The sequence below is a fragment of the Rhodococcus sp. P-2 genome, from assembly GCF_016598535.1.
Classification (GTDB): Bacteria; Actinomycetota; Actinomycetes; order Mycobacteriales; family Mycobacteriaceae; genus Rhodococcus_F; species Rhodococcus_F baikonurensis.
The window spans coordinates 1,781,215-1,838,402 of record NZ_CP066779.1; the positions used below are offsets into that span (position 1 = coordinate 1,781,215).

General features: G+C 62.9%; 59 protein-coding genes (2 of these 59 only partly in view). 25 read left to right on the top strand and 34 right to left on the bottom strand.

All coding sequences use genetic code 11. The annotated features are described in order from the left end of the window. On the top strand, positions 1–416 hold the 3' portion of the coding sequence (locus tag I7X09_RS08410) for a GNAT family N-acetyltransferase (protein WP_234036848.1). Its footprint begins 205 nt before the window's first position; 416 of the gene's 621 nt are visible here — the last part of the coding sequence; its start codon lies beyond the left edge, outside the window; it ends in the stop codon at positions 414–416. On the opposite strand, the gene I7X09_RS08415 is transcribed toward I7X09_RS08410, so the two are convergent. Then, the gene (locus tag I7X09_RS08415) at positions 374–964 is read right to left on the bottom strand and encodes a TetR/AcrR family transcriptional regulator (RefSeq protein WP_200316375.1); all 591 of its coding nucleotides are present in this window, start codon (positions 962–964) and stop codon (positions 374–376) included. The genes I7X09_RS08410 and I7X09_RS08415 overlap by 43 nt on opposite strands. A 114-nt stretch (positions 965–1,078) precedes the next feature. Between I7X09_RS08415 and I7X09_RS08420 the strand changes: the two genes are divergently transcribed. From I7X09_RS08420 to I7X09_RS08430, 3 genes are all read left to right on the top strand, one after another. Then, complete coding sequence (locus I7X09_RS08420; RefSeq protein ID WP_200316376.1) at positions 1,079–2,317, top strand: MFS transporter; 1,239 nt, start codon at positions 1,079–1,081, stop codon at positions 2,315–2,317. A 133-nt stretch (positions 2,318–2,450) separates the two neighbouring features. After that, complete coding sequence (locus I7X09_RS08425; RefSeq protein WP_200316377.1) at positions 2,451–2,897, top strand: hypothetical protein; 447 nt, start codon at positions 2,451–2,453, stop codon at positions 2,895–2,897. A 164-nt stretch (positions 2,898–3,061) separates the two neighbouring features. Beyond that, entirely contained in the window at positions 3,062–3,430 is a 369-nt protein-coding gene (locus I7X09_RS08430; protein WP_166809363.1) for a VOC family protein, read from the top strand. A 4-nt stretch (positions 3,431–3,434) separates the two neighbouring features. Here I7X09_RS08430 and I7X09_RS08435 read toward each other — a convergent pair whose 3' ends face one another. Then, on the bottom strand, positions 3,435–4,781 hold the full coding sequence (locus tag I7X09_RS08435) for a cryptochrome/photolyase family protein (RefSeq protein ID WP_200316378.1): 1,347 nt from the start codon (positions 4,779–4,781) through the stop codon (positions 3,435–3,437). A 10-nt stretch (positions 4,782–4,791) separates the two neighbouring features. Then, the gene (locus I7X09_RS08440; RefSeq protein WP_200316379.1) at positions 4,792–5,379 is read right to left on the bottom strand and encodes a TetR/AcrR family transcriptional regulator; all 588 of its coding nucleotides are present in this window, start codon (positions 5,377–5,379) and stop codon (positions 4,792–4,794) included. 76 nt (positions 5,380–5,455) lie between these two features. Here I7X09_RS08440 and I7X09_RS08445 point away from each other — a divergent pair, with 76 nt between their 5' ends. Beyond that, on the top strand, positions 5,456–5,833 hold the full coding sequence (locus tag I7X09_RS08445; protein WP_200316380.1) for a DUF952 domain-containing protein: 378 nt from the start codon (positions 5,456–5,458) through the stop codon (positions 5,831–5,833). Here the strand turns inward: I7X09_RS08445 and I7X09_RS08450 are convergent. Then, positions 5,830–6,819, bottom strand: coding sequence for an ABC transporter permease (locus I7X09_RS08450; RefSeq protein ID WP_200316381.1), 990 nt, complete (start codon positions 6,817–6,819; stop codon positions 5,830–5,832). The two genes, I7X09_RS08445 and I7X09_RS08450, sit on opposite strands and share 4 nt — an antisense overlap. Positions 6,820–6,908: 89 nt before the next feature. Here I7X09_RS08450 and I7X09_RS08455 point away from each other — a divergent pair, with 89 nt between their 5' ends. From I7X09_RS08455 to I7X09_RS08465, 3 genes are read left to right on the top strand one after another with little or no spacing between them, the layout of a single operon-like run. Beyond that, positions 6,909–7,484 (top strand): TetR/AcrR family transcriptional regulator, encoded by a 576-nt coding sequence (locus I7X09_RS08455; RefSeq protein ID WP_166809360.1) that lies wholly within the window; start codon positions 6,909–6,911, stop codon positions 7,482–7,484. Positions 7,485–7,524: 40 nt separating this feature from the next. Next, a complete protein-coding gene (locus I7X09_RS08460) occupies positions 7,525–8,229 on the top strand; it encodes a response regulator transcription factor (protein WP_095971255.1) in 705 nt (234 codons plus the stop codon). Further along, the gene (locus I7X09_RS08465; protein ID WP_200316382.1) at positions 8,226–9,569 is read left to right on the top strand and encodes a sensor histidine kinase; all 1,344 of its coding nucleotides are present in this window, start codon (positions 8,226–8,228) and stop codon (positions 9,567–9,569) included. The genes I7X09_RS08460 and I7X09_RS08465 overlap by 4 nt, the downstream gene beginning before the upstream one ends. 5 nt (positions 9,570–9,574) lie before the next feature. Here the strand turns inward: I7X09_RS08465 and I7X09_RS08470 are convergent, their stop codons facing one another. Together I7X09_RS08470 and I7X09_RS29365 are read right to left on the bottom strand one after the other, a co-directional pair. Further along, on the bottom strand, positions 9,575–11,734 hold the full coding sequence (locus I7X09_RS08470) for a SulP family inorganic anion transporter (RefSeq protein ID WP_234036849.1): 2,160 nt from the start codon (positions 11,732–11,734) through the stop codon (positions 9,575–9,577). An 11-nt stretch (positions 11,735–11,745) separates the two neighbouring features. Continuing rightward, entirely contained in the window at positions 11,746–11,940 is a 195-nt protein-coding gene (locus tag I7X09_RS29365) for a hypothetical protein (RefSeq protein WP_234036850.1), read from the bottom strand. Positions 11,941–12,177: 237 nt separating this feature from the next. On the opposite strand from I7X09_RS29365, the gene mgrA reads away from it, so the two are divergent. Beyond that, a complete protein-coding gene (gene mgrA / locus I7X09_RS08475) occupies positions 12,178–13,209 on the top strand; it encodes an L-glyceraldehyde 3-phosphate reductase (protein ID WP_200316383.1) in 1,032 nt (343 codons plus the stop codon). A gap of 13 nt (positions 13,210–13,222) precedes the next feature. On the opposite strand, the gene ppk2 is transcribed toward mgrA, so the two are convergent. Further along, the gene (ppk2, locus tag I7X09_RS08480; protein WP_095971258.1) at positions 13,223–14,188 is read right to left on the bottom strand and encodes a polyphosphate kinase 2; all 966 of its coding nucleotides are present in this window, start codon (positions 14,186–14,188) and stop codon (positions 13,223–13,225) included. 210 nt (positions 14,189–14,398) lie between these two features. On the opposite strand from ppk2, the gene I7X09_RS08485 reads away from it, so the two are divergent. Continuing rightward, positions 14,399–16,816: a lysylphosphatidylglycerol synthase transmembrane domain-containing protein gene (locus I7X09_RS08485; RefSeq protein WP_095971259.1), complete on the top strand. Its 2,418-nt coding sequence runs from the start codon at positions 14,399–14,401 to the stop codon at positions 16,814–16,816. A gap of 10 nt (positions 16,817–16,826) precedes the next feature. On the opposite strand, the gene I7X09_RS08490 is transcribed toward I7X09_RS08485, so the two are convergent. The 3 genes from I7X09_RS08490 to I7X09_RS08500 form a co-directional block, all read right to left on the bottom strand. Then, positions 16,827–17,117 carry a hypothetical protein gene (locus tag I7X09_RS08490; RefSeq protein WP_095971305.1) on the bottom strand — a complete coding sequence of 97 codons (291 nt, stop codon included), beginning with the start codon at positions 17,115–17,117 and terminating at the stop codon, positions 16,827–16,829. Positions 17,118–17,393: 276 nt separating this feature from the next. Continuing rightward, a complete protein-coding gene (locus tag I7X09_RS08495; protein ID WP_200316384.1) occupies positions 17,394–18,560 on the bottom strand; it encodes an LLM class flavin-dependent oxidoreductase in 1,167 nt (388 codons plus the stop codon). A 94-nt stretch (positions 18,561–18,654) separates the two neighbouring features. Next, entirely contained in the window at positions 18,655–19,464 is an 810-nt protein-coding gene (locus I7X09_RS08500) for a helix-turn-helix transcriptional regulator (RefSeq protein ID WP_200316385.1), read from the bottom strand. Between the two features lie 85 nt (positions 19,465–19,549). Between I7X09_RS08500 and I7X09_RS08505 the strand changes: the two genes are divergently transcribed. Then, the gene (locus tag I7X09_RS08505) at positions 19,550–20,761 is read left to right on the top strand and encodes a low temperature requirement protein A (protein WP_200316386.1); all 1,212 of its coding nucleotides are present in this window, start codon (positions 19,550–19,552) and stop codon (positions 20,759–20,761) included. A gap of 10 nt (positions 20,762–20,771) precedes the next feature. Here the strand turns inward: I7X09_RS08505 and I7X09_RS08510 are convergent, their stop codons facing one another. From I7X09_RS08510 to I7X09_RS08540, 7 genes are all read right to left on the bottom strand, one after another. Then, positions 20,772–22,010 (bottom strand): helix-turn-helix domain-containing protein, encoded by a 1,239-nt coding sequence (locus tag I7X09_RS08510; RefSeq protein ID WP_200316387.1) that lies wholly within the window; start codon positions 22,008–22,010, stop codon positions 20,772–20,774. 105 nt (positions 22,011–22,115) lie between these two features. Next, on the bottom strand, positions 22,116–23,513 hold the full coding sequence (gene lpdA, locus I7X09_RS08515) for a dihydrolipoyl dehydrogenase (RefSeq protein WP_200316388.1): 1,398 nt from the start codon (positions 23,511–23,513) through the stop codon (positions 22,116–22,118). A gap of 6 nt (positions 23,514–23,519) precedes the next feature. Then, positions 23,520–25,037: a 2-oxo acid dehydrogenase subunit E2 gene (locus I7X09_RS08520; RefSeq protein WP_200316389.1), complete on the bottom strand. Its 1,518-nt coding sequence runs from the start codon at positions 25,035–25,037 to the stop codon at positions 23,520–23,522. Positions 25,038–25,039: 2 nt separating this feature from the next. Further along, entirely contained in the window at positions 25,040–26,089 is a 1,050-nt protein-coding gene (locus I7X09_RS08525) for an alpha-ketoacid dehydrogenase subunit beta (protein ID WP_200316390.1), read from the bottom strand. Between the two features lie 10 nt (positions 26,090–26,099). Further along, on the bottom strand, positions 26,100–27,023 hold the full coding sequence (locus I7X09_RS08530; protein ID WP_044479496.1) for a thiamine pyrophosphate-dependent dehydrogenase E1 component subunit alpha: 924 nt from the start codon (positions 27,021–27,023) through the stop codon (positions 26,100–26,102). 235 nt (positions 27,024–27,258) lie between these two features. Then, positions 27,259–27,720: an RNA polymerase subunit sigma gene (locus I7X09_RS08535; RefSeq protein WP_200316391.1), complete on the bottom strand. Its 462-nt coding sequence runs from the start codon at positions 27,718–27,720 to the stop codon at positions 27,259–27,261. A gap of 59 nt (positions 27,721–27,779) precedes the next feature. After that, the gene (locus I7X09_RS08540) at positions 27,780–28,343 is read right to left on the bottom strand and encodes a hypothetical protein (RefSeq protein ID WP_200316392.1); all 564 of its coding nucleotides are present in this window, start codon (positions 28,341–28,343) and stop codon (positions 27,780–27,782) included. Positions 28,344–28,596: 253 nt separating this feature from the next. Here I7X09_RS08540 and I7X09_RS08545 point away from each other — a divergent pair, with 253 nt between their 5' ends. Genes I7X09_RS08545 through I7X09_RS08560 form a run of 4 tightly spaced genes read left to right on the top strand, consistent with a single transcriptional unit; the run spans position 28,597 to position 31,770 of the window. After that, the gene (locus I7X09_RS08545; RefSeq protein ID WP_234036852.1) at positions 28,597–29,253 is read left to right on the top strand and encodes a hypothetical protein; all 657 of its coding nucleotides are present in this window, start codon (positions 28,597–28,599) and stop codon (positions 29,251–29,253) included. After that, complete coding sequence (locus I7X09_RS08550; protein WP_200316394.1) at positions 29,246–29,806, top strand: hypothetical protein; 561 nt, start codon at positions 29,246–29,248, stop codon at positions 29,804–29,806. Before I7X09_RS08545 ends, I7X09_RS08550 begins: the two co-directional genes overlap by 8 nt. Positions 29,807–29,818: 12 nt before the next feature. Next, entirely contained in the window at positions 29,819–30,496 is a 678-nt protein-coding gene (locus tag I7X09_RS08555) for a response regulator transcription factor (protein ID WP_095971270.1), read from the top strand. After that, a complete protein-coding gene (locus tag I7X09_RS08560) occupies positions 30,493–31,770 on the top strand; it encodes a sensor histidine kinase (protein WP_200316395.1) in 1,278 nt (425 codons plus the stop codon). Before I7X09_RS08555 ends, I7X09_RS08560 begins: the two co-directional genes overlap by 4 nt. A 64-nt stretch (positions 31,771–31,834) precedes the next feature. Here I7X09_RS08560 and I7X09_RS08565 read toward each other — a convergent pair whose 3' ends face one another. From I7X09_RS08565 to I7X09_RS08575, 3 genes are all read right to left on the bottom strand, one after another. After that, a complete protein-coding gene (locus I7X09_RS08565; RefSeq protein WP_124567565.1) occupies positions 31,835–33,550 on the bottom strand; it encodes a glycerol-3-phosphate dehydrogenase/oxidase in 1,716 nt (571 codons plus the stop codon). A 48-nt stretch (positions 33,551–33,598) separates the two neighbouring features. Then, positions 33,599–35,107 (bottom strand): glycerol kinase GlpK, encoded by a 1,509-nt coding sequence (gene glpK, locus I7X09_RS08570; RefSeq protein WP_200316396.1) that lies wholly within the window; start codon positions 35,105–35,107, stop codon positions 33,599–33,601. A 65-nt stretch (positions 35,108–35,172) separates the two neighbouring features. Beyond that, positions 35,173–36,000, bottom strand: coding sequence for an MIP/aquaporin family protein (locus I7X09_RS08575; protein WP_124567820.1), 828 nt, complete (start codon positions 35,998–36,000; stop codon positions 35,173–35,175). A 239-nt stretch (positions 36,001–36,239) separates the two neighbouring features. Here I7X09_RS08575 and I7X09_RS08580 point away from each other — a divergent pair, with 239 nt between their 5' ends. Continuing rightward, positions 36,240–37,223 carry a sugar-binding transcriptional regulator gene (locus I7X09_RS08580; RefSeq protein WP_200316397.1) on the top strand — a complete coding sequence of 328 codons (984 nt, stop codon included), beginning with the start codon at positions 36,240–36,242 and terminating at the stop codon, positions 37,221–37,223. Here I7X09_RS08580 and I7X09_RS08585 read toward each other — a convergent pair. Continuing rightward, positions 37,158–37,961 carry a TetR/AcrR family transcriptional regulator gene (locus I7X09_RS08585; protein WP_124567567.1) on the bottom strand — a complete coding sequence of 268 codons (804 nt, stop codon included), beginning with the start codon at positions 37,959–37,961 and terminating at the stop codon, positions 37,158–37,160. The genes I7X09_RS08580 and I7X09_RS08585 overlap by 66 nt on opposite strands. A gap of 93 nt (positions 37,962–38,054) precedes the next feature. Between I7X09_RS08585 and I7X09_RS08590 the strand changes: the two genes are divergently transcribed. Together I7X09_RS08590 and I7X09_RS08595 are read left to right on the top strand one after the other, a co-directional pair. Further along, entirely contained in the window at positions 38,055–39,008 is a 954-nt protein-coding gene (locus I7X09_RS08590; protein ID WP_200316398.1) for an ATP-binding cassette domain-containing protein, read from the top strand. Beyond that, on the top strand, positions 39,005–39,766 hold the full coding sequence (locus I7X09_RS08595) for an ABC transporter permease (protein WP_095971278.1): 762 nt from the start codon (positions 39,005–39,007) through the stop codon (positions 39,764–39,766). The genes I7X09_RS08590 and I7X09_RS08595 overlap by 4 nt, the downstream gene beginning before the upstream one ends. A gap of 90 nt (positions 39,767–39,856) precedes the next feature. Here I7X09_RS08595 and I7X09_RS08600 read toward each other — a convergent pair whose 3' ends face one another. The 5 genes from I7X09_RS08600 to pdxH all read right to left on the bottom strand — a co-directional run bounded on the left by I7X09_RS08600 (position 39,857) and on the right by pdxH (position 44,888). After that, a complete protein-coding gene (locus I7X09_RS08600; RefSeq protein WP_003940440.1) occupies positions 39,857–40,219 on the bottom strand; it encodes an FKBP-type peptidyl-prolyl cis-trans isomerase in 363 nt (120 codons plus the stop codon). Between the two features lie 37 nt (positions 40,220–40,256). Continuing rightward, positions 40,257–41,555 carry a citrate synthase gene (locus I7X09_RS08605; RefSeq protein ID WP_020908786.1) on the bottom strand — a complete coding sequence of 433 codons (1,299 nt, stop codon included), beginning with the start codon at positions 41,553–41,555 and terminating at the stop codon, positions 40,257–40,259. A 368-nt stretch (positions 41,556–41,923) separates the two neighbouring features. Beyond that, positions 41,924–42,871, bottom strand: a complete 948-nt coding sequence (locus I7X09_RS08610) for an aldose 1-epimerase family protein (protein WP_124567568.1) — start codon at positions 42,869–42,871, stop codon at positions 41,924–41,926. A 41-nt stretch (positions 42,872–42,912) separates the two neighbouring features. Continuing rightward, a complete protein-coding gene (locus tag I7X09_RS08615) occupies positions 42,913–44,178 on the bottom strand; it encodes an MFS transporter (RefSeq protein ID WP_095971281.1) in 1,266 nt (421 codons plus the stop codon). Then, positions 44,175–44,888, bottom strand: coding sequence for a pyridoxamine 5'-phosphate oxidase (gene pdxH, locus I7X09_RS08620; RefSeq protein ID WP_200316399.1), 714 nt, complete (start codon positions 44,886–44,888; stop codon positions 44,175–44,177). Before pdxH ends, I7X09_RS08615 begins: the two co-directional genes overlap by 4 nt. Before the next feature lie 244 nt (positions 44,889–45,132). Here pdxH and I7X09_RS08625 point away from each other — a divergent pair, with 244 nt between their 5' ends. The 4 genes from I7X09_RS08625 (at position 45,133) to I7X09_RS08640 (ending at position 49,386) form a co-directional block, all read left to right on the top strand. Beyond that, complete coding sequence (locus tag I7X09_RS08625; RefSeq protein ID WP_003940025.1) at positions 45,133–46,260, top strand: citrate synthase 2; 1,128 nt, start codon at positions 45,133–45,135, stop codon at positions 46,258–46,260. Positions 46,261–46,323: 63 nt separating this feature from the next. Continuing rightward, positions 46,324–47,445 carry a phosphoserine transaminase gene (gene serC, locus I7X09_RS08630; RefSeq protein ID WP_007733484.1) on the top strand — a complete coding sequence of 374 codons (1,122 nt, stop codon included), beginning with the start codon at positions 46,324–46,326 and terminating at the stop codon, positions 47,443–47,445. Positions 47,446–47,642: 197 nt separating this feature from the next. Then, positions 47,643–48,548, top strand: coding sequence for a septation protein SepH (gene sepH, locus I7X09_RS08635; RefSeq protein ID WP_200316400.1), 906 nt, complete (start codon positions 47,643–47,645; stop codon positions 48,546–48,548). 52 nt (positions 48,549–48,600) lie between these two features. Then, positions 48,601–49,386 (top strand): DUF6928 family protein, encoded by a 786-nt coding sequence (locus I7X09_RS08640; RefSeq protein WP_166809344.1) that lies wholly within the window; start codon positions 48,601–48,603, stop codon positions 49,384–49,386. 20 nt (positions 49,387–49,406) lie between these two features. Here I7X09_RS08640 and I7X09_RS08645 read toward each other — a convergent pair whose 3' ends face one another. The 3 genes from I7X09_RS08645 to I7X09_RS08655 are packed head-to-tail and all read right to left on the bottom strand — an operon-like array spanning position 49,407 to position 51,110. Next, entirely contained in the window at positions 49,407–49,667 is a 261-nt protein-coding gene (locus tag I7X09_RS08645) for a DUF2537 domain-containing protein (RefSeq protein ID WP_095968839.1), read from the bottom strand. After that, a complete protein-coding gene (locus I7X09_RS08650; RefSeq protein WP_200316401.1) occupies positions 49,664–50,470 on the bottom strand; it encodes a TrmH family RNA methyltransferase in 807 nt (268 codons plus the stop codon). The genes I7X09_RS08645 and I7X09_RS08650 overlap by 4 nt, the downstream gene beginning before the upstream one ends. Before the next feature lie 49 nt (positions 50,471–50,519). Further along, entirely contained in the window at positions 50,520–51,110 is a 591-nt protein-coding gene (locus I7X09_RS08655) for a TetR/AcrR family transcriptional regulator (protein WP_234036853.1), read from the bottom strand. A 70-nt stretch (positions 51,111–51,180) separates the two neighbouring features. On the opposite strand from I7X09_RS08655, the gene I7X09_RS08660 reads away from it, so the two are divergent. Then, on the top strand, positions 51,181–51,729 hold the full coding sequence (locus I7X09_RS08660; protein ID WP_095968838.1) for a hypothetical protein: 549 nt from the start codon (positions 51,181–51,183) through the stop codon (positions 51,727–51,729). Here I7X09_RS08660 and I7X09_RS08665 read toward each other — a convergent pair. The 3 genes from I7X09_RS08665 to I7X09_RS08675 all read right to left on the bottom strand — a co-directional run bounded on the left by I7X09_RS08665 (position 51,713) and on the right by I7X09_RS08675 (position 55,079). Next, positions 51,713–53,020 carry an MFS transporter gene (locus tag I7X09_RS08665; RefSeq protein ID WP_200317741.1) on the bottom strand — a complete coding sequence of 436 codons (1,308 nt, stop codon included), beginning with the start codon at positions 53,018–53,020 and terminating at the stop codon, positions 51,713–51,715. The genes I7X09_RS08660 and I7X09_RS08665 overlap by 17 nt on opposite strands. Before the next feature lie 107 nt (positions 53,021–53,127). Next, complete coding sequence (locus tag I7X09_RS08670) at positions 53,128–53,559, bottom strand: MarR family winged helix-turn-helix transcriptional regulator (protein WP_003939901.1); 432 nt, start codon at positions 53,557–53,559, stop codon at positions 53,128–53,130. A 65-nt stretch (positions 53,560–53,624) separates the two neighbouring features. Beyond that, on the bottom strand, positions 53,625–55,079 hold the full coding sequence (locus tag I7X09_RS08675) for an NCS2 family permease (protein ID WP_095968837.1): 1,455 nt from the start codon (positions 55,077–55,079) through the stop codon (positions 53,625–53,627). 102 nt (positions 55,080–55,181) lie between these two features. On the opposite strand from I7X09_RS08675, the gene I7X09_RS08680 reads away from it, so the two are divergent. Both I7X09_RS08680 and I7X09_RS08685 read left to right on the top strand, forming a co-directional pair. Then, complete coding sequence (locus I7X09_RS08680; RefSeq protein WP_095968836.1) at positions 55,182–55,439, top strand: DUF2530 domain-containing protein; 258 nt, start codon at positions 55,182–55,184, stop codon at positions 55,437–55,439. A gap of 92 nt (positions 55,440–55,531) precedes the next feature. Further along, a complete protein-coding gene (locus tag I7X09_RS08685) occupies positions 55,532–56,593 on the top strand; it encodes an iron-siderophore ABC transporter substrate-binding protein (protein WP_234036854.1) in 1,062 nt (353 codons plus the stop codon). Here I7X09_RS08685 and I7X09_RS08690 read toward each other — a convergent pair. Both I7X09_RS08690 and I7X09_RS08695 read right to left on the bottom strand, forming a co-directional pair. Beyond that, on the bottom strand, positions 56,583–57,134 hold the full coding sequence (locus I7X09_RS08690; protein WP_200316402.1) for a phosphatase PAP2 family protein: 552 nt from the start codon (positions 57,132–57,134) through the stop codon (positions 56,583–56,585). The genes I7X09_RS08685 and I7X09_RS08690 overlap by 11 nt on opposite strands. Before the next feature lie 6 nt (positions 57,135–57,140). Then, a protein-coding gene (locus I7X09_RS08695) for a sacsin N-terminal ATP-binding-like domain-containing protein (RefSeq protein ID WP_200316403.1) crosses the window boundary here: on the bottom strand, positions 57,141–57,188 show its end. 2,625 nt of this gene lie beyond the right edge of the window; 48 of the gene's 2,673 nt are visible here — the last part of the coding sequence; the start codon falls outside the window, past its right edge — the gene reads right to left on this strand; it ends in the stop codon at positions 57,141–57,143.

Consider the following 57,188-nt stretch of genomic DNA (forward strand, 5'->3'; position numbering starts at 1 on the left):
CCCAGTGGCGAGACGGGTGGGCAAGCGAATCCGAATGCCATTGGGCGATTGCCACCCCCGAGACGAATGAACTCCTCGGCCGAATCGCGGCAAAGGGGGTGAATTTATGGGACGGCACTGCTGAGCTCGCGTATTGGATGATTCCAGCGGCGCGCGGCCGCGGACTCTGCACCCAGGCTGTAACCGCACTGTCCGAGTGGGCGTTCCGCGATGCCGGGTTTCACCGCCTGGAACTCGAACACTCGATCCACAACCCACGATCGTGCCGGGTCGCGACCAAAGCAGGGTTCAGCGAAGAAGGTGTTCGACGAGGCTCCGCCAGGCATGCCGACGGCTGGCACGACATGCACGTCCACGCCCGCCTACGCAGCGATCAACCTTCGGCAACGACCCGCGCCGCGAGGGCAAGTGTCTGATCCACCAATTCCGCAACGCGCTGCGGCGCGACCGGTTCGAGGTCGAACAGAATTCGGTAGACGATCGGCGCCACCACGTGGTCCACTACCGAATCACCGTCCACGCCAGCCGCTTCCGGCCAACGCGCGAGGATCACGTCGATCTGCGTCCGACAGAAGAAGGCACACTTGAACTTCTTCGTACCGTCCGGTGCATGCGTCTGATCGTCGCTCATCAACACATCTCGCAGTGACGCGCGACCGACAGGCGCAGACATCTCCTCGAGATACTCTTGCGCCCAAACCGTCAGATCCCCTCGGAGCGAACCCGTTTCACGCGGGTCCGCGTCCGGGCGCAATCTCTCGATCGAGACGTCGGCAAAAACTTCGTTGATGTCCCCCCACCGCCGATAGATGGTCGACGGGGTCACGCCCGCATCGGTCGCGATCATCGGCACCGTGATCTCTGCTCGATCACGCTGTTCCAACAACTTGCGCGCCGACGCATGCACTGCCCGTTGGATGCGCGCACTGCGGCCACCGGGGCGCGGACCTGCGGACGGACTCATGAAACCAATACTAACGCAAAGATATTGCATTAGGCTACGGCCAGGCGTAGCGTCCCAAACGCAAAGTATTTGCGTTTGAAGTCTTCACCACCCGCACGGGAAGCGCCTACGACAATGACAACGACCGTTTCAGCACCGACCGAGAGCACTTCGCGCCCACGCTTGGGGCGAGGCGTCGCATTCACTCTCATCGCCGTCATCATCGCCACGTTCCTGGGCGCCTCCGCGACCCCGACGCCGCTGTACGAGCACTATCAACAGTTGTGGGGATTCTCCTCGCTCGCGTCGACGCTCGTGTTCGGCATCTACGCTCTCGCATTACTCGCCACGCTCTTGACCGCCGGATCCTTGTCCGATCACATCGGCAGGCGCCCGGTCCTGCTCGGAGCGCTCGCTTTGGAGGCGGTCTCGCTCGCCCTGTTCGCCTCGGCCGACGGTTTGACCGTTCTGCTGATCGCCCGCGTCGTGCAGGGTGTTGCCACCGGCGCTGCAATCAGTGCTTTGGGTTCTGCGTTGATCGACCTCGAACGCACTCCGGGCCGCGGATCGATCATCAACAGCGTTGCTCCGACGGTGGGGCTTGCCGTCGGAGCCGTGGGTTCGAGTCTCATCAGCGAGCACCTGCCCCGACCCACCAGCACTGTCTACCTGGTCCTTCTCGTGCTTGTCATTCTCGAGATCTTCGGAGTATGGGCAGCTCCCGAGACGTCGGGCGGACGCCCCGGAGCCTGGCAGTCGCTACGCCCCACCCTTGCTGTTCCTCGTGAGGCCCGAACCATGATTGCGCTCACCGCACCGTGCCTGATCGCGGTCTGGGCGCTGGGCGGGTTCTACCTCTCACTCGGACCTGCATTGGCGCGCAACGCACTTGAGGTTCACAGCTCGCTCATCGGCGCCGTCATGGTCGCAACACTGACGGGATTCGGCGCCGCAGCGGTGCTCACCTTCCGTAAACTCGGTGGCCGAACCGTGATGCTGATCGGAACCACAGCCTTGGTACTCGGGGTGGCCGTCACACTCGTCGGGGCTGAAATATCCTCTGCAGTCTTCATTCTGGCCGGCACGGCAATTGCCGGTATCGGCTTCGGAGCGGGATTCCAGGGAACCATCCTCACCGTCATGCCACTAGCCGCCAACCACGAACGCGCAGGATTGTTGTCCACCGTTTACGTCATCGCATACTTGGCCAACAGCCTTCCGGCACTGCTGGCCGGCTACCTGGTCGGCAAGGTCGGACTGGTGGATACGACGCGTGGCTACGGCGCACTCGTCATGGTGCTCGCGGCCGCCGCGCTGATCGGATTGCTGGTCACCGGCGAGCGGAAGGGTACGACTACCTCCGTGCCGGAGTAGGTGTCCCCCGATCGGTGGACACACCGTTCGTCCTGCACAGGGTCCGGAGAGTGGACAGACGGCATCGATCTGCTCCGACATAGTTGTCTTCGAGACAGACAACCGAACGCCCACCCGGACAAGGACACCGACGATGACGAACCCCCGCTACGTAGTTGCCGCAATCACAGCTCTGGCCGCCGGCGCCCTCACCTTGGGATTGAGCGGAATCGCCAGTGCCGGAACTCTTCCCACAACGGGCAACACCATCACGATGACGATCAGCAACGACACCGAACAGACGATTCGTCTCGAAGGTGCCGACAATCCCTACGGACAGTGGATGCAGAGCCCACGCCAGTCGCTCGCACCCCACGAGACCGAGATCGTCACCGCGTACAACGAGGATCCGCGAGGCCTGACGGCCGACGTCGTCTATTCCACTCCCGGCGGCGGACAAGCCGTCTTCATGGCCAACGACTATCCGCAGTTCGACACCGACGGAACTCGAACCACGGACGCTGATCGCTACTTCATCTCGAGCTACATCGACGGCTTCTACCCGAACCTGAGCGTCGGGTACCACCTCGGTGCGGTGTGACTGCAGCGAAGGTGCGTCGTCATAAGAAATCCGTCTGCCTCTCAGACGCATTCGTTCTTGGACATTCGTCCGGCGCGAGGGGATTGTTGAACACAGCCCCGCACGAGCAGGCACACGCCCCGTTTGCAGGTGGTCCGAACATCAACGGGAGAGGGAAAACCACAGTGCGACTACCCAACCAGTTTCTGATCTACGTCAGCGATGCCGCCTCCGCAGCAGCGTTCTACGGCGAATTGTTCGACGCGAAGCCCGAGGTCCTCAGCCCTCGGTACATGACCTTCGACCTCGGCGGCGGCGTGGTCCTTGCACTGTGGAGCGGCAAGTCACGCGACCTCGATCCCACGACACCGCGCAATTTCGAAGTCGGCATATTGGTCGACGGCGGGAGCAGCGAAATACGCGCGATCCACGACGAGTGGGTAGCCAAGGGCGTCGAGGTCGTCGAGGAGCCGAACGAAGATGTCTTCGGTCTGACATTCGTCATTTCAGATCTGGACGGGAACCGCCTCCGCGTAGCGCCCGCAGATCACTGAGCACTCAACCCTTGATCTCGCCGTATCTACGGAGGGCTTCCTCACGCTCTTGCGCATGGTCGACGATCGGATCCGGGTAGTCGACCGGGCGCATCGCCTTCAGCGAGTGGACCGCTTTCCCGGGAACATCGCGGAGTTCGGGAACCCACCGGCGGACGTATGTGCCGTCGGGATCGAACTTCTCCCCCTGCGTGATCGGGTTGAAGACGCGGAAGAACGGCGAAGCGTCCGTGCCAGACCCGGCAGTCCACTGCCATCCGTGCTGATTGGAGGCCAAGTCACCGTCCACCAGTTGCGACATGAAGAACCGTGCGCCGCGCCACCACGGAATGTGCAGGTCCTTCACCAGGAAAGACGCGACGATCATTCGCACCCGATTGTGCATCCAGTTCTCGGCTGCGAGTTGCCGCATGCCGGCATCGACGATCGGGAAGCCGGTCCTGCCCTCACACCAGGCTTTGAAAGCGGAGTCTGCGTCGGCTCCGCCATCGTGACGTATGCGGTCGAACTTGTCGTCATAGTTTTTCCGGGCGCTGTCCGGTCGTTGAAACAGGATGTCTGCGTAGAAGTCTCGCCAAGCCAGTTGGCGACGGTAAGCCTGCGCACCGTCGCCTAGTCGATGGGAGAGATCTGCCAACATCGTTCGCGGATGGATCGTGCCGTACTTGAGCGGAATCGACATCCGGCTCGTGGTGTCGAGGTCGGGTCGATTTCGTTCGTCGTCGTACCGGTCAAGATCGTTCTCGCAGTATTCTTTCCACTGCTCGACGGCACCGGCCTCACCGACGAAATCGCACACGGTCGCGGATGGCGCGGGGATACTCACCCGGCGCGGGCCACCGTCCTTGTCGCTCGGATCGAACCAACGGACGGTCTGCGCGTCGGTCGACGCGGGGCCTCGCCATCCGTGTTCCATCCACTGACGGAAGTACGGCGTGAATACCTTGTACGGATCACCGTCGGCCTTGGTGACACGTCCGGGCGCTACGGCATACGGAGATCCCGTGGCGATCAACTCCACCTTCTCGGCCACCGCCGCGTCTCGCCGTCGGCCGTAAGGCCCGTAATCAGCACTGATGTGAACTTCTTCGGCGCCAACGGATTTCGCCACGCGGGGCACCACGTCTGCCGGATCACCTCGAACAACCATCAGGTTTCCGTCGAGTTGGTGATCGAGCGCCGTCAAGTTCGCGAACAGTTGATCCTGGCGCGGTGAGCCTGCCGGTCCGAGCAGTTTGTCGTCGAGAACGAACAAACCCAACGTCTGTCCGCCGCCATCCGACGCTGCACTCAGCGTGGGAAGGTCACCTACCCTCAGATCGCGTCGAAACCAGACCACAGAGTTGCTCACCCCGTCGAGCCTACCGATCAGATCCGAGAACGCACCCCACCGCACGAGCCGCAAGTTGCGCAGCTCTTTCGGGTGTCGGAGCGCAGGCGAGCCCGAGCAGGCGCCGTCGGTGCTCCTCCCCGAGCAGCAATGTGTACAGCTGATCCGCGCACAGCGCAGCCTTCCGGCCGTGCCGATCGAGCAATATCTTCTCCAGAAAGGCAATCGACTTCGCCGGGCCGGATTCGTAGAACGCGGCGGCCAGTTCAGGGAACTGTAGAGCCTCGCCGATCATCATGCGGTGCAGCGCAATCGAGTTGTCGCTGTGCAGGGCGATCACGATGTCCACTGCAGCGGCGAGCAGGTCCGACTGGTCGCCACCGGCGTTCTCGACATACGCGTGTTGACGCGCAACAGCAGCAGCGAAGACCGCGGATTTGTCGCCGAAATAGCTGTACACGGTGCGCTTGGCGACGCCTGCCGCCGTGGCAATGGCGTCGATGGTCGTTCGCGCGAACCCGACTTCCCGAAACGAGTCGACCGCGACGTCGAGAATCTCGTTGCGTCGATCAGCTCGCTCAGCGTCGCTGGTTCTCCCACGTCTGCGCGGTTGCTCCATCAAGTCCCCTGTTACCGTTCCGACAAATTAATGCTACGTTGACGTTTCATTATTTCGAACACTACAGGAGCACTGCATGACCGGACAACGGCTCGTCCACGTCGCCATCGCCGACGACTGGGAAGCGTGCAAGCGTTTCGGTGAGTACGAGGTCTCGACGCGCGGAATCAGTTACGACGAGGCGGGATTCATTCGCGCAACCAAGCCCGACGCACTCCCTTCGGTGCTCGATCTGGTGTTCGGCGACCTCACCTTGCCGCTGATCGTCGCCGTCATCGACGAGGACGCTCTGACCGCCGCAGGCATCGACGTCGAATGGGAGGCAGGAAAGCCCCGAATCCTCCGACCACTACCGATGGACGAGGAAACAGTGGTCGCCGAACTGGCCATGGAACGCGTTGACGGGGCCTGGCCGATTCCCGACCTGACCCCGTACGCAAACCACGCCGGCTAGACCAGAGCAGCCTCGGGTTCGACCACGGGAGTCGACGCCTTCTTCCGGCCGGCGGCGACACACAGCGCGATCCCGACCGCAATCCAGCACGCCAACACCAGAAGTGGCGTGGCGGCGCCATGGCCGTCGAAGAACGCCGTCGAACGGACGGATGCCCCTGCGGCGCCAGGTGGGAGCAACTGCCCCAACGCACCCCAACCTGCAGGCAACCACGCCGCAGTTGTCGCCATCCCCGAGAGCGGGTTTCCGATGAACATCATCGTGACCGCTCCCAACGCGAATCCCTTCATCCCGAGCAGGGATTCGAGACCCAGAATGGGAAGTGAGATGGCCGACATGCCCAGGGTGAGCGCGAGCGCGGTGAGCAGGTAGTTTCCGTCGAGACTGTTGGTGCCGAACTGCAGAATGGCAGTCAGTGCAAAACCCGCGACAACCGCGACGCCGCCTGCACCGAGCACTCGCTTGACGATGCTGCGCGGAAACAGTTGCACGAGAACAACAGCAGGCATGATTCCACCGAACACCAGAGGCAATGCCAATGCCGTGAGTCCCGCACCGGTCGGGTCGTCCGCCGTCAGCGGCACAACGTCTTCGACGGGCACCTTCGCCCCTGAACTCTCCGCGAGCCCACTGGCCACACCGGTCAAGGTTTGAGCGATCGGGGTTCCACCGGCGGTCGCGATCAACACGTGAGGGCCAGTTGCATCAACGGCGATTCCGCCGACCACGTCGCGAGTCCGAATCGCGTCACGTAGGGCATCTGCATCGGCGAAGGCTCGAGCATCGAAGGCGCCCGGTTTACTCGCCTCGAGCGAGGCACTGATCTGGGTAGTGGCCTGAACCGGACCGGCGATGCCCAACTTCAGTTCGTGCGGGCCACTGTTGATCGACGGCAACACGAAGGCGAGCAGCATCAACCCGATCACAGCGGACAAGCCCAACACCACAGCCACCAACTTCTTCCGGTCCTGCGCTTCGACGTTCATAACCCACCTCCCTAAGTGGAAGGTTTTCCTCCACTATTTGTGGAAGATATTCCTCCGGTTATGATGAACTGTCAATACCGGAGGTGAATGTGCGAGCCGATGCACGTGAACGCAGGAACGCAATAGTCGACGCCGCACGCGCGGTGTTCACCGAGCGTGGGCACGACGCGCCCCTCGACGCGGTCGCAGAACTCGCGAAAGTGGGCATCGCCACGCTCTATCGGAACTTTCCGACCCGCGAGGACCTCGTGACCGCCGTCGCCGTCGCAACACTGACCGATGTCCGCGAGGCTGCCGACGTCGCACTCACGGCGATGCCCACCGATCCGACGAGTGCGTGGCACACGCTGGTGGACCGACTCGTGGAACTGCGCCTGGGCGCACTCATTCCCGCGCTGGTGGAACGTAGTTTCACCGAGTTGGCGCCCGAAGTTCTGGCCGTGCGCGAGGTGACGAAAGCGAAGATGACCGCGACGATCGGCGCCGCTCAGAGCGCCGGGCTGGTCCGCCCCGATCTGCAACCCCTCGAATTTGTCATGGCTCTGGCCAAACTGACGCGCCCGCAAATCGAATTGTCGGACGAGGCCATGCCGAACCTGGTCCCGCGGTTGGTCGCGGTGTTCATGGCCGGTCTGCGTCCGGACGGTACCGACTTGCCGGTCTGATCGGCGAAACCCGACGTACCAGGCAAGGCACAATGGGGCTGTGACCGAGATACCGAAAATCCTCGTAGTCGACGACGACGCAGACGTCCTGACCTCACTCGAACGCGGATTGCGGCTCTCGGGATTCACCGTACTGACGGCGGTGGACGGAGCCGACGCGCTCCGAGTGATCTCCGACAAGCGACCGGACGCGGTGGTCCTCGACATCAACATGCCGGTTCTCGACGGCACCGGAGTGGTGACGGCGCTTCGTGCCGCCGGCAACGAAATCCCGATCTGCGTGCTCAGCGCACGCAACTCGGTCGACGATCGCATCGCCGGGCTCGAATCCGGTGCAGACGACTACATGGTCAAACCGTTCGTCCTCGCCGAACTGGTTGCCCGGATCCGCGCGATGCTCCGGCGCAGCAACACTCCGGCCGGCGATCACGCGGAAGGTACGAACACCCTGCGCGTCGGAAACCTCGACATCGATCTTTCCGGCCGCCGAGTTCGTGTCGACGGCAAGGAAGTGCCGCTCACCAAGCGCGAATTCGAGCTACTCGAAGTGCTCGCACACAATTCCGGCATCGTGCTCACTCGCGAACGTCTCCTCGAACTGGTCTGGGGCTACGACTTCGTCGCCGACACGAACGTCGTGGACGTCTTCATCGGCTATCTGCGTCGAAAGTTCGAATCCGGCGGTTCACCTCGTCTGCTGCACACCGTTCGCGGCGTCGGGTTCGTGCTTCGGGAGAACCCGTGAAGCGTCGCCGCTTCTCACTACGAACTCGCGTTGCCGCGGCCGCGGCACTGGGGGCGACGTTCATCGTCATCGCACTCGGTGTGGTCGTTGCACTGGCCATCGCACGAAACAATTTGGCTCAGTTGGACCGTCGACTCGAGACGGCATCGACGGTCATCGTGGCCAATGCAGCAACAGCGGGACCTTTTCTCGGCGCGTTCGGAGACGGCGGCGCATTTTCCGTGACCATCCGCTCCGACACCGACGGAACCGTCAAATCCAGTACCCCGACGCGACTGCCCGAACTGCCGGTCGGTTCGGCGACCGTCGACGTGGACGGTACGAAGTACAGGGCATATACCGCCGAGGCCGATGGGATCAACGCCCTTGTCTCGCTGGCGGTTCCCTATGCCGAAGCGCGGGACATCACGGTCGATCAACAGCGTCAGGTTGCGTTCTTCGGCGTCGGGGCCGTAGCGGCCGCAGCTGCGTTGGGATGGTTGTTCGGTGGCCCGGCGGTGCGCCCTCTCGTGGAATTGACCCGTCGGATCGCCCGGCGAGATCCCGATCTCGCCACCGAGGTTTCCGGTATCCGTGAAGCGGACGAGCTTGCCGCAGCAGCAGAGTCGATGCTCAGCGACGTCGCCCGGGCACAGGCCGCGACCAACTCGGCCCTTGCTGCCGCTCGGGACTTTGCTTCCGCTTCGGCTCACGAACTCCGAACTCCGTTGACGGCGATGCGAACCGACATCGAAGTGTTGTCCATTCACGACCTCGACCACGAGCAGCGACGTGAGATCCTCACCGATCTCGCCCGCGCACAGGGCCGTGTCGAATCAACTCTGCGAGACCTCGAGCGCCTTGCAAAGGGTGAACTCTCGACGGCCGAGGATTTCAAGGACACGGATCTGACCGAGGTCTGCGACATCGCTGCCGACGACGCACGCCGACATCATCCTGGACTCGACGTCAGCGTCGTCACGGTGGATTCCCCACTCCCCTATTGCATCCGGGCGCTTCCTGGCGGAATCCGGTTGATCCTCGACAACGCGATCACCAATGCAGTCCGCCACGGCGGCGCGAGCACGGTGCGCATCACTCTCGCACGGCCGGTCGATTCACCGGACACCGTCACGATCACGATCGACGACAACGGTTGCGGAATACCGGCCGACGAACGCTCGAGCGTCTTCGAGCGCTTCACTCGCGGATCGACGGCAGGCAAGACGGGTTCCGGCTTGGGCCTGGCACTGGTGGCGCAGCAAGCGGCCCTGCACGGCGGACGTACGACATTTCACGACAGTCCGCTCGGCGGGGCTCGCCTGCTGGTCGAACTCAGGGATCAGCCCGGACCCGAATAGCCCCTTCAGGTCTCGATCAACTCGCCGATCCCTGACGCTGTCACTTCGATGACCCGAGCCGAGCCGATGTCGAAGAACAGTCCGGCGATACGCAGGCGACCATCCACACGGGCCTGACCGACCAGAGGATGGCGTTCGAGAGTCTGCAATTGGACTGCAACGTTGACCATTCCGAGCTGATCGACCTCCGAGAAACCCGCCTCGGCCGCAGCACGCGCCACCGGATGGCCACTCGTATATGCCTGCAAGCTCGTCTCCGCATGCCTCAGCCATTCACCGACAACTCCCGATTCCGACGAACTGTTCGTCAGGAGTGCCTGCATCGCGCCGCAGCCCGAATGTCCGCACACGATCACCGAACTGACACCCAACTCGTCGATCCCGAAGGCCAGTGCCGCTTCCACCGACGTATCGCGGCCGCCGGCCGGAACCAGGTTTCCGACGTTGCGCACGGTGAACAGGTCGCCAGGGCCACTGCTCGTGATGATGTTCGGCACCACTCGCGAATCTGCGCAGGTAAGGAAAAGAGAGTCGGGATTCTGCCCGTCGCGCAACTGATCCATGTGCGGCCGTATCGCTTCGGCGCGATGGCGATGATAGTTGGACACCCCGTCCAGAATGGGCCGCAAGGCTGGCGGGCTGCTCAGATTCCTTCCCGAAGCCTGTGGTTGCCAACTACCCCAAGGAGCGAGCAATCCGCGCAGGTCGGTGACTGCGGCGCCGCGCTTCGGCGGACCGGTGGTCGCGCTCTCCATACTCACCGAGCCGACTTCGTCGATGATCACCGAACCACCTGCCAACTCGTACTGCCTCGCCCACTCTTCGATGACGTCGAAGACGGCATGGTCGAGGAAGTCGACGGACAACTCCACTGTGACGTCGGACCGTGGTGGGATTCCGGCGAGCACCGACGTGAGCTTGGGCAGCACCAGGAAGGTGCACGAGCCCTCGACCAGGACGCGCCACTTCCCGGAATCGTTGTCACCCAATCCTTCTGCGGTGACAGTTGCACGGATGACTCGCCACACCAGGAGGGCGATGGCCAGCGCCAATCCGATCAGCACACCCTCGAGCAGATTCAAGAACACGACGCCGACAACCGTGATGCCGTACACCCAGAGATCACCGGTCCGTCGCGCCAACCGAATGTGCGCCAGCTTGACCAGTTGAATACCGATGACGATCAACAGTCCGGCCAGCGCAGACTTCGGAATCTGCTGCACCAACCCGGCCAGCGCAGCCGAGAACAGCAGGATCCACAGGCCGTGCATGATCGACGACGCTCGGGACTTCGCCCCGGCTTCGACGTTGGTGGCGCTGCGTACGATCACACCCGTGACGGGCAGACCTCCGATCGCCCCTGACACCATGTTCGCAGTACCTTGGCCGAGCATCTCGCGGTCGAAGTTCGAACGCGGGCCCGAATGCATCTTGTCCACGGCCACAGCCGAGAGCAGACTCTCCACACTGGCGATCAGGGCGATGGTCAGGATGCCGGTTGCGACGCCGAGCCACTGTCCGTCCGGCAGCGCAGGCAGTCCGATCGAGTCCAGCAGGGACCCGTCGAGTGCAATACGCTCGACGTCGATCGGCAGCACGAGCGAAGCGAGAGTTGCCAATACGATGCCGACCAACGCGGCCGGAACTTTTCGGACGCCCGCGGGGAGATAGCGCCACCCGAGAAGAGTGGCGATGACGACGAGTCCGATCATCAAGTCCTCGACGTGCAAGGCACCGATCTGAGCGGGCAACTGCCGTAGATTGTCCAGCGCCGAGCTGGCCGAGCTTCCGCCCAACAACACGTGAACCTGTTGCAGCGCAATGGTGATGCCGATTCCGGCGAGCATCGCATGCACGACCACCGGCGCAATAGCCAGTGCTGCACGGGCAATTCGACTGAGCCCGAACACGATCTGCAGAAGACCGGCGCCGACGGTGATCAAACAGGTGACCTTCCACCCGAACTTGCCGATCAGTTCGGCGACCACCACGGTCAGACCGGCTGCGGGACCACTGACTTGCAGCGGAGAACCTCCCACAGCTCCGGCCACCACTCCGCCGACGATCGCGGCGATCAGACCTGCCATGATCGGCGCCCCGGAGGCGATCGCAATTCCCAAGGACAGGGGAAGTGCCACGAGGAAGACGACCAACGACGCCGGCACGTCGTATCTGATCAGTTGCTCGAGATACCGCCGGCTTCCACCACCCGGCGGAGACGAATCCCCCCACGACGCTCTCGTCTGCGGATGATTGTGCGTGCACTACGGACTGCGTCGACATAGATCTCCTCGCCGGACCCCGGATCCGGCTGCTGGGCAACATGTTCGAAGCGAATCGGCGATCGGTATCGCCGATCGACTGTGACCATGGTAACCGCGATTCCTTACCGTTCCCTTAGATGCGAGCCCGGACGTGGTCGACGTCACCGCCGCCCGGCACTGTGACTCGAACCTGAACATCGGTCCAAAAGATCGATCGAATTGCTTTAAACCGCAAGCATTTTGACTGAGACACCTCCCAGCGACCAGCACACCCGAGCGCCATCGGCGATAATGGTCGGGAGTGAACGCTCAACCGCAAACACAACGATGTGAAGGCAGGCACCATGTCCGATCAGTACGTCGCCGCGCAGGACCGTTACGAAGCCATGCCGTACCGCCGAACCGGTCGGAGCGGTCTCAAACTCCCGGCCATCTCGCTGGGCCTCTGGCACAACTTCGGCGACGACGTACCGATCGAGAACCAGCGCGCAGTTCTGCGGCGGGCATTCGATCTCGGAATCACCCACTTCGATCTGGCCAACAACTACGGGCCCCCGTACGGAAGCGCCGAGACGAACTTCGGCAGGATCCTGCGTGAGGATTTCTCTTCGTACCGCGAGGAATTGGTCATCTCGTCCAAAGCCGGCTGGGACATGTGGCCCGGCCCCTACGGATTCGGCGGTTCCCGCAAGTACTTGTTGTCGTCCCTCGATCAGTCGCTCGGCCGACTCGGCGTCGACTACGTCGACATCTTCTACAGCCATCGCCCTGACGCCGAAACTCCGATCGACGAGACCGCAGGCGCCCTGATCAGCGCTGTCCAGCAGGGCAAGGCCCTGTACGCGGGTATCAGTTCGTACTCGCCGGAGCGCACCCGCGAAATCGCCGCACTGCTCACCGCTGCGGGGGTTCCGCTCTTGATCCACCAGCCGAGCTATTCGATGCTGAATCGCTGGATCGAGCAGGACCTGCTATCGGCTGTCGACGATCTCGGAGTGGGCGTCATCGCGTTCTCACCACTCGCTCAAGGCATGCTCACCGATCGCTATCTGAACGGTGTCCCCGAGGATTCCCGTGCAGCTCAAGGTAAGTCACTGGATCCGTCGTGGCTGACCGACGACGCCCTCACCCACATTCGCGCGCTCAACGACATAGCGTCAGCTCGCGGCCAGTCGCTGGCCCAGCTGGCACTGAGCTGGGCACTTCGCGATTCGCGGGTCACCTCGGTACTGATCGGTGCGTCCAGTGTCGCGCAACTCGAAGCCAATGTCGGCGCGCTCGACAATCTCGAATTCAGTACAGACGAACTGGCCTCCATCGATCAGCACGCCAAGGACAGCGGCATCAATCTGTGGGCAGAGGCCAGTTCGATCTGAGTGAGAACTTCAGCTAGAGCTGAGGCAACTCCACGTTCACGTGCTCGCCCTCTTCGAACACGGCCGACGCCGGCCCGACGATCAAGGGATCCGGAGTACCGACAGCCCGGTGATCCTTGTTGGGATAGTCGAAGCTGGCGAGCACGTGACGCATCGCCTCGAGGCGAGCGCGCTTCTTGTCGTTGCTCTTGATCACCGTCCAGGGCGCATCTCCGGTATCGGTGTAGAAGAACATCGCTTCCTTGGCCTGGGTGTAGTCGTCCCACTTGTCGAGCGACGCCAGATCGGTCGGTGAGAGCTTCCACTGACGCACCGGGTCCGTTCGGCGGGCCGCGAACCGCGCCAACTGCTCTTCGCGGCTGACCGAGAACCACAGCTTGTGCAGATGAATCCCGGAGTTGACGAGCATCCGCTCGAAGTCCGGGGTCTCTCTCATGAACTCGAGATATTGCGTCGGCGTGCAGTAACCCATCACTCGTTCGACGCCGGCGCGGTTGTACCAGGACCGGTCCATCATCACTATCTCGCCGCCGCTGGGCAGGTGTGCGACATAGCGTTGGAAATACCACTGTGTCCGCTCGATGTCCGTGGGCTTCTCGAGCGCGACTACGCGGGCGCCACGGGGATTGAGATGCTCGGTGAATCTCTTGATCGACCCGCCCTTACCGGCAGCATCGCGACCTTCGAAGATGATGAGCACTTTCTGACCGGTTTCCTTGACCCACAACTGCAGCTTGAGCAGCTCGATCTGCAGACGCCGCTTCTTCCGCTCGTACTCGCGGCGCGACATCTTCTTCTCGTAGGGGTAACCCTGCTTCCAGGCATCCGAGAACTCTGAAGGCTCCAGCCCGCCGAGCTTGTGCTTGAGGCTCGAGAGCTCGTCGATCTCGGCTGCGTAGTCCTCGGTGACGGAAATTCTGGTCGACGGGGTCGGCAGGTCAGGAACCCGACCGTCCACACCGCTGGCGTCGGGGCTCATGAATACGCACTCCCTGTCGTCGAAATGAACGAACGTCCGGAAAGTGAATTTTACGCGCCGAAGCCCGCTCCCGCGGGTCCGAAGAGAATGTTGCTTGGCATCGAGGAGGTAACGACAGGTCCGGCTTCCCAGTCGCCGAACCCTCACGCGGTACCTTGATCGAGGTAACTGAGACGGTCGGTAACCCCGAGAGAAGAGAGTTCTGGCGAGATGCGAGTAGACGGACGGGAGATCCCGGTAACGGGAAGCCTCCTGCCACCACTGCACCGCCGTACGAGCGACATCATGCGGGTTGCGATCGCTGCTGTGCTGCTCGGCGGCGTGATCGCGGGATCTCTGATCACGCGAAGCCAGTGGGACGCCCTCGAAACGTCGGTGTCCAACATCGTCGGAGTTCTGTCGCCGAGCCTGTCCGACACCGTGTACCTGCTCTACGGCATCGCAATTCTGGCGCTACCGTTCGCCATCCTGATCGGCCTGATCGTCGGGCGCCGGTGGAAGTTGCTGGCCGGATACGCCGCTGCCGGTCTGTGCGCCGGTGTCGCGTTGTCCTTCACCGGAACAGGACTGGCCGCACCGAAATGGCACCTCGACGTGCCGGACCGACTCGACGCCACCTTCCTGTCTCAATTCCTCGACGATCCGCGATGGATCGCAATGCTCGCGGCGGTGCTCACCGTCTCGGGCCCGTGGCTTCCGAAGAAGTGGCGACGAGCCTGGTGGACGCTGCTTCTGCTCTTCGCTCCTATTCATCTGATCGTCAGCTCGATCGTTCCCGCACGATCGATGCTGGGTCTCGCCGTCGGATATCTGATCGGCGCGGTGATCGTTCTCGCCGTCGGCACCCCTGCCCTCGAAGTGCCGTTGGACTCGGCAGTACGCGTACTCGCGCGGCGCGGTTACCGCGTCACCGCTTTCCGCGTCGTGAGTCCCTCGGGAATCGGGCCTCTTGTCATGTCCGCAGCCATCGACAAGGCACCGGACGACGAACCTTTCGACGAACTCGTCGTCGAGTTGTACGGACAGAACCAGCGAAGCAGCGGAGCAATTCGACAGACGTTCCGCTGGATCTCGTTCCGGAACCGTGAAACTCCGCCGCCCTACGGATCGCTTCGTCGCGCCGTCGAACACCGAGCGCTCATGGGTATCGCTTTCGCCGACATCGGTTTGGCCAGCTCCAAGGCCGTCGCCATCTCGGTACTCGACCGCGGGTGGGAGATGTACGCGCGCCCGAGTCCTCGCGGCATCCCCCTTGCCGTCGCCGTCGAGAACCAAGCGGGCGAGGAAGAATCCACCAAACTGATCGACGCGCTGTGGCAAACACTGCACACCGCTCACGTGCACCAGATGGCGCACGGCGACCTGCGCGCTTCGGAGATTCGTGTCGAAGGCGGAACCATCCTCTTCGGCGGGTACGCGTACTCCGAATTCGGCGCCACCGAAGTTCAGATGCAGTCCGACAACGCACAACTTCTCTTCGCCACCGCATCACTGTTCGGGGTCGATGCAGCGGTGGACGCCGCGATTCGAGCGCAAGGCGCAGACACGATTCTCGCCGCCTCCGGCCGATTGACCACCGCTGCATTGCCCAACCGCATTCGGCGGACCGTCACGGATTCCGCGAAACTGATGACCGAGATCCGGGACGAGGTCGGTGCCAAGAACGGGATCGAAAAGGTCGCTCCCGCACAGGTCACCCGGTTCAGTCGCAACCAACTGATCCAGCTCGTTCTGCTCATCGGTCTGGTCTACGTCGCCTACCCCTTCATCAGCCAGGTCCCCGCGTTCATCACCGAACTGAAGACGGCCAACTGGTGGTGGGCACTGCTCGGCCTCGGCGTCTCCGCACTGACATACGTCGGCGCGGCAGCGGCCCTGTGGGCCTGTGCGTCGTCGATGGTCAGTTACCGCAACCTCCTGATCATGCAGGTGGCCAACACCTTTGCGGCGACCACAACACCGGCCGGAGTCGGCGGACTCGCGCTGAGTGTGCGGTTCCTGCAGAAGGGCGGGCTCGGTACCGTCCGTGCAACGGCCGCAGTCGCGTTGCAACAGACGGTTCAGGTGGTCACCCACGTCGGCTTGCTGATCTTCTTCTCGATCGTCGCCGGACGCGATACGAACCTTTCACACTTCATCCCGGGATCCACCGTTCTGTATCTGGCGGGCGGCGTCGCGCTCGGAGTTCTCGGTGCATTCATGTTCATCCCGAAGCTCCGTGGGTGGCTACGCGACGATCTGCGTCCTCAGATCACCGAAGTGTTGGGTGAACTGAGCCAACTCGCGCGAAACCCCACGCGTTTCCTCATCATCGTGGGCGGCAGCGCCGCAACAACTCTGGGTGCCGCCCTGGCTCTGTGGGCGAGCGTCGAGGCATTCGGCGGAGGAACGACGTTCATCACCGTCACCATCGTGACGATGATCGGTGGGACGCTCGCCTCGGCGGCTCCGACACCGGGTGGCGTCGGAGCCGTCGAGGCCGCCCTCATCGGCGGTCTGTCCGCGTTCGGACTGCCGGCAAGCATCGCGGTCCCGTCAGTCCTGCTCTACCGAGTCCTGACCTGCTGGCTCCCGGTGTTCTGCGGTTGGCCGACCCTGCGATGGCTGCAGAAGAACGACATGGTCTGAGCTGTTCCCGTTACTTCTGGCGAACGACGTGCGCCTGCAGTGCTTCACCGTCCTCGTCGACCCAGCCCTTGCTCTGCGCGTAGTCGACCATCGCGGCAACACCTTCGACGTCGGTGGTGCTCTCGCGAACACGGGCCACCGAGATGAAGGCATTACCACCGCTGACGTATCCGTAATCTCGAGCGTGCAAGAGCTCGTCCAGTTCGGAATCGGAGATGTCGGCAGTCACCTCGACGTGAAAGGCCTTCAGGTTATCCACATCGCGGACGCTGACGCGGCCGTTGTCCACCAGTACAAACATGGCTTTCCTTTCCTGGATCACTCACGACGGTGAGTGCGTACCGATTACACGCCGGTGACAGGTCTGTGGATCCGACTCGCAGTGCCAGGCGTCGTCCACCGATCCTGTCACGATCTTGTGGTCACCACCGTCGACTACGGCGTCCGAGAATGTTGATCGCGAACTTCCGCATTCCTTCGATGAGGCCGAGAACTTCCGACTGCCGATCCAGTGCCACCGCGGTCATCGGCGTATCCATCGACAACGACATGGTTGCCCTGAGGATCGTTCACGAGGTCAGCCCTTGTCTGCCAACTCTTGTGCGTACTTCTTCGTCATGTGGTCGACGGCGTCGAGTTGTGCCTGGGCATGCCCTTCCCGGACGGCGCGCGCGTGAGCTGCCGCGTCGAGCGTCGCCTGCGCCTGTCCTTGGAAATGCGGAAAGACCTCCTGCGCGAACAACTCTGCCGAACGTCGTGTGTCCTGCGGGTTCGCCCAATCGTGGCCCATCTGCAGCATGCAGCCGAAACCACCGGACTGATCCCACAGCCGTTGCACCTGACGCCTGGCCTGCTCCGGTGTGCCGATGACACCGATGCCGGCTTCGTTGATGAAGTCGATCATCTCGCTCAGACGCGCACCGGATACGGCCATCTGGGGGAAGGCCGCCACGTGCTGGAAATAGTCGAACCACTCCTCGATGCCGTATTCGACCTGCTTGCGTGCTTCCGCCTCGGTTTCGGCAATATGGAAGGGCCCGGCAAGAGACCACTGCCGACGATCCACCGTCGTCCCGTTGACCTCCGCGCGCTCCTCCATCACATTCCAGTGGTGCGCCAAGGCGTCGAAACCGTCGGCGGACAACGTTGCTCCGATGGAGAGCAGGCCCAGACCGTGCGTACCGGCCAGGCGAGGACCGGTCGGGGAAGCCACTGCGGCCACGGTGATTTCGATTCCGTTCTCCGAGTACGGAGCGAGCTGCAGCTTGGCGTCGTACAACTCGTGAGTTCGGGTCTTCGCGGACACCGTCTCGCCACGAAGAAGGCGCACGACGATGTCGAGGTTCTCCTGCAACAACTCTCGGGTGTCCGTCGGGTTCAGACCGATCATCGCCGAGTCGGTGGGCAGCGAACCGGGCCCGACTCCGAAGATGGTGCGCCCCTGAGTGAGGTGGTCCAACTGCATGATTCGATCCGCGGCCCACAGCGGGTTGTGATACGACAGGGACGTCACGCCCGTGCCGAAACGAATCCGCGGCGCACGCTGCGAGGCTGCGGCGATCATGATTTCCGGCGACGCGATGATCTCGCTTCCGGCAGAGTGATTCTCACCGAACCACGCCTCGTCGTAGCCCAACCGATCGAGGTGTTCGACCAGTTCGAGATCGCGCTGCAGTGCAGCGGTGGGATTGCGTCCGGGGACGTGGAACGGGGCCATGAAATACCCGAAACGAAGCCTGCTCATGAGTTCTCCTAGTGCTCTGGGCCAACTCCTGGCCGTGCACCGAAAACGCTATCCGCGACATGACCGTGGTCACAGTGCACGAAAGTGGACAATCTCAGCCGCGTTGGTCGGCAAGTTTCTGCTCGTAGACCAACTTCACGAACTCGGCACGGTTGCGCACGTGCAGAACGGCAAGGATGCGGCTGACGTACTTCTTCACCGTGTCCGGACTCAGCGACAAGATCGCCGCAATTTCGTCGTTGGTGTGACCATCCGCCAACAACTCCGCGAGATCGATCTGCCTGGGCGTCAGCTTCTCTCGCCAGCCCGGCTCACGTTGGCCGGGAAGCGTCTGACACAACAGCGACAACTGCCTGCCCAAGATGCCCAAACCCGCGATGTCGCGCCCTGACAGATCCTTGCCTTCGGAATCGAAGATTCCCACCAAACCGTGACCACCGTGGGCGAGCTCGAGATGCATCACCGACGCACTGTGCAGCCGCTTGCGATAGAGAAAATCTCGCAGGTAGGTCGCCGACTGCGAAGGGACATCGGCCAACTGCGTGTGCGTGATGGCCGGCGAGGCCAACAGCGTCGCCCGTGATTGTGCCGTCGCAAAGACGTCGTCGAGGTACCAATGCGCTTGGTACTCGTCGAGGATCGGCGTGATCCGCCCGGTCGTCACCGGATTCGGATCGGCGAAGGCCGTCGTGAAGGTAGGCCCGGAAAGGAACGTGGTGTTGGGGCAGCCGTAGTGATCGTGCAACGCCACCATGAGGAGGTTCTTGAGCTGATCGAGCGTTCTCGCCGCCGAGCAGTAGTCGAGGATGGCGAAGACACGGTCGTAGTCCGCCGCAGACAAAGCCACGTCACCGCCACCACGCACGTCTACCACCTTGCCGGAACTATGATCCAGATCACTCACCGAACAGCATAGGCACTACGCTCGTGAAACGGACAAGTTCGTCGCCTACCTGCACTGTTGGGGTCGATACCGGATACTGACCCCTATGTCGGAACTCGGAAAAGAACCAGACGAGAAGCAGAAGGCAGTGCTGGAGCGGCACGCGTCGTGGATCGAATTGTTCTTCGACCTCGTCGTGGTTGCCGGTATCGGTCAGCTTGCTCACCTGCTCCACGGTTCGCCGTCGTGGTCGGATGTCGCGCTCTACGCCTTGCTCTATCTCGCGTTCTGGACCGCGTGGGCGACGTTCACGATGTACGGCAACGTCGCCGGCGATCGCGTCCGCATTCCGAGCATGCTGATCGCCATGTTCGGGCTCGCCGTCATGATGGCGGCAGTGGCCGGTATCCACGACAACCATGCGCTGGCCTTCGCTGTCGCCTACGTAGCCGTGCGTCTGCTGGCGAGTCGGGTGTGGCACAACGGCCAGATCGTCGTGGACTGGCCGATCGCCCAGATGTCGCTCGGTGTGATTCCCTGGATCGTCTCGTTCTGGTTCGAAGGTGACACCCGCTTCTGGCTCTGGACTGCCGGCGTCACCATCGACCTGCTGATCATGTTCGTCGTCTCCGGCAGCGCGATCATGGAAGACGCGCAGGAAAAGCTCGACCGCATCATCAAGGTGCGCGGGTTCAAGGACGACCGGATGCCCGAACTCGAAGCCCTGCACTCCGATCGGGCGCATCTTGCCGAGCGGCTGGGGCTGTACGTCATCATCGTATTGGGCGAGGGTGTGATCCTCGTGATCTCGGCGGCCTCGAAGCTCACCTGGGACTCGACCGTGGTCAGCCTCGCCGTCGGGTCGTTCGTTCTGCTGTCCGGCATGTGGGCGCTCTCGCTTCTCTACGGTCACGCCGGTGTTCCGCACCTGCAGCCCGAGAAGTTTCCCGCTCGCATCGACATGGCCCTGCACTGTTTCACCACCGGGGCTATCGCGGTTCTGGTCGCAGGACTCGGAGCGGCGACCGAACACGGCGCGGAACACACGCCCGCGAACCTGCGGTGGCTGTTGTGCGGAAGCATCGCAGTCTATTTCGGAATCAGCATGGTGGCGGGGCTGTTTGCGCGATCGGACCGACGGTGGCTGCTCGGCTGGGCACTCCCCTGCACAGCCATCCCCGTCGTCATGGGCCTCGTCGGCACCTACATGAGCGCGACGTGGATCATCTGGGTATTGGTCGCCACCGTCACCTGGCAGAACGGCTACGAGTACGCGCAGGTGCGGCGGTCGCGCCGCTCTGCTGTGCGCCTTTATTAACCCCCCGCGGTTAATAAAGGCGCACAGCGGGGACGGTCTTTACCCTCACGGCCGGGTCGAAGCGATAGGGCTGCGCCAACACAATTCCGGCCAATCGCTTACGCAACCTCGACATCTCGGCCCGGACGGTCACCGTCTTGCGCGGATCGCCGAACAACTGTGAGGCGAGCTGCGAGGCCGTGAGGCCCTCGTCCGCCTGTGTCAGAGCCACGAGGATCTGCGAATGGCGCGGACTGAGGTCGATACTCCAACTCCCCATTGCCGAGGAGTACCGCAGTTCCATCGCGTTCGGATCTCGCAAATCCAATTCGACTTCGGCACACACCGTTCCGGACGCCGGGTTCACTCGAGGACGGATGAGCCACCCACCCGGAAGCGGCTCGCACATACACAATCCGAGCGTCGGGAGCCAATGCTCGCCGCTGCTCATCACTTTCGGCAGTGCGATTCGGTAGATCGGCGCCATCGAGTCCACCGCCGCGACCCAGCCGTTACGGTCCACGACCACGGTCGGCTGGCTCGCACGAGCCAGCGTCGACGCCGAGACCATCCGGAGCTGATCCAATCCGATTCGATGTTTCTCCCGCAGTGCGGATTCCGCCAGCCTGGCCACGCTGTCCACCAGCGCGAGAGTCGACGGGTGAACTGTGTCTGCTGCGCCGGCGACGTTGACGACGGCGATGGCCCGGCGACTACGCGGATCCCGAACCGTCGCCCCCGAGCAGGTCCACGGATGCTGCGAGCGCGAGTAGTGCTCGGCCGAGAACACCTGCACTGCCGAACCCGAAGCCAACGAGGTACCGATTCCGTTGGTACCTACAGCTTCCTCGGTCCACGACGCGCCCTCGATCATTCCGAGGCGTTCGGCCCGATCCAGCATTCGACTGGGCCCGCGGCGCCAGAGGATGCGTCCGTGGCGGTCCGCCACCACGATCAGATTCGCGTCGTCCGGGCCGACGAGCGGTGCCAGGCCTTGTACCGCTTCGTCCAATATCTCCGTCATTCCGGCGGCGCGCCGGCTCTCTTCGATCTCGGATTCGCGTCCGGTCCTGGTGATCGAGCACCGCTCCGGATCGAGTCCGAGTGCGCGCAGCCGCGACCACGAATCGGCGATCACGGAGCGCGGGCGTGCGGGCGGTTTGCGCCCCGACATCGTTGCTTCGTACACGGATTCGAGAACACGTGCGTACTGCGCCGCGTCTTCACCACTACCCAGGGCCGGTTCGAGTCGATTCGTTGCGCCGATCACACTCCAGTCCTATGTGATGGGGTCACCGAAAGCGAGCGTTGCACCCGGTTGCAGAGTTGTTCGCGTGCGTGAACGTAGGACGACGTTCACGCACGCGAACGGTGCTCACGCGTTGAGGGGTCTCCCCAACGCCGAGAGCACAGACTCGTGCATTGCCTCCGAGAGCGTCGGATGAGCAAACACGACCTCGGCGAGATCCTCACCGGTGGCTTCGAGGGATCGAGCGATACCGAAACCCTGAATCTGCTCGGTCACATCCGGACCGACCATGTGCGCGCCGAGCAGTTCCCCGGTATCGGCGTCGAAAATCGTCTTGACGAAGCCTTCGGCCTCGCCGATCGCCAATGCCTTGCCGTTCGCCTGAAGGTCGAAGTGTCCGACCCGCAGCGTGCGACCCGTACCGGCGCACTGCTTCTCCGTCAGACCCAGACTCGCCACCTGTGGGCGGGCATACGTGCATCCCGGAACGTAGTCACGATCGAGAGGATGAACATCGGTCACGCCCGCGAGCTTCTCGACGCACAGGACAGCTTCGTGACTCGCCTTGTGCGCCAGACATGGAGCGCCCGCAACGTCACCGATGGCGTAGATCCCGAAAGCACTGGTACGGCACCACTGGTCCGTGACGATCGCACCGCGCTCGATCTCGACGCCCAGAGCCTCCAACCCCAGATCCTCGACGTTGCCGGTGATCCCGGCCGCCACCAACACCCGGTCCACGGTCAACGTCTGGACACCGTCGCTCGTCTGCACGCTCACCTCGACGGCATCGGCTCCGACAGTCACGGCCGACACCGAGGCTCCGGTGTGAATCGTGATGCCACGCTTCTCGAACTGCCTGCGAACGAACACCGAAATCTCTTCGTCCTCGACCGGCATGATGTGTGGTGCCATCTCGACAATGGTCACCTCGGTGCCGAGATCGCGGTACAGGCTGGCGAATTCGACTCCGATCGCGCCGGACCCGATCACGAGCATCGACTTCGGCAGCTCCTTGGGGACGAGTGCGTCGAAGTATGTCCACACCCGATCACCGTCGGGGACAACCCCGGGAATCGAACGCGGACGGGCGCCGGTTGCAATGATCACGTGGTCGGCTCGATACGTCTGACCTTCCACGGACACGACGCCCTTGTCCACCAACTTCGCGGTGCCTGAGATGACGTCGACGCCGTTCTTCTTCATCAGATAGGCAACACCGCCGGACAATCTCTCCGAAACCCCTCGGCTGAACGACACCAACTTCGAGATGTCGAACTGGACAGACGCCGAACTGAATCCGTATTTGTCGAGTTCGCTCAAGGTATGCGCGACGTCCGCGCCGTGAAGCATCGCTTTGGTGGGGATACAACCCCAGTTGAGGCAGATGCCTCCCAGGCGATCACGTTCTACCAGCGCTACGTTCAACCCCAACTGGGCGGCCCGGATCGCCGCCACGTAACCACCGGGGCCACCACCGACGACAAGAACGTCGTATTTCTTCGACGTATTGCTTTCCACCACAGCCCCTTACACCAACATCAGCGCGGGAGAAGCGACAAAGCGCTGGAGTTCCCGAAGGAAGGTCGCGCCCAAGGCTCCGTCGATCACCCGGTGATCGCACGAGAGGGTCACGGTCATCACGGTCCGGACGGAAACACTGTCGCCGACCACCACGGCCCGCTTCTCCCCCGCACCTACGGCGAGGATCGCTCCCTGGGGCGGGTTGATGATCGCGTCGAATGCCTTGATCCCGAACATGCCGAGGTTGGACACCGTGAACGTTCCGCCTTGGAATTCTTCGGGACGGAGTTTGCCGGTCTTCGCCTTGGTGGCCAACGAGAGCACCTCACCGGAGATGTCCGCCAACGACTTGGTGTTCGCACTACGCACGATGGGCGTGATCAGTCCGGTCGGAAGTGCAACTGCCACCGAGACATCCGCCGACGCGAATCGAAGGACCGCTTCGTTCGCTGCATCGAATTGGACGTTCACGTCCGGCACCTTCATCAGCGCAGCCGCGCAGGCCTTCACGATGAAGTCGTTGACCGACAGCTTGACCGCCGGGACAGTCGAATTGATCTCCTTGCGCAGAGCGAGGAGCGCATCGAGCTCGAGATCCGCCGTGAGCCGGAAATGGGGAGCCTGCTGCTTGGACGCCTGCAACCTGCCCGCGATTGCCGATCGCATGGGCGTGAACGGAATTGTGTCGTACTCGGGTTCGACGGCAATGGTTCCCGTCTGAGCCGCCGCTTCTGGCAGGAGCTGCGCGGAACGAGCGGCGTCGTGCACGTCGGCGACGCAGACGCGTCCCCGCGAGCCTGTCGGACGACAGTCGTGCAGGTTGACGCCCAGCGATCGGGCAGTTCTGCGTGCGACCGGGGTGGCAGGCACGGCACTGTCGTCGGCGGTTGATCGCAGCGGGAGGCCGGATCTCGTGGCCGGCGCTGCTGTCGCAACAGTGCCACCGGCGTCACGAATCGCGTCGTCGATGTCTCGGACACTGATCCGTCCGAGTGGGCCGGTACCCACTACGGCGGCGAGATCGATTCCGAGCGCTTCGGCACGTCGGAGTGCTCGAGGACTCGCAAACACGTCGCTCTGCGTCGTGCCCTGCAGAACACTCGGTACGACGGTGGAACCGGTTGGTGCAGGCTTTGCCACAGCAACCACCTTCGCAGCCGACGTAGCCGTAGGTGTCGCGGGTGCCGCCGGTTCGGCAGCTGGTGACGGTGACGGCTCTTCCGCCGGCGCTGTTGCGCCGCGGGCGGCGAGGAACTGCTCGATCTCCGCATCTGTCGCGGACGCATCGGCGGACACACCGATCACGGCGCCGACGGGCAGAGTCTGCCCCGGCGTGCCGACGATCTTGCGGAGAACACCGTCGAACGGTGCCTCCAGCTCGTTGGTGATCTTGCTGGTCTCGATCTCACAGATCAACTGGCCCTTGGTGAACGAGTCACCTTCCTCGATGAGCCATGCGTTGACCAGCCCCTCCTCCATGGAGAGCCCCCACTTGGGGATGTCGATAGCTTTGATATCGGCCATGATCAGGCTCTCACCAGCTTGCGAACCGACTCTTCGATGCGCGCCGCGTCAGGCAGCCAGGCTGTTTCGAGAGTCGGTGAGAACGGAACCGGCGTGTGCGGCGGCGTGATCAGTTCGATCGGCGCCTTCAGATAGTTGAATCCCTTGGTGGCGATCAGTGCGGCCACATCGTGCCCGAAACCGCAGCGTGCGGCAGATTCGTCGACGATCACCACGCGTCCTGTCGACGCAACGGATTCGAGGATGCCGTCCTCGTCCAATGGCGAGACGGTACGAGGATCAACGACCTCGACCGAAATACCCTCAGCTGCCAGCTTGTCCGCTACGTCGTTGGCGCGGTTCACCATTGCGGACAACGCAATGATCGTGACGTCGTCGCCCTGCCTGGTGTAGTTGGCGACGCCGAACGGAATCGCGTAGGGCTCGTCCGGCACTTCGCCTTTGAGGTCGTAGAGCACCTTGTGCTCACAGAACACAACGGGATCGTCGTCCCGGATAGCCTGGATGAGTAGGCCTTTGGCGTCGTAGGCGTTGGACGGGGTGACCACCTTCAGGCCAGGCACCGCGGCAAATACGTTGTACGGAGACTGAGAGTGCTGCGCAGCGGCAGAGAAACCGGCGCCGATCATGCCTCGCACCACCAGCGGAGTTCTGGCTTTGCCACCGAACATGTAGCGGAACTTGGCAGCCTGGTTGTAGAGCGCGTCGTAGGAGACTCCGAAGAAGTCCATGAACATCAGCTCGGCGACCGGCCTCAGTCCGGTCAGTGCGGCTCCGGCAGCCATTCCGATGATCGCGGATTCGGTGATCGGGGTATCGATTACACGCTCCGATCCGAACTCCGTCCACAATCCCTTGGTGACACCCAGGACACCGCCGAATGCCTCGATCTTCTTCGTCTCCAGATCGGGATTGGTACCGGCATGCCCACCGCGTACGTCCTCACCGATCAGGACGACGCTCGGATCTCGTTGCATTTCTTGAGCGATGGCCTCTTTGACGGCCTCGCGGTAGGTCTTCTTCACCACGTTCGTGGCTTCCACGCTTGTCATCTCGGGCTCCTCAGTACGACACGTAGACATCGGTCAGCAGATTCTCGACGGGCGGGTACGCCGCGGCGCGCGCCTTCGCTACCGCCTCGTCCACCAACACTCGCGACTGCTCGTCCACCGCGTCCAGATCAGCGGTGCTGACCTTCTTCGCATCCACACTGCTACGGAAATTCTTGAGCGGATCCTTGGTTTCCCGTAGTTGCGCAACCTGTTCCGCCGTGCGGTACAGCTGCGCGTCACCCTCGAAGTGGCCGTGCCAGCGGAATGCGGCCGCCTCGATCGTGGTGGGGCCACCGCCGGTCCTGGCGCGCTCCGATGCTTCCGCCATCGCGTCGTAGACCGCGAAGAAGTCGGTGCCGTCCACCTTGACGGCAGGCATTCCGAAGGATGCAGCGCGGGCGGCGATGTCGGGTGCGCCCACCGCGTAGTCGGTTCCTGTTGCTTCACCGAATCCGTTGTTCTCGATCACGAAGACGATCGGAAGATCCAGCACCACAGCCATGTTCATCGCCTCGAAGACGGTTCCCTGGTTGGATCCGCCGTCTCCCGTGAACGAAGCAGCGATGACGCCGTTTCGGAGTGTCTTGCCACTCAGTGCTGCACCGATCGCCAACGACGGCGCGCCGCCGACGATTGCATTGGCGCCGAGCATTCCCACGGACAAGTCGGCGATGTGCATCGAACCGCCCTTGCCGCGACACAGGCCGTCGTCCTTGCCGAAGATCTCGGCCATCATGCCGTTCAGATCGCACCCCTTGGCAATGCAGTGCCCGTGACCGCGGTGCGTGGACCCGATGTAGTCGGCGTCGCTCAGGTTCTCGCACACTCCCACGGCGATGGCTTCCTGGCCCGAGTACAGGTGAATGAAGCCGGGGATGTCGCCGGTTGCATTCTCTTCGTGCAATCGATCCTCGAACGCACGGATGCGCGACATCTTCTCGTACGCCTTCAGCAATGCATCCCGGTCCAACCCTGAATGAGGCTTGGCCCCGGTCTTTTTCGATCCTGGCGTTGTCGGCCTCTGCGCCGTCCGTTGAACCACCGTCACACTCCTCGTTCTCGATCACTCGTCGCCATGCAGTGTCGTGTAGGTCACGGGCGAAGGGAAAGAGTTGCGTGAGGTTGCCAAGAGTTGCGAAGGGTTGCAGCTGTTGACTTTCGAGGTTGACTCAGGCGCCGCTGAGGCTGCCGCGTCTGATCTTGACCAACGCACGGTGTTGGACGAGTTCCACGGCGCTCGTTGTCGTTCTCAACGACAGCGCCGTCTCGCTCACGTCGAATCCGACAACGATGCGAGCTACGAGAACATTGCGTTCGACGGCCGACAGGTCGCCGAACGGCAGAGTGATTCGACTGGATGCAGGTAGTGAGTCGATTTCACGACTGACCGCGTCGTGCAGAAATGCGAGGAATGCTTCGCCGCCTCGTCTTCGTCGCTGGAACTCGGCCAGAATGGACCGGCAGATCCCGGCGGCAATACGGTCAGCATCGACAGGTCGCAGTTCGGCACGACAACGTCGCGTCACCACAGGCACGACGCGCTGAAGGAGTTCGCCAATCGCACCCCGATCCCCGCGAGACGCATCGTCGGCAACACTGTCGATCGAACGCCCACCTGCCCTGCTTGCCATTCGGATCTCCCCCTGGTTAGGCCTTCGAATTCCCGACTACTGCTCCGGTTTCGAATTCGCTAAGGGCGGATCGGTTCGGGGCAGACTCCGGTTTGTTCCCCGATGATGTTGATCTCCGCATTGGAACGCGGGTCGGCGCCGTAGTTGATCTGGTCGGTGCACTTCTCGGGGGGCTCGATCGCACCCGGTGGGAGCGGTGCCGGGCACGAACCCATCCGTTCTCCGATGCTGTTGATCTCCGCATTCGATCGAGGATCGCCGACGTAGTTGATCTGATCGGTGCACTTGGTCGACCCGGTACCTTGACCGGGTACCGCAGGTGCAACCGCGCTGGTAGAGACCGGGGTCCAGGCCGGTGCTGCTCCACCCTCCGCGACTCCGGGGGCAGATGCGTCCGTACCGCCGCCCACCGAGTTCGAGCTTTCGACTGTCTCCGAAGTGGTCGTAGAGGCCAACGGCGGTGCGGTCGTGGACGCCGCGACCACCGCCGTGGTCGTCGCGCGTTCGGGTGCAGTGGTGTCTTCACCCGAACATGCCGTCATCGCGCACACCACTCCGATCGTCAGTACCGCGAGCAGCACTTTCAGACGCCGAGTCCTGTTGGTCAGCAATACTTCAGGCATTTGCTCTCACCCTCCTCGATACGCGAATCAGGTCGTCCCACCCAGCGGTGAACATCGACCTGACTCACTCTAGAAGCCTGATTCCATCGGTTTCGTAACAGAAATCCGGCGGTCGGGTACCAACTCTCGACGGTCCCGACATTCATACGATTACGTAACGGTGGGTGGTGAACCCTCGATATCGAGATCACGTGTGATCGTATGAAAAGCGCATATGCCGATGAGACAGTTCTCAGCGGCCGGGGAGGGGAAAGTGTTGTATCGGAATAAGATCTGCGGCGGTCGAGCAGGCCGCACTCGCAGGCTGTTCGGTACGGCGCTCGCGACAGCGGCCCTCGGAACTTCCGTGCTCACCGGATGCGGGTCCCCCCAGGGCGTTGTGATCGAAGGCGACGTCGCTTCCACCGGGTTGCCCGTCACGCAGCCCGCCGACCTGGCCAGACGGGTTGCCGAGAATTCGAGGTTGGGCCGTGCGCTTCTCGACGATCCTGGGGTGTCGGAGGGTGTGAAGACAGAACTCCGATCGTGCCCTGACTGGTATCCGATCTCGGTCGGATCCATCCTTCTCGACCCAGGCGCACCTCGTATCGTGCCGGAGACCGAGCTCGTCGTCATGAACGTGTATCCGTGCCAACCGGCCCACCAGCCCGGTACCGGAGTGTCGATTTCCGTCAACCTTGCCGGCTATGTGTACCGCAGCGGCAAGGCCGGTTCGAGTGAAGACAATCCTGAGCTGGGTGAGCGTCTGTTCTCTGTCGAAGAGCGCGGAAAGTTCATCGTCAGCGGTCAACGCGCCGCGAGTTTGTCGGTCCTGGAAACGGATCCGCGGCCACCCGAGTTCGAGTGTTGCCCGCGTCCGCCGCTGCGGACCGAGTTCCATTGGGACGGGATGGAGTTCGTCCGTGATTGATTCTCGTCGCGCGCTGCTCGCCGGTGTTTGCGTACCGCTCGTGATTGCTCTCGCCTCCTGTTCCACCGAACCCGAATCCGAACCTGCTCCGAATATCGCTGCATCACTCGACCCTTCGGATCTCTCGCAGGGCTTGAGCATCGATCCTGTTGCCCTCATCAGAGCAGACTCGGAGGTGTCCGATGTGGTCAAAGACAGCCTCCGACTGTGCGGTGATGCGAACGTCCCGTACGAAATCCGGTACTCCCACGTGACGGATGCCGTATGGCAGGATGCCGTCGTCAACGTCTTCACCTGCGACGCTGCCGGTATCTGGGGACGACCGGCCCCACCGGTCAGCTTCATGGTCGCCGGATTCGTCTACCAGATCGACGAATCGGGCGCTCACAAAGTCTTCGGAGTGCAAGACCCAGGACGCTACGTCGTCGGCTCAACCGGAGGATTGTCGGTCATGGTCGACCTGTGCAAAGACCCTGGCATTCCGGAGTTCTGTCAATCGTCGACTGCATACAAGTGGACCGGTGAAGGGTTTGAGAGTGTTCCGTTCCCATGAAAGCGAAGGCCGATGACCGATCCGTTGATTCTGCTGGTCGAAGACGACGCCGTCATTCGAGAAGCCACTCAATTGAATCTCGAACGCAACGGTTTTCGGGTGATCACCGCGTCCGGGGGGTTGACCGGAATGGAGCTGGCGGTCGACGCCAAGCCGGATATCGCCGTCCTGGACGTGATGCTTCCCGACCTGAACGGAATCAGCCTGTGCCGTCGTATTCGTGAGGAACTCTCGGTGCCGGTCATCATGCTTTCCGCGCGCGACGACCCGATCGACATCGTTCTCGGGTTGGAAGCCGGTGCCGACGACTACGTCACCAAACCGTTCGACAGTGGAGTCCTGGTGGCTCGTATCCGAAGTGTGCTCAGGCGGGTCGACACTCATTCCGGTGTGGAGAAGGACATCGTGACTCTCGGTGATCTGGAGATCGATCGCGAGTTGGTGACGGTCACGCGTTCGGGCGCCGAAGTGGCACTGACCCCCACCGAGATGAAACTGCTCCTCGTCATGGTGAGTGTGCCGCGCAAAGTCTGGTCCCGCTCCGAACTGCTCTCGGACGTCTGGGATTACGACTGGGGCGGCGACACCCGCATCGTCGACGTGCACGTTCAGCGATTGCGCACGAAGATCGGCTCCGAACAGATCCGAACCGTCCGGGGATTCGGGTACACGATGGACAACCATCGGTGAGATCGCGGGACCTCGCGGCCAAGCTCCCGTCCACCGGCAGGCGGTTGTCGTTTCAGTGGAAGATCGCTGCAGCTATCACGTTCGTGATCGCCGTCGCGTCGATCACGCTCAGTACCGTGATGCATCAAACCTTTTCACACAACCAGGAGGACGCAGCGCGGGCAGCAGCTGATCGCAATCTCCAACTGGTGCTGCAGGACGAAACCGGCAGCATGCGTGCGCTGTTCCGCGCCACCACCGATGGTCTCGACGTTCCGGAAGAGTTGCGTCAGGCCGTGGCCGGCGGCAAACGTGCCACCTACCTTGTCGACAGCGGTGACCAACCATTTGTCTGGGCTGCAGCCGACGTCAACACCCAGGTGGTTGCGATTCGCGTCCCGTACACCGCGCAGCGGGAATCGATCGCCAGCGTCGATCGAACTCTCCGCAACGCCACCGTCGCGGTGATCGCAGCGGGCGCCGTCCTGGGCGTACTGCTTGGGCTCGCGATGTCGTATCGACTGCGCTCGGCCGCCCGCGCGGCCCGCAAAGTGTCCACCGGAGCGGACATCCGCGTCCGCTCGGTCACTTGGTCACTCTTCGACGACGAGATCACAGAGCTGGCAGACGCGGTCGACGCGATGTCGGATGCGTTGCGAGGACAACTCGACGCCGAAAAGCGCGTGACAGCCAACATCGCACACGATCTCAGGACGCCCATCTCCGGACTGGTCGGCGCCGCCGAGCTTCTGCCGCCAGGTAGACCTACCGAATTGGTGCGCGACGGCGTCCACAAACTCAGAAGGCTCGCCGAGGATGTCATCGAGGTGGCTCGTCTCGACACCACGTCCGAACAGGCAGACATCCAATCGGTGGAACTCGCACAGGTGGTGCGTCACGCGATCTCCATCACCGAGGTCGAGTGTGAAGTGAGTGTTCACGGCACCCCTGTGTCCTACACAGACGCACGTCGGCTCGAGCGGATCATCGCCAACCTGATCTTGAATGCTCGCAATCACGGAAAGTCGCCGATCGGAGTCGACGTCGACCACTCCCGTATCACGGTGCGAGACCAGGGCAACGGGTTCACCCAGGAATGGCTTCGTCAGGGGCCGAGGAGGTTTCAGACCGATTGCGTCGAACGTGGCTCGAACTCGGGCTTGGGCCTCGGCTTGACGATCGTAGTAGGGCAAGCCGCGGTCATCGGCGCTCGAATCGACTTCTCGAACCATCCGAACGGCGGCGCTGTGGTGACGATCGACCTCCCGGAGTGCTCGTCAGACGAGTTCGATTGACACCGAGGCAGTTCGGCCGAACGGCCGGGACGCAGCGTCCCGGCCGATCAGTGGTGTCCCAGACTCAAACCTGTCCGACAGTGACTCCGGTGCGGACGTCCGGCGCACCCAGGCGCGCCGCATCAGCCGTCAGGTCGTCGGGTTGCTCCTGCGATTCCCGCTCGGCGGCCACACGCAACCGGTAGTGCTCGATCTCCTCCGCGATGTGCTCGGGAGTCCAACCCAGCACCGGTGCAACCAGTTCGGCTACTTCCGCGGCTGCCGCGTCGCCGCGGTCGTTCACCTCGATGGAGATGCGGGTACGACGGGTGAGGATGTCGTCGAGATGCTGAGCACCCTCGTGGCTCGCGGCGTAGTGAATCTCCGCCTTGAGGTACTCGGGGGCGGAGTCCAACGGCTGCCCCAGTTCCGGCCTCGCCTCGATGAGTTCGAACAACTCGTCGGCCAAAGTGCCGTACCGACCGAGTAGGTGCTCGATCGTCGAGACGTGGAGCCCGGTGCGCTCAGCTGTGAGGTGCCGATTGTTGTGCGCGGCAAAGTAACCGTCGGCACCCACCAGTTGGATACGCTCGGTGCAGGACTTCGGCACCTTCTGCTCGAGTCCGTGCACCGCGGAATCGACTGCGTCCTTGGCCATCACGCGGTAGGTCGTGTACTTGCCACCGGCAACCACCGTCAAACCTCGCACCGGACTGGACACCGCGTGTTCACGGGAGAGAGTGCTGGTCGAGTCCGATTCGCCGAACAGCAACGGACGCAGTCCCGCGTACACACCGACGACGTCGTCGTGCGTCAACTCGTCCTGGAGCAGCTTGTTGACATGACCGAGGATGTAGTCGATATCGCTTCGGCTCGCTGCCGGATGCGCGAGGTCGAGATTCCAGTCGGTGTCCGTGGTACCGATGATCCAGTGGCTTCCCCACGGGATCACGAAGAGCAGGCTCTTCTCGGTGCGCGTGATGATCCCGGTCGAGGAATTGATCCGGTTGCGCGGGACGACCAGGTGCACACCCTTGGAGGCGCGGACCTGGAATTGCCCTCGCCCACCGACCATTTCCTGAATCTCGTCAGTCCACACACCGGCGGCGTTGATGACCTGGCGAGCACGGATCTCGAAGGCACGCCCCGTTTCCAGATCCACTGCCTTCACTCCGACGACGCGGTCCTCCTCGCGGAGAAAGCCGATTACGCGGGTGCTGTTGACGCACAGCGCGCCGTACTCGGCGGCCGTGCGCGCCAGCATCATCGTGTGGCGGGCGTCATCTACCTGACCCTCGTAGAACTTGACCGAACCCCGGATAGCAGAACGCTTTCCGGACGGGAACGATTCGAGTGTCTTCTTCTTGCCCACATGCTTGTGGTGTGAGGGAACCCCGCGGCCGGCGCCCATCACGTCGTAGACGCCGATGCCCAGACCGACGTACGGTCGGTCGATCAACTTCTCGAGCGGGTAGATGAACGGCACCGGCTTCGCGAGATGCGGGCACAGCGAGTTCAGAACCAGCGACCGCTCACGCAGTGCCTCGAAAACGAGCGCAAAATTGAACTGCTCGAGGTAACGAAGTCCACCGTGGAACAACTTGCTCGACCTGCTCGAGGTTCCGGACGCGAAATCGCGAGCCTCCACCAAGCCCACCTTCAGACCGCGAGTTGCGGCGTCGAGTGCGCTACCCGCGCCGACCACGCCACCGCCGATGACCAGGACGTCGAGTTCGGTTTCTTCCAACTTCTTCAGCGACTCCGCCCGCGATGACGGACTCAATGCTTGTGCTGTGCTCATGAAAACTGTTCCTTCACTTGAAAATAGGTAGAAATGCGGGCGCCGCGATCAGTCTGCGTCGACCCAGTCGAGTGTTCGAGTGACCGCTTTCTGCCAGCCGGCGTACAGCCGCTCGCGCTCGGTCGAATCCATCGACGGCGTCCAGCTCTTGTCCTTCGCCCAGTTGCTGCGGATGTCGTCCTCGCTCTCCCAGTACCCCACGGCCAGACCAGCGGCGTACGCAGCACCCAAAGCCGTGGTCTCGGCCACGACAGGGCGGATCACCTCGACGTCGAGCAGATCGGCCTGGAACTGCATGAGGAGTTCGTTCGCTACCATTCCGCCGTCGACCTTGAGTACTTTCAGGTCGACACCCGAGTCGAGGTTCATCGCCTCGATCACCTCACGGCTCTGGTACGCAGTGGCTTCGAGCACCGCCCGGGCAAGGTGCCCCTTGTTCACGAACCGGGTCAGGCCGACGATCGCCCCGCGTGCATCCGCGCGCCAGTGCGGTGCGAACAGACCCGAGAACGCGGGCACGAAGTACGCGCCGCCGTTGTCCTCCACGGAGCGTGCGTTCACCTCGATGTCGGCCGCGTTGTCGATCATGCCGAGGTTGTCCCGAAGCCACTGGACCAGCGAACCGGTCACGGCGATCGATCCTTCCAACGCGTACACCGTTGGCTGTTCGCCGATCTTGTAACAGACGGTCGTCAACAATCCGTTCTTGCTCATCACCTTTTCGGTGCCGGTGTTGAGCAGGACGAAGTTGCCGGTTCCGTAGGTGTTCTTCGCTTCGCCTGGAGAGAGGCAGGCCTGGCCGAAGGTTGCCGCCTGCTGATCGCCGAGGATTCCGGCGATCGGTACACCGGACAGCGTGCCACGTTCACGAACGAATCCGAAGACCTCGGAGGAGCTGCGAATCTCGGGAAGCATGGACTCCGGAATCCCCATATCAGCGCAGATCGCCGAATCCCAAGCGAGAGTGTCGAGATCCATCAGCAGAGTACGTGAGGCGTTGGTCGGATCGGTGGCATGCACTCCGCCTTGGACACCGCCGGTCATGTTCCACAACACCCAGGTATCCATCGTGCCGAAGCACAACTCGCCAGCTTCGGCTTTGTCGCGAGCGCCCTCGACGTTGTCGAGAATCCATTTGACCTTGGGACCCGAGAAGTACGTCGCCAACGGCAATCCGGTGACTTCGGTGTACTTCTTCGGCCCGTCCTCGCCCGCGAGTGCAGTACAGATTCGATCGGTGCGTGTGTCCTGCCAGACGATCGCGTTGTAAACGGGCTTCCCCGTAGCGCGCTCCCAGACCACTGCCGTCTCACGCTGATTGGTGATTCCGACGGACGCGATGTCGGCTGCGGTCAGGTCGGCATTCGCCAGCGCGCCGGCCGTGACGTTGCGGACGTTGTCCCAGATCTCGATCGGATCGTGTTCGACCCAACCCGCTTGCGGGAAGATCTGCGAGTGCTCATGCTGTTCGACGGCAACTACGTGCCCACTGTGATCGAAGATCATGCATCGAGTGGAGGTGGTTCCCTGGTCTATCGCGGCTACGAACTGCGCCATCGTGCTACCCCTTATGGTGTCGAAGAAAGTGCGAGAGATTTACTGTCAGAGATGATGATTCGCCATCACGCCGCGATAGTGGCCTGTTCCTCGGGCGCCTTCTCCACCGAGTCGTCAGGCAGGAATCGTCCAACCAGCTTGTCGTAGAGGAACACCCCGATCGGAGCGCCGATCAGCGGTCCCACGATGGGCACCCAGAAATACAAACTCCCGTACTGATCCCGCCAGGCGCTGCCGTAGCCGGTGAGATACGACGCCAGTCGCGGACCGAAGTCACGGGCCGGATTGATGGCGTAACCCGCGTTGGTCGCCCAGGCGAATCCGATTCCCACCACGATCAGTCCGACGACAAACGGTGCGAGATTCGCGAGCGGCGGAGTGCCGCGAGAATCCGTCACGGCAACGATGAGGAAGAGCAGGATCGCCGTGCCGATGATCTGATCGATCAGTGCCGAGCCGAGGCTGACCGGGAGCGTTCCGTTTCCGGGCATCGTCGAGAAGATCGTCTGAGTCGCCGTGGTGTGTCCGGGATCGATGGCATTGAGCATGTCGTTGTAATTCCACCGGACGATCAGGGCCGCGACAAAGGCTCCAGCGGTCTGTGCCAGCGTGTAAGGCAATACCTTGCGCCAGGAGAAGTCACGGAAGATCGCGAAGGCAAAGGTCACTGCGGGGTTCAGATGAGCACCCGTCGCCCGGCCTGCGACATAGATGCCGAACATGACGCCGAGTCCCCAGGCCCACGCGATACTGTCGTGTCCGCCGAGACCCCCACCGCTCCCGCCGGACACAACCTGCGCTACAACTCCGACGCCGAACAAGATCAGGATCATCGTTCCGGCGAACTCGGCTGCCAACTCGCCTGGGAGCCCTAATCGCTTGGCTTTCTCCATCCCCACCCTCACTTCGTTGTGATGCATGTCATAGTTTGGATTGCTGCACCCGTAGCGTAATTCCCTTTGCACATTCACGCATAGCTCGTGCACATATGTGCAAATGCCCCATTTGCGCACCGTAACGCGGGTAACAGACAGACTTCTGGGACTTTGCGTGATCGAGCGCCTCAACCTGGTTCTACTCGGATAAGATTCGGTTCAGTGCTCTTGCACGTACGTGCAGACAGGACGAACCCATGGAAACTCCCACTTCCGACTCCGTTACCTCCGATCCGGCGGACCCGCGCATCGCCGACGCAGTTCAGGCCGCACGTCTCTACTACTTCCAAGATCAGACGATGGCTGCCATCGGCCGCGACATGGGAGTGTCCCGATCCACCGTCTCCCGATTGATCACCTACGCACGCACCTCAGGTCTCGTCGAGATCAAGATCAGCACCCCGCACGGCCAGGCTCCACGCATCGAACGCGAGTTCTCGGAAAGGTACGGAGTGCGCGCCCACGTGGTGACCGTCCCGGAACTGGTGGGAGATCTCGAGCGACTCGAGAAGGTCGCGACTTTCGCCGGGCGCCTGTTGGCATCGTTCTTCGACAGCGACATGGTGATGGGGATCGCCTGGGGAACCACTCTCAGCGAAGTCAGCAAGCACCTTGCCCCCAAACGCACGTACAACTCGTATGTCGTCCAACTCAACGGCGCCGCGAATACTCGTACCACGGGAATCTCCTATGCCAGCGACATCATCAGAACGATCGCCGACGCCTACGGCGGTCTGCCACAAGGATTTCCGGTGCCCGCCTTCTTCGACTACCCGGAAACCCGGGAGCAACTGTGGCGCGAACGCAGCATCAAACGCGTACTGGACATGCAGAAGCGAATGGATCTGGCAGTCTTCAGTATCGGCGTCCCGGGCGGCAATGTGCCGAGTCACGTCTACACCGCCGGCTACCTCGAACCCGATGAAGCAGAGGCACTTCGACGCGACGGAGTGGTCGGGGACATCGCAACCGTGTTCTTCCGGTCGGACGGGAGCTACCGCGGAATCGAACTCAACGAGCGCGCGAGCGGCCCGCGACTGGACCTTTTCGAGAAGGTCGCCAGGCGCGTGTGCATCGTCGCCGGAACAGCAAAACTGCCCGCGTTGGAGGGAGCCCTACGGGGTGGGTTGATCACCGACCTGATCATCGACGACGTCAGTGCCACCGCGCTGGTGTCCTGACCGCTGCACCAACTTCTCGACTCCGTCGAGCAGCAGGCCGAGCGAGAAACCGAAATCGAAAGCGTCGTCGCCGGCGGCCTCGCCCTCCGGACTGCCGTCCTCGAAGCCGCCCTCGTCAATTGCAGCGCTGAGGTAGGGAAAGTCCTCGCGATTGATCACTCGTGCGATGAGGGCGCCGTAAGCCACGTCGTCGTCTGCCGACTGTGCCGATCGCGACGCAAGGTCGGCCGAGAATCGAGCACGACCGATCACGAACAACGACACGTTGGTCACCACTTGGAACTTCGACGCGGCGCTCAGCGCGACACCGTCAAGCGCGCTCAGACCCGCGTCGAGCCACGCCATGTTGTTGGGTCCGGTCGGCGGAGCGGTAATGGGTAGCTTGAGCCACCACGGACGACTCAGCATCGTGGCGTATTCGTGATTCGCCCACGCTTCGAGCTTGACGCGCCATGACACTCCGTCGGGAATTACCGGCGGTGGACCGATCACCCGATCCGAAATCAGTTCGATCAGTTCGTCTTTGCTCGCCACGTAGCGGTAGAGCGACATCGTCGTGAACCCGAGCGCTTTGGCCACGCGGCCCATCGACAGAGCCGTCACACCTTCCGCGTCGGCCAACTCGATCGCGGTGTCGAGAATGTGCTCGAGACTGAGCCCCTTCTTGGGACCCCGCGTTCCCGGCTGGTCCAGTCCCCAGGCCAGCTCGACTGCTCTCGGTAGCGCTCCGCGATCCATAAGCTCCCACTCTTCACTCTTGCCATCATCCTAGAACTGTGTACGCTATAAACACACGTTTATGCCATACACAGTTCTTCATTGGAGGTCTCGATGTCAGGAACGATCCCCGCAATCTCGGTCCGCGGACTCCGTAAGCGATACGGCGATCAACAGGTACTGGACGGACTCGATCTGTCCGTCCCGGCCGGATCGGTATACGCCCTCCTCGGCGCGAACGGCGCCGGAAAGACCACGGCCGTAAGAATTCTCACGACCCTCATCCCCTTCGATGCCGGCGAGGTCACGGTCGCGGGGCATTCGCTCCCTGACGATCCACAGAACGTCCGCCGACGCATCAGCGTCACCGGGCAATACGCGGCCGTCGACACACTGTTGACCGGCTCCGAGAACCTGACTCTCCTGGGCGAGCTGAATCACCTGGGCCGGAGGAGGTCTCGACGACGTGCCGACGAACTTCTCGACCAGTTCCACCTGACGGACTTCGGTGACAAGCGAGCGGGCGACTATTCGGGCGGCATGCTCAGACGACTCGACATCGCGATGAGCCTCGTCGCGAAACCGGACATCGTCTTTCTCGACGAACCCACCACCGGCTTGGACCCGCGAAGCCGCCACGAAATGTGGTCGATAGTTCGTGACCTCACGGCGTCGGGTGTCACGATCTTCCTCACCACCCAATACCTCGACGAGGCGGACGAACTGGCCGACACCGTAGGCGTTCTCAGCGATGGGCGTCTGGTCGCCGAGGGAACACCGGAAGAGCTCAAACGTCTCGTTCCCGGTGGCCACGTCGCGCTGCAATTCGAGAATCTGACCCAACTCGACCTCGCCGCGGCATCACTACCGCAGGCACACGCGAATGCCGAGACCTTGACCTTGCACATACCCTCCGACGGCGCGGTTCCGTCGATCAAAGCCATCCTCGACTCGATCGACGATCCGTCGATCACCGTCGAGAAGTTCTCTGTTCACACCCCAGACCTGGACGACGTGTTCTTCGCGCTCACCGGATCAGGCCAACCCGAGATTGCGAGCGTTCGATGACCTCCACCATTGCAGTCGATTCCGCGGTGATGCTCCGCCGGAATCTCAAACACGTTCTGCGCAGTCCAGATTCGATGATCACCGCGATAGCCCTTCCGGTCATGCTCATGCTGCTGTTCGTCTACGTATTCGGCGGCGCCATCAACACCGGTAGCGAGTACATCGACTACGTCGTGCCCGGAATCATCCTTCTGTGCGCCGGTTTCGGTGCCTCGACCACCGCGGTCAGCGTCTCGAGCGACATGAAGGACGGGATCATCGACCGTTTCCGGACCCTGGCGATCTCTCCGTCGTCGGTCCTGACAGGTCATGTACTGGCCAGCGTCGTCCGCAACGTACTGACTACGGCGATCGTGGTCGTCGTTGCGCTGATCATGGGATTTCGCCCGACAAGCGATCCGCTGCGCTGGCTCGGCGTCACCGCTGTGATCGTCGCCTTCGTCTTTGCCATGTCATACCTCTCGACGGCTTTGGGACTCTTGGCCCAGAACCCGGAGGCTGCAAGCGGATTCACCTTCGCCATCATGTTCCTGCCCTACGTCAGCACTGCCTTCGTGCCGGCCGAGACCATGCCGTCCTGGCTGCAGGGGTTTGCCCGGCACCAACCCGTGACCCCGATCATCGAGACAGTGCGCGGACTCCTGATGGGCACGCCGATCGGAAACAGTGCCGTCACCGCGCTCGCGTGGTGCCTGGGCATCGCCGCCGTGGGATTCGTGTGGTCGAACTGGCTTTACCGACGAAAGACCGCTAGCTGACCACACAAGAAAGCCCCACGCCTGACGGTGCGGGGCTCTTTTGCTGTGCGCCTTTATTAACCGCGGGGGTTAATAAAGGCGCACAGTGAATTACTTGGCGTCCAGCAGATCGATCACGAAGACCAAGGTCTTGCCGGAAAGCTGGTGCCCTGCACCGGCGGGGCCGTAAGCCAGCTCCGGCGGAATGGTGAGCTGGCGACGTCCGCCGACCTTCATGCCGGGAATGCCGTCCTGCCAACCCTTGATCAGGCCACGAAGCGGGAACTGAATGGACTCGCCGCGGCTCCAGGAAGAGTCGAACTCTTCACCGGACTCGAACTCGACACCGACGTAGTGAACGTCGACGGTGCCACCGGGAACGGCTTCGGCGCCTTCTCCGACGACCAGGTCCTTGATGACCAGATCGGTCGGCGCGGGGCCTTCCTGGAACTCGATTACGGGCTTGCTACTCATGGGTCCTCCTCGTTGAGGCGAAAATTGTGGGCAGGGGCTAGCGGGTGGTGATATCCCGATAGTCACGCTCGGTGTAGCCGGTGTAGATCTGGCGCGGGCGGCCGATCTTCGTAGCCGGATCCTCGTGCATTTCACGCCAGTGCGCAATCCAGCCTGGCAGACGGCCCATGGCGAACAGCACGGTGAACATGCGCGGCGGGAAGCCCATCGCGCGGTAGATGAGGCCGGTGTAGAAGTCGACGTTCGGGTAGAGCTTGCGCTCGATGAAGTAGTCGTCCGTGAGGGCGGCCTCTTCGAGTTGCATTGCGATGTTGAGCAGTTCGTCGTCGCCGCCGAGCTTGGCGAGGATGGTGTGCGCGGTTTCGCGGACCAGCGCAGCGCGCGGATCATAGTTGCGGTAGACGCGGTGCCCGAAGCCCATGAGCTTCACGCCGTCTTCCTTGTTCTTGACCTTGCGGACGAACTCGGCCGCGGTGCTGCCGCTGGCCTTGATCTCGTCGAGCATCTCGAGCACTGCCTGGTTCGCGCCGCCGTGCAGCGGGCCCCACAGTGCGTTGATGCCGGCAGAGACGGAGGTGAACAGGTTGGCGTCCGACGAGCCGACCATACGCACGGTCGACGTGGAGCAGTTCTGCTCGTGGTCGGCGTGCAGGATCAGCAGCATGTCGAGCGCCTTGGCGACCTCGGGATCACCCTGGTAAGGCTCGGCCGGGAAGCCGAACGTCATACGCATGAAGTTCTCGACCAGGTTCAAGGAGTTGTCCGGGTACAGGAACGGCTGACCCACGGACTTCTTGTACGCGTACGCCGCGATGGTCGGCAGCTTCGCGAGAAGACGGATGGTGGACAGCTCCACCTGCTCCGGGTCCTCGGGATCGAGCGAATCCTGGTAGTACGCCGACAGTGCGTTCACTGCGGACGAGAGAACCGGCATCGGGTGAGCGTTGCGCGGGAACCCGTCGAAGAACCGCTTGAGGTCCTCGTGGAGCAGGGTGTGTCGACGGATGCGGTCCGTGAAGGACTCGAGCTGGGCGTCGGTCGGCAGTTCGCCGTAGATCAGCAGGTAGCTGACCTCGATGAACGTCGACTTACCTGCCAACTGCTCGATGGGGTATCCGCGGTAACGCAGGATTCCCTTCTCACCGTCGATGTAAGTGATTGCAGAACTGGTGGATGCAGTGTTCACAAAACCGGGGTCAAGGGTGGTGTACCCCGTTGTGGCCAGCAGCTTTCCCAGCTCGATGCCGTCATTGCCCTCTGTTGCCCTGGCAATGGACATCGTGTACTCACCACCGGGGTAAGTAAGCGTGGGCTTTGTGTCATTGTCAGCGGGCACGAAGGATCCCTCTCAAGCTCGAACCAACGAGTAACTACATGCGATCAACTAGAAACTAGTCGCACGGGAGAGATCGTGCCGAAGGAGGGTCGCCCCACGGCTATTTTTCGGGCACTCACGAACCCGACATACCCACCTAAACTGAAACACGTTTCAGCTCGAGTTTTCTCGCTTGTGTGACTAGAAGATTCAGTCTACGGAATCGCCGATCGACCGCGCTGATCTGCAGGCTTCGGCCCAGATCCGCGACAACGGCGAATGCCCGCCCTTTCGCCGACTCCTGCGTCAGTGACACACGATACGAAAAACAGGTGGGTATCGACCGATACCTACTGGGCGTTACACGATCTCACACTATGAGAGCCGGATCACAAAGCTTTGATACCCCAGCTACCCGTCCACGTCTGCCCCGGATGGAGCACCAGGAGATCGATGCCCGAATTGAAGGCGTCAGGCGGGCAGGTCATCGGCTCCAAAGCCAATGCGCGGCCGCGGTCGGGATACCCCTTGTCGTTGGCGGGATCTGCGATGAAAGCCTGAATCCATGGGAACTCGCGGTTGGTCCACAGGGCAGTGCCCGTTCCATCCGGCGCGAGCAATTCGTGCTGCGTGCGACCACTGCCGTCGACGACGTCCAACGCGCTGTACGGAGTGTCCAACTGAACCCCGGCAAGCAGTCTCGGTGTCCGGAAGTCGTAGTCCGTACCGGCGACTGCCTGCGAATAGGCGTTCGGCAGCATCCTCGCCGGATCGATCGGCAACCGCGTGCCCGCTGCCAGATGCAGAGCACATTCGTCGAGCGGAAAGTCGCCGGCGCGAATGAAGGTGTGCATTCCGAGCCCGAACGGCGACGAGGTCGCCCCCTTGTTGGTGGCCGTGTGAGTGACGGTCAATCCGTCGGCACCGACCTCATAGGCGATCGTCAGCTGCAACGGATAGGGCCAACCCTTGTGAAGTCCCACGTCCACCGACAGTTCGACGCGCTCGTACGTGTGGTCCACGAGGCTCCAATTGCGACGCCGGACGAACCCGTGGCTCGCGTTCCCCAGCGCAGGTTCGGTGATCTCGAGTTGATGCTCGATCCCGTCGAACATGAAGTGCCCGTCGCGAATTCGGTTGGGCCACGGCGCGAGAACCAATCCGGCCGACAGTGGTGGCTTCGATCCGAGTGCCCAGGTCTCGGTCAGCGCACGCCGACCGTGGGGACCCTCGTGATCGAGAAGCCGCAACCCGGCACCGGCCGCGGCGATCTCGGCGCGATAGCCGCCACCCCGGATCTCGAACCCTCCCCTACCCGTGCTGTGCGGCGCAGTCATACGTACCAGTTTCCACCACGAGCGACTGGTTAACCAGGACGTCAGACGGCGCGTCCCACCTTGTAGCGAACGAACGCCGGAAACGCGAGGGCAGAAAGGACAACACCGACGATCACCAGGAAGCCGCCGCCCGCTGCCGCGACACCGGTCCCGAACAAGAAGGCCGCACCCCCGTGCAGTACGTCACCGATACGCGGACCACCTGCCACGACCACGATGAACACGCCCTGCAGTCGTCCGCGCATGTCGTCGGTTGCCACTTGCTGAAGCATCGTGCTGCGGAATGCGGCCGAGACCATGTCGACCGCGCCGCCGAATGCCAGGAACGCCACAGCGATCCACAGCAGAATCACACTGGAACCAGGGCTCGCAAAGTACACGGCAACGCCGAAGCCGACCATCGACAGCCCCCACAGCGCGATGCAGACCAGCACGGCCCGCCCCTGGTACTGAACCCGCGGCAACCAGCCCGAGAAGACTCCGCCCAGAACGGCTCCCACCGACATCGCCGCGAACAGCAGTCCGAGCGCAAAACCACCGCTGGCGGGGTCGCCGAAGGATTCGTGTGCGATCTCCGGGAACAGTGCTCGCGACATCCCGAACACCATCGCGATGATGTCCACCACGAACGACGCGAGCAGAACCTTCTGTGTCGCGAGATACGTGAAACCGCCCAGGACCTCGCTCAATCCTGCCCGTCGAGACGTGCCGGTCGGCGGAATCGCCGGGAGCTTCCATACCGCCCACAGTGTGGCGAGAAGAAAGATCGAGTCGAGCAGGTACAGCAGTTGCAGACCGGCCGACGGTATGAGGACACCAGCCAGTAGCGGGCCGGCTATCGCACCGAACTGCACGACAGTCATGTTCAGCGAGTTCGCGGCAGGCAACTGCCTGCCCGGAATCAACCGAGGGATGATCGCCGCTCGCGTCGGCTGGTTCACCGCGAAGAACGCCTGTTGAACCGAGAACAGGCCGAGCACCAACCACACGTTGTTCACGTTCAAGGCTGCCTGGATCCAGAACAGCACCGACGTGACACCGAGTCCGATCGAGGTGATCATCAACAGCCGTCGTCGATCCATGACGTCGGCCAGTGCGCCGCCCCACAGACCGAAAACGACCAGCGGGACCAGACCGAAGATTCCCGTCAGACCGACGTAGGCCGAGCTTCGGGTGATCTCGTACACCTGTTGCGGTACGGCGACCACGCTGAGTTGAGCGCCGATAACGGTGACGATGCCGGCCGTCCACAGCCGTCGATAGTCGCGATTCTCGAGCGGAGTCGTGTCCGCGAGTAGCCGGCTCACGGCTGGAGACGGACGGCGGACCACTGTCCGTCGACCAGGCTCGTGCGAACTCGATTGTGCATGCGGTTCGCGCGTCCTTGCCAGAACTCGACGGACTCGGGCCGGATCAGGATCCCGCCCCAGTTCCGTGGCACCGGAATCTCGCCGTCCACGCCGAATCGGGCAGCGACCTCACGCAGTTGCTCGTCGAGATCGGCACGCGAGTCGATCGGACGAGACTGCGACGACGCCCATGCGCCGAGCTGCGAACCTCGAGGCCGGGTTCGCCAATACTCTTGCGTCAGTTGAGCACTCACCCGCTCGGTGGTGCCGCGGACGATCACCTGCCTGGCAAGGGTCAGCCACGTGAAGTTGGCCGACGCGTACGGGTGGGCGGCAAGGTGACGAGCCTTGTCGGATCCGTAGTTGGTGAAGAAGAGGACGCCGTCCTCGCTGAGCCCTTTGCAGAGCACGGTCCGCGACGCCGGACGGCCACCCTCGTCCACCGTCGACAGAGTCATGGCGTTGGGCTCCGGAGCGTCCGCTTCGACGGCGTCCACGAGCCATTGACGCATGAGGGGCAGCCAACCGGTCTCGACGACCGAAGTATCCAATTCCGCACTCATGCGGTCCTCGACGGACTCCGATTCGCTGCCTGCTTGCGGATAGCCCACACGCATGGCCGCGAGTTCGTTGTCCACCGCCTGCGGGTCCTGACGTTCATTCGACACAGCCGAGAACGCTACTCCCGGGTACTCACTGGCCAACGGCTACGCGGCACGCGCTAAAGTTTGCCGTGGCTAGACCCGACCCGGACCGCGAGCCGCACCAGCGACAGCACCGAATCGGGACGAGACGATTGCGCAGTACAAAACACGGTGCGTGCTCATCCCTGCGAGCACCGAGGCGCAGTCACTGAAGCTGAGGCAGTGCGACTGTAGACCTGGCGCACTCGAACGAGGAGAGTCCACGAGAATGGCAGCGAGCGCAGCAATACCGGACGATTTTGTGAGCGGACTCGAAGGCGTCGTCGCCTTCACCAGCGATATCGCAGAACCCGACAAGGACGGCGGCGCACTGCGCTACCGCGGAGTCGACATCGAAGACCTGGTCGGCCAGAGGGTCACCTTCGGCAACGTATGGGCCCTTCTCGTCGACGGACGCTTCGGCCCCGGCCTCCCGCCGGCCGAGCCGTTCCCCCTCCCCATTCACACCGGCGACGTCCGAGTCGACGTCCAGGCCGGACTGGCGATGCTGGCCCCCATCTGGGGTTACCAGCCGCTCCTCGACATAGATGACGAGACCGCCCGCGACCAGCTCGCCCGCGCATCCGTCATGGCACTGTCGTACGTCGCGCAGTCCGCTCGCGGCATCTACCAGCCTGCAGTCCCCCAGAGCCGTATCGACGAGGCCAAGACGGTCACCGAGCGCTTCATGGTGCGCTGGAAGGGTGAGCCCGATCCGGCACACGTCGAGGCAATCGACGCGTACTGGGTCTCGGCAGCCGAGCACGGCATGAACGCCTCCACCTTCACGGCCCGCGTCATCGCCTCCACCGGCGCCGACGTCGCGGCTTCGCTTTCCGGCGCCATCGGCGCGATGTCCGGCCCGCTGCACGGCGGCGCACCGGCCCGCGTTCTTCCGATGATCGAAGAGACCGAGAAGACCGGCGACGCCCGCGCACTGGTCAAGGGAATCCTCGACCGCAAGGAAAAGCTCATGGGCTTCGGACACCGCGTCTACCGCGCCGAAGATCCCCGTGCACGCGTGCTCCGCGCCACCGCGAAGCGCCTCAACGCTCCCCGCTACGAGGCAGCCGCAGCTCTCGAGCAGGCTGCACTGGCAGAACTGCGTGAGCGTCGTCCCGATCGCGCGATCGAGACCAACGTCGAGTTCTGGGCCGCCGTCATCCTCGACTTCGCCGAGGTTCCCGCGCACATGATGCCCGCCATGTTCACCTGTGGTCGCACCGCCGGCTGGTGTGCACACATCCTCGAGCAGAAGCGTCTCGGTAAACTGGTACGCCCGGCCGCCATCTACACCGGCCCGGCGCCCCGTACTCCGGAGTCGGTCGAGGGCTGGGACCAGATCAGCCACGCGTAGTACCCCGCTCGAATTCGCCAATCACGGTAGTACAGAACACAAGTGAAGGAACAGAAAGAAGCGATGACCTCCACACCGATCATCCCCGCCGACCTCAAGCCCGCCGACGGACGCTTCGGCTGCGGTCCTTCCAAGGTTCGCCCCGAGCAGCTGCAGTCCCTGGTCGAGGTGGGCGCTTCGGTGTTCGGCACCAGCCATCGCCAGAAGCCGGTCAAGAACGTTGTTGCCAGCATTCGGTCCGGCCTCGCCGATCTGTTCTCACTGCCCGAGGGCTACGAGGTCGTCCTCGGTAACGGCGGAACCACTGCGTTCTGGGATGCGGCTGCATTCGGCCTCATCCGCGAGAAGTCGCTGCACCTGACCAACGGCGAATTCAGCTCCAAGTTCGCTTCGGTGGCCAAGGCCAACCCGTTCATCGGTGACCCGATCGTCGTTTCCGCCGATCCGGGCAGCGCGCCGGTGCCGGTCTCCGACCCGTCCGTCGATCTCATCGGCTGGGCGCACAACGAGACCTCCACCGGTGTGTCGATTCCTGTCTCCCGCCCCGCGGGTTCGGAGAACGCCCTGATCGCCATCGACGCCACCTCGGGCGCCGGTGGACTTCCGGTCAACGTCGCAGATTCCGACGTCTACTACTTCGCTCCGCAGAAGTGCTTCGCTGCTGACGGCGGACTGTGGATCGCACTGATGAGCCCGGCCGCCCTCGAGCGCGTCGCGGAGATCAAGGATTCGGGTCGCTGGACGCCTGACTTCCTCTCGCTGCCCATCGCCGTGGACAACAGCTCCAAGGACCAGACGTACAACACCCCGGCCTTGGCCACCCTGCTGCTCTTCGCCAACCAGATCGAATGGATGAACAGCAACGGCGGCCTCGACTGGACCACCGCTCGCACCGCGGATTCGTCCTCGCGCCTGTACAACTGGGCCGAGGCCAGCGAGTTCGCCACGCCGTTCGTCGCTGATCCGGCACACCGCTCGCAGGTTGTCGGCACCATCGACTTCAACGACGACGTCGACGCTGCCGAGGTGGCAAAGATCCTGCGCGCCAACGGAATCGTCGACACCGAGCCGTACCGCAAGCTCGGCCGCAACCAGCTGCGCGTCGGCATGTTCCCCGCAATCGATCCCGATGACGTCACCGCTCTCACCAAGAGCATCGACTGGGTCGTTTCTCAGCTCGGCTGATTTTCGCATTGCTTCACCGCTCGGCCCCCGACATGACGTCGGGGGCCGAGCGTCGTTTGCCAGGCCTTGTGAGCTACCACACCGGTGGTCGGATCCGAGGTCATCTCGCCCTGCGTGTCCTGCCGAGTCCATGGTCACGAATGAATTACAGTTGAGCGCGGCGCAAAGTCGCGAGCCGGCGCGATAAGGAGGTCAATGTGCGAGAGCTTCGAGTGATCGGACTTGAACCCGATGGATCGCATGTGGTGTGCGCAGATGCTGAAACCGGCCAGAAATTCCGGCTTCCCGCCGATGACAAACTTCGTGCAGCTTCCCGCGGAGACGTGGCTCGACTCGGCCAGATTGAGATCGAAATGGAAAGCCAACTCCGTCCCCGCGAAATTCAGGCGCGCATCCGTTCCGGCGCTTCCGTAGAGCAGGTCGCCGAAGAAGCGAAGATCCCCATCAGCAAGGTCGAGCGCTTTGCGTACCCCGTCCTTCTCGAGCGTTCCCGCGCCGCGGAGATGGCCCAGGGCGGACATCCGGTCCGCGACAACGGTCCGACGGTCCCCACCCTCTCCGAAATCGTGACTCACGCATTCCGCGCCCGCGGCCACAGCATCGACGAGGCCACCTGGGATGCCTGGCGCGACGAGGACAATCAGTGGGTCGCCCAATTGCAGTGGCAGGCCGGCCGCACCACCAACGCCGCGCACTGGCGCTACCAGCCCGACGCGCACGGCGGAACGATCGTCGCACTCGACGACGCGGCATTCGACTTGATCGATCCCGACTTCGGTCGCCCGCTCCGCGGCCTGGTACCGGTGGCATCGAGCGAGCCCGAACAACTCGAACTGTCCCGATTCGACGTCGAACCGGTGGCGGAGATCGAGCCCGAGCCCGCAGTGGTCCCCGAGCGGACGGTAGTGGCGGAACGGATCGTGGCGCCCGAACCGATTGCTGTCGAGCCGGAAACCGTCGTCGCCGAAGAGGTTCCCGAGCCTGCACCGGATGTGACCCCGAAAACCGCTCCGCAGCAGACGCAGACCAAGGACAAGCGCGGACGGCCTGCTCTGCCCTCGTGGGACGACGTACTCCTCGGGGTCCGCAGCAGCGGTCGCTGACCCGAAGGAAAGTATTCTTCTTTCGAGCGAGGCTGAGGAGAGAGGGCTGCCGGTGGCTGCACGGGTATCGACGATCTGGTTTCTGGGCGGCGCAGACGCTCGCACCGAATTGAGCAAGTACCCACAGCCTGATCAGACCGAGGCGCTGAAAATCGCCATGTCGCTGTACCCGGACAAGGAGTTCGAGTCGCTCGGGCCTCAGCCGCTGTCCATCGCCGCGACGGTGAGCCCCGGGTACGTCTTCGTCGGCGCGTACGGCCGAGTGAGTGTCGTCTGCAGCTCCGAACTCAGCACCTTCGTCCCCTCGAAACTGCCTGAGTCCTGGCGCCTTTCAGCCGAGGGTGGCTCGACGCTGTTGATCAGCTCCGTCCCCGAAACCGCGCAGGGTTCGTTTGCGCTGTGGGAGGACGGCGAGCTACGACGCTCGTTCAGTGCCATCCCGATCGACATCGTCGAAAATCTGGGGATCCCGCAGACCTGGGAACGGGAATTCTGGGCCGGCAACCATCCCCTGCGTTACCCGCCCGGGATCCTGCCCGATCCGCAGTCACTTCCGTTCCACCCACAACAGTTCGCGGAGTCTGCCAACCTCGAGTGGCTGGGATTTCGATACACCGGCGCGCCGCGAGAGCACGAACTCGACACGACGCAGATTCTCCTGTGGGGCTTCAAGATTCATCGCCCCGGCGAGGCACCCAAACCTGCGCCCCCAGCTCCCGCACCGGTACCCGAGCAGGCGCCGACAGGGGTGCCCATGCCCGAGAACCTGCCGCCGATCCACGACGCACCGGTGGCCAAGCCGCGCGGCCGCCTCGCTCGGTACTTCGGGTTCAAGTAGCGCGAACCGGCATCACACGGTCACGCGGCTATCGCTGCGATCCATCCGAGCGGAACTCCGGCCGCTGCCCCGAAGACCACCCATCGCCAGACGGGAATCGCTCGCCAGCGCCACACGGTCGGCGCAAGTCCGCCTACCGCAATGAGATTGACGACGACTGCCAGGAGCACGTTCACGTCGCCGAGCGCGATGCAGAACGCCGCGACGGCGCTGGTCGAGAGCATCGCGGCGAATACCGACACCGCGATTCCGGTGAACCAGGGCGTGCGGTCAGAAGTCACCGGCCGGTCCTGACACGTTCGTAGAAGGCCATCGCCGCTGCGGTCGCGACATTGAGTGAATCGGTGCCTGGCGCCATCGGTATCTTGGCGCGAATGTCGGTGGCCCGCATCGCATGTTCGGTCAGACCTGGCCCCTCGGCGCCCAGCAGTAGCGCCACCTTCTCCCCGGTCATCGCTTCGGCCAAAGTGACCGCTTCCAGATTCGGAGTCAAGGAAATGAGCTGAAAACCGTTGCCACGCAGCTCATCCAAATCGTGTGGCCACTTTGCCACATGCGCGAATGGCACTCGCAGCACGTGCCCCATCGACACACGGACCGACCGCCGGTACAGCGGGTCGGCACAACCCTTCCCGAACAGAACTGCATCGACACCGAGCCCCGCCGCGTTGCGGAACATCGAACCGAGATTCTCGTGATCGTTGACGCCTTCGAGGACCACTACGGTCTTCGCGTCCTTCAACACGTCCGAAACTGCGAGCGGCGCCGGGCGTGCTGCTGCAGCGAGGACGCCACGGTTGAGGTGAAATCCGACGACCTCGGCCATCACTTCCGCGCTCGTACGGTAGAACGGCACGTCCACACCGTCGAGATCGTCAGCGAGCTCCAGGAGCCGTCGTTCGACGCCGAGGAGACTGATCGGCTCGAACCGCGAGGTCAGCAGTCGCTGGGTGACGAATACTCCCTCGGCGATGACCAGCCCCTTGCCCTCCGGCAGGTCAGGGCGCCGATCCGAGGAGTTGAGATCGCGAAAGTCATCCAGCCGGGGGTCGGCGGGATCTGAGATGTCGATGACGTGAACCACGGGTCTATCGTGCCGTACGCACCGCGAGCCCCCCACCACTACTCCCGACCTAGCGCAACAGCGTGACGAAATGCGCGTCGAGCACCTGGCTGATCACCTCTGGATTGGTTCGCTCGGGATTGTCGACGCCGTGCGACGCGAGCCCGTCGGCGAGCGCATGCAATCTCATCGCCTCGATGTCGACCGAGGCACCCGGCCGTAGAAATCCCGCTTCAAACGCTGCGTCGACGAACGAACGAAAGTGCCCGAACAAGGTCCGATCCGTCTCGTCACGCACTGCCGTCAACGCCGAATCGGTTTGAGCGGCAGCAGCAAAAGCCTCCCAGACCTGCATTTCTTCTCGCCGGTCTTCGTCGAGGGGAACGAACTGATCGGTGAACTGACGCATGGCGCGGCGGATGTCGGGATCGAAGTCGATGCCGGCAATCCTTTCCTCCACCCGGACGGTCACGAGCGTCATCGCGAACAGCAAGAGTTCGGACTGCGTCGCGAAGAAGTGACGTAGCGACCCCGTCGACATCTGTGCCTCGTCGGCCACGGCGCGGACGCTGGCGCTTGCGACACCGTCGCGTCGGATCACACGCCACACGGCCTCGGCGATCTCTTCACGCCGCTCATCCGGACTGCTACGTTTCACCACTTCACAAAACTAACACAGCTGTGCTAGTTTTCAAGCACTAACACAGTCGTACTAGAAATGAGCTGATGTCATGATCGTCCACCTGATCATCGCGTGCGAAATCATGTTCTGGGTGTTCATCGCCGCAGGTCTCGCCGCCCGCTATCTGCTGCGCCGCAAGACTCTGGGCGCCGCACTGCTCATCTGCGCACCCCTGGTCGACGTCGTGCTGCTCGTCGCCACGGCCCTCGATCTCCGGGGCGGCGGCGAGGCGAACTTCACCCACGGACTTGCTGCGGCCTACATAGGCTTCTCCGTAGCATTCGGACACAGCCTCATCTCCTGGGCCGACGCCAGGTTCGCCTACCGATTCGCCGGCGGCCCGGCACCGGTGGCGCCACCCAGGTACGGGAGCGCGCGAGCACTGCGCGAATGGCGCGAGTTCGGCAAAGCTGCGATCGCCTGGGCCATCGCGTGCGGACTTCTCGGCGCGGCCATCTTCCTCGTCGACGACCCCGCCCGTACGGGTGCGCTCGACGGATGGATCAGCAAGCTGACAGTGGTGCTCGCGATCTGGGGAGCAATCGCCCTGAGCTACACGGTGTTTCCCAAGCGTGAGAAGGTCACGGCGCGCGGCTAGCCTCGACTGCCTGTTCGGTCGCGTCGCACACGATCACCGGACGCAGGACGAAAACCGGCAATCTGCCACCGTCTTCCGGTCGCGAAAGACGAAGTTTCAGTCCTTCGCTACGTAACAGGTACACCCCGGCCGCTGTGCCCGAGACGAGCGAGATCACTCCACCCACGATCAAAGGCGCACGGGGATCCACGGAGTCGGCCAGCCAGCCCAGCAGCGGACTTCCCAGCGGTGTGCCACCGAGGAAACTGAGCATGTAGATACCCATCACGCGCCCACGCATCTCGGAAGGCACCGACATCTGCAGGATGTTCATCGCGGACGTCGTGAACGTCAACGTCAGTGCGCCCGTGGGAATCAACATCAGCGCCACCAGCGCGTAGGTGGGCATCAATCCCACCGCGACCTCGAACACACCGAAAGCCACGGCGGCACCGAGGAACGTCCGCAGTCGCGGCGCTTCCTTCCGTCTTGCGGCATACGCAGCGCCGGCGAGGGTTCCCACGGCAAGCGTCGTGGACAGCAGTCCGTAACCGTCGGCCTCGAGACCGAACGTGTTGCGCGCCATCACCGCAAGGCTGATCGCGAAGTTCAAACCGAACGTCGAGACCATGAAGACGGACACCATGATCACGCGAAGGTCCTTGCGGCCCCACACGTATCGGAACCCGTCGCGCACCTGTCCCTTGGTACGCGGGGCCGGTTCGGACGGGATCAACTCCTTCTTGTTCATCAGGTACAGCGCGATGAGCACCCCACCGAACGTCGCGACGTTGAGCAGGAACACCCACCCGGTACCGATCAGGTTGATCAAAACACCCGAGATGGCCGGTCCGACGATGCGGGCCGTGTTGAACGTCATGGAGTTGAGCGCGATTGCGTTGGACAGGTGTTCCTTGCCCACCATTTCGATAGTGAACGACTGACGCACCGGAGCGTCGAGCGCCGAGACACAGCCGAGGGCAAAGGCAATCAGGAAGACGTGCCACAACGCGACGAGCCCACCGACGTCCAACACACCCAACACCAGCGCGCACACCGCACTCGCCCACTGGGTGAAGATCAGGATGCGACGCTTGTCGTACCGATCGGCCAGCACACCGCCCCACACCGACAGGAACAGCGTCGGGCCGAACTGCAAGGCCATCACGATGCCCACCGCCAGCGCGTTGCCGTCCGAGAGCGTCAGTACCAGCCAGTCCTGGGCGATACGTTGCATCCACGTGCCGACCAGAGAAACGATCTGTCCGGAAGCCCAAAGGCGGTAGTTACGGTTGTGGAGCGCGGCAAACATGCCGGAATCGGGGTCTCGGGGCACCCCACCATCTTGCCCCTCGAGTAATTCGTTCGGGCAACGACCTCTGTGTAGCGGAGCTACGCAACAACTACTCGGTCGCGGAGCTACTCCGTCTTGTTGACCATCTCCGTGATGATCTCGACGGCCCCGCGCAGCGTCGCGAGTTCTTCGCCGCCCAGCCCTGCCAACTGCTCGTTCATCCACGCCTCACGCGCATGGGTCTCGTCCGCGAGCAACGCCTGCCCGGCGTCGGAGAGATTCACGATGATCTGACGACCGTCCGTGGGATGCGGCGAGCGCTCGACCAGACCGAGCTCGGCGAGAGAAGCAACAACACGCGTCATCGACGGCGGCTGAACTTTCTCACGTGCTGCGAGTACGCCAGGAGTCATCGGGCCGTACTGATCCAGGCTGGCCAAAGCCGACAGTTGCGTCAGCGATACCTGAGCGTCGACTCTGCGGCCGCGCAGATGCCTGGTGAGACGCACTACAGCCAGGGAAAGATCGCTGGCCAGCGCACGAGTTTCGGTGGTCACGCGTCAGACAATACGTCAAGAGCTGACCGGTAGCTCACGTAATCGAATACCGGTCAACCCTGATTTCACGTAAGGGCGTCGGTAATGGGTCCGACAGTGAAGTAGGCCACAAAAAGTGCCGCCACGATCCAGAGCAACGGGTGGATCTTCTTGATACCACCGCTGGCAGCGTGCAGGACCACCCATGAAATGAAGCCGACGCCGATGCCGTTGGCGATCGAGTAGGTGAACGGCATGACGATCATGGTCAAGAACGCCGGGAGCGCCACCGAGAACTTGGTGAAATCGATGTCTCGGACCTGTCCGATCATCAGCGCACCGACGACGACCAGAGCGGGTGCAGCTGCCTCGATCGGCACGACGGAGTAGAGCGGCGTCAGGAACATCGCGACGAGGAAGAGCAGTCCGGTGACGACATTTGCCAGGCCCGTGCGGGCACCTTCGGCGATACCCGACGCGGATTCCACGAACACGGTGTTCGACGACGCCGAAGCGCCACCGCCGACGATCGCGCCCGCGCCTTCGACGACAAGCGCGCGGCCGACGTTGGGGAGGTTTCCGTCTTTGTCGGTCAGGCCGGCTTCCTTACCGAGGCCGGTCATCGTGCCCATTGCGTCGAAGAAGTTCGCGAGTACGAGGGTGAAGACCAACAGGCTGGCGGCCAGAACACCGATGCGTGTGAATGCGCCGAAGATGCTGACGTCGCCGACCAGGCTCAGATCAGGCATACCGCCGAGCATGTCCGGGATTGCGGGGATGCTGAGGTTCCAGCCCTTGGGGTTGGTTCCGAGCGAGGGTCCGACGTCGGCCACTGCCTCGATGATCGCGGCGAGGATCGTCGTGACGACGATGCCGATCAGCAGTCCACCACGAACCTTGCGCACGACCAGAACACCCATGAGCAGCACACCGAAGATGAACACCACGGTCGGCCACGACGCGATGGAGCCGTTGATTCCGAGTCCGACGGGAACCGTCGTACCGGCAGCATCGGGGATGCGGCGGACGAACCCGGCGTCGACGAGCCCGATGAAGGCGATGAACATGCCGATACCGGCCGCGATCGCGGACTTCAAAGCCGAGGGAATCGCGTTGAACACCGCAGTCCGGAAACCGGTGAGCGCCAACAGAACGATGATCACACCGTCGATGACCACCAGGCCCATCGCCTCGGGCCAGGTGACCTGCGGTGCGATGGTGACCGCGAGCAGGCTGTTGATGCCGAGACCCGCGGCGATCGCAAACGGATAGTTGGCAACGACACCGAAGACGATGCTCATCAGGCCGGCCACCAGAGCGGTGACCGCAGCCACCTGGTTGACCGGAAGGATGTTGCCGAGAACGTCGGTCTTCGCCGCAGCGTCTTCAGCCGAGAAACTGCCGAGGATGAGAGGGTTGAGGACCACGATGTAGGCCATCGCCACGAAGGTGACGACACCGCCGCGAATCTCGGTCGAGATCGTCGACCCTCGTTCGCTGATCTTGAAATAGGTGTCGAGGATCTTGCCGGGTGCCGCCATGTTTGTTCTTTCCCCATCGCTGTAGGTCGCCGTGTGCCGGCGCACATGAAGCCGGTCGCACTAGGGAGAGTAGGCCACCGGGGTACGGGTAGCGTTAATTTTGTGACGGAGACTCGCAACACAACCAGCCTGATCGGCAAATTGTCCGCACCCGCGCCGGCACTGATCATCGGCACCGTGTTGTGGGTGATCGCCACGATCGTGGTCGCGGTGAGCGGCGATCGTTGGTCGGACGCCCTCCCGATCTGTTACGCGGGTATCGGAGTCGGCTTCCTCGGCTTCGCTCTGTTCTCGATTCAACGACGCGCAGCTGTGCGCGGAGACAAGGGCGCACAACAGGGCGCCGGCCTGGTCGACTGAACGGGTCGATTCAACCCTCTTCAGTATGGTACGCCTACCCTGCACTTCTGTGCCGATCCTGGCTCGCCGACGCTGAAAGGAACCACGTCACCGTGAAGACCCCCTCCCGAGACCGATGGAAAAGCAGCAACCGTTCGAAAAGTCGAGCACGTTGGACGAAACTGACATCCGTTGCTCTGGTCGTGCTGGTCGGCACAGCACTCGTCTCCTGCAGTTCGGACGAGGACGACACTTCGAGTGGTTCGTCGGGTTCCGGTGGCGGCGCCTTCCCCGTCACGATCGATCACGCCTTCGGTAGCACCACGATCGATTCCGAACCACAACGGATCGTCACCGTCGGCTACAACGACGAGCAGGCTCTACTGGCCTTGGGCATCAAGCCCGTGGGAATGGTCAACCAGTACCCGGGCGAACCGGACGTCAACCGCACGTGGCCGTGGGTCACCGGCCCTTGGGGCGGAACCGAACCGACCGTCGTCGGCAGCAATCCCGAAACCACGATCAGCGTCGAAAAGATCGCCGCGCTCGAGCCCGACCTGATCCTCGCTCTCTACTCGAGCATCGACAAAGACCTGTACAGCACACTTTCCGCGATCGCCCCCACCGTCGCGAAGGACCCGGCTTACGGCGACTACGCAACTCCGTGGCAGATCACGACGAAGACCGCGGCGAAGGCAGTGGGTCGCGAAGCCGACGGCGAGAAGTTGGTCGCCGATATCGACAAGCAGTTCGCCGACGCCAGAAGCGCACACCCGGAATTTGCAGACCAGACCGCGGTGATCATCAGCGTCGACGCGACCCCGGAGTTCTACGCCTTCTCGTCCGAGGACGCCCGCGGACGGGTCCTCGGCAGTCTCGGTTTCAAACCTGCCCCGGCGGTCGAGGCCTTGATGAACGGTGAGTTCTACGCGCCGATCTCCACCGAACGACTCGATCTCCTCGACGTGGACCGTCTCGTTGTCATCGGCAATCCCGATGCCGCCCAGGCAGTCCGAAACAATCCCGGATTCCAGCAACTCGACGTGGTCAAGAACAACCGCGTCGTCTACGTCAACGACGATCAGGCCCCGCAGGTCGGCGCGGCCCTGACCGCGAGCTCGGCACTGAGCTTGCCGTGGGCCACGAGCCAACTACTCGCCGAACTCACGAAGTAACCAGCGCCCGGCGCTTCCTGATCTGCGCGGTCCCCCAAATCCATACGCCTGCCCACACCATCCCGAACGCCCAGCCTGCCAGCACATCGGTCATCCAATGGGCAGCAAGATAGACGCGGGAGAATCCGACGGCGACCGTGTACAGGCCGAGGCTCGCGAGCATTGCCATCTTCGCGAGCCTCGGCAAGGCAAGCCGAAGGATCACGGCGGCAACCGAAGTCGCGAGGATCGCACTCATCATCGCGTGGCCCGACGGGAACGAATACGAATCGATTTCGATCAAACGCTCCGGAACGGGTGGGCGGGTCCGGGTGAAGATCCGCTTCAATCCGCTCATCACGAGCAGACCGGTCAACATCGACCCGGCGATCAGCAGAGCTTCGGTGCGTAGTCCCCGAACCAGAAGCACGATGGTGAGCAGCGTCGCGATCAGCCACGACGCGAGTGTTCCGCCGCTGTCGGTGATGACGTCGACTACGTCGACGAGCCACCCCGTCCGCTGACTCACCGCGCTGTCGAGCACCCACTGGTCGAAAGACATCTACCCTCACATCCCTTGCGGCAGGGTCCACGTGCGCATCACGTGATGAACGTC

Coding starts and splice junctions, on each gene's coding strand:
- I7X09_RS08590 (WP_200316398.1), top strand. CDS start 38,055: ATGTCAGGAACGATCCCCGCAATCTCGGTCCGCGGACTCCGTAAGCGA.
- ppk2 (WP_095971258.1), bottom strand. CDS start 14,188: ATGAGCCCCGACGCCAGCGGTGTGGACGGTCGGGTTCCTGACCTGCCG.
- I7X09_RS08495 (WP_200316384.1), bottom strand. CDS start 18,560: ATGAGCAGGCTTCGTTTCGGGTATTTCATGGCCCCGTTCCACGTCCCC.
- I7X09_RS08610 (WP_124567568.1), bottom strand. CDS start 42,871: ATGACTGCGCCGCACAGCACGGGTAGGGGAGGGTTCGAGATCCGGGGT.
- I7X09_RS08690 (WP_200316402.1), bottom strand. CDS start 57,134: ATGTCTTTCGACCAGTGGGTGCTCGACAGCGCGGTGAGTCAGCGGACG.
- I7X09_RS08625 (WP_003940025.1), top strand. CDS start 45,133: ATGGCAGCGAGCGCAGCAATACCGGACGATTTTGTGAGCGGACTCGAA.
- I7X09_RS08540 (WP_200316392.1), bottom strand. CDS start 28,343: ATGCCTGAAGTATTGCTGACCAACAGGACTCGGCGTCTGAAAGTGCTG.
- I7X09_RS08535 (WP_200316391.1), bottom strand. CDS start 27,720: ATGGCAAGCAGGGCAGGTGGGCGTTCGATCGACAGTGTTGCCGACGAT.
- I7X09_RS08595 (WP_095971278.1), top strand. CDS start 39,005: ATGACCTCCACCATTGCAGTCGATTCCGCGGTGATGCTCCGCCGGAAT.
- I7X09_RS08565 (WP_124567565.1), bottom strand. CDS start 33,550: ATGAGCACAGCACAAGCATTGAGTCCGTCATCGCGGGCGGAGTCGCTG.
- I7X09_RS08505 (WP_200316386.1), top strand. CDS start 19,550: ATGTCGGAACTCGGAAAAGAACCAGACGAGAAGCAGAAGGCAGTGCTG.
- I7X09_RS08485 (WP_095971259.1), top strand. CDS start 14,399: ATGCGAGTAGACGGACGGGAGATCCCGGTAACGGGAAGCCTCCTGCCA.
- I7X09_RS08425 (WP_200316377.1), top strand. CDS start 2,451: ATGACGAACCCCCGCTACGTAGTTGCCGCAATCACAGCTCTGGCCGCC.
- mgrA (WP_200316383.1), top strand. CDS start 12,178: ATGTCCGATCAGTACGTCGCCGCGCAGGACCGTTACGAAGCCATGCCG.
- serC (WP_007733484.1), top strand. CDS start 46,324: ATGACCTCCACACCGATCATCCCCGCCGACCTCAAGCCCGCCGACGGA.
- I7X09_RS08445 (WP_200316380.1), top strand. CDS start 5,456: ATGACCGGACAACGGCTCGTCCACGTCGCCATCGCCGACGACTGGGAA.
- I7X09_RS08675 (WP_095968837.1), bottom strand. CDS start 55,079: ATGGCGGCACCCGGCAAGATCCTCGACACCTATTTCAAGATCAGCGAA.
- I7X09_RS08585 (WP_124567567.1), bottom strand. CDS start 37,961: ATGGATCGCGGAGCGCTACCGAGAGCAGTCGAGCTGGCCTGGGGACTG.
- I7X09_RS29365 (WP_234036850.1), bottom strand. CDS start 11,940: ATGGTCACAGTCGATCGGCGATACCGATCGCCGATTCGCTTCGAACAT.
- I7X09_RS08525 (WP_200316390.1), bottom strand. CDS start 26,089: ATGACAAGCGTGGAAGCCACGAACGTGGTGAAGAAGACCTACCGCGAG.
- I7X09_RS08440 (WP_200316379.1), bottom strand. CDS start 5,379: ATGGAGCAACCGCGCAGACGTGGGAGAACCAGCGACGCTGAGCGAGCT.
- glpK (WP_200316396.1), bottom strand. CDS start 35,107: ATGGCGCAGTTCGTAGCCGCGATAGACCAGGGAACCACCTCCACTCGA.
- I7X09_RS08665 (WP_200317741.1), bottom strand. CDS start 53,020: ATGTTTGCCGCGCTCCACAACCGTAACTACCGCCTTTGGGCTTCCGGA.
- I7X09_RS08530 (WP_044479496.1), bottom strand. CDS start 27,023: ATGTCGCGCATCCGTGCGTTCGAGGATCGATTGCACGAAGAGAATGCA.
- I7X09_RS08660 (WP_095968838.1), top strand. CDS start 51,181: ATGATCGTCCACCTGATCATCGCGTGCGAAATCATGTTCTGGGTGTTC.
- I7X09_RS08420 (WP_200316376.1), top strand. CDS start 1,079: ATGACAACGACCGTTTCAGCACCGACCGAGAGCACTTCGCGCCCACGC.
- I7X09_RS08575 (WP_124567820.1), bottom strand. CDS start 36,000: ATGGAGAAAGCCAAGCGATTAGGGCTCCCAGGCGAGTTGGCAGCCGAG.
- I7X09_RS08490 (WP_095971305.1), bottom strand. CDS start 17,117: ATGTTTGTACTGGTGGACAACGGCCGCGTCAGCGTCCGCGATGTGGAT.
- I7X09_RS08450 (WP_200316381.1), bottom strand. CDS start 6,819: ATGAACGTCGAAGCGCAGGACCGGAAGAAGTTGGTGGCTGTGGTGTTG.
- I7X09_RS08415 (WP_200316375.1), bottom strand. CDS start 964: ATGAGTCCGTCCGCAGGTCCGCGCCCCGGTGGCCGCAGTGCGCGCATC.
- I7X09_RS08520 (WP_200316389.1), bottom strand. CDS start 25,037: ATGGCCGATATCAAAGCTATCGACATCCCCAAGTGGGGGCTCTCCATG.
- I7X09_RS08555 (WP_095971270.1), top strand. CDS start 29,819: ATGACCGATCCGTTGATTCTGCTGGTCGAAGACGACGCCGTCATTCGA.
- I7X09_RS08580 (WP_200316397.1), top strand. CDS start 36,240: ATGGAAACTCCCACTTCCGACTCCGTTACCTCCGATCCGGCGGACCCG.
- I7X09_RS08600 (WP_003940440.1), bottom strand. CDS start 40,219: ATGAGTAGCAAGCCCGTAATCGAGTTCCAGGAAGGCCCCGCGCCGACC.